The sequence below is a fragment of the Phytoactinopolyspora halotolerans genome, from assembly GCF_010550675.1.
GTDB lineage: Bacteria > Actinomycetota > Actinomycetes > Jiangellales > Jiangellaceae > Phytoactinopolyspora > Phytoactinopolyspora halotolerans.
In genome coordinates this window covers 57,063-112,928 of sequence record NZ_JAAGOA010000018.1, presented here as the reverse complement: position 1 = coordinate 112,928, position 55,866 = coordinate 57,063, and the positions used below count along the sequence as shown (strand labels likewise).

The following is a 55,866-nucleotide window of genomic DNA, read 5'->3' as shown; positions in this document are numbered from 1 at the left end:
GCCATGACACACCGCCAGCAGGGATGGGATGCGCGTTCGGTGGGTCATAGCGCCCTGAACGCGCATCCCATACCGCCACACCCACCGCGATTGAACGTATCCGGTCCGGGTACCGAGCTTGGTACCAGCAAGCAGATACCGGCTCGCAGGAGGACGCCGCGCAGCGAGAAGGCGGCCCCACCTGCGAACGCCGAGGCGGATAGGCGAAAGCCCCGTGTCGGGAGGAGGCCCCCATGGTGGAGCGCGGCAGCGATAAACACGGTCCGCGGCAGGACGACGAACTCAAGCACGAGTTGCACGGGATGGAGCAGGCGGACCGGCCCGTCCGCGTGGAGGAGTGGCGCGACCCGGAGCCGCCCGCCGACGACGATCCGGACGTCTTCACCGGCCAAGAGCCTGGCGTGACGCCGCAGACCGTGGCGGACGCGATGACGGGACGGGTGATCTCGGTGAACATCGACGCCTCCCTCGCCGACGCGGCCGTGGCGATGCGCAACAACGACGTCGGCGACGTGCTCGTTCTTGAGAACGGCATGGTCCGCGGCGTGCTCACCGACCGCGACCTCGTCGTGCGGGCGGCGGCCGAGGGCCGGCCACCGGACGACACCTCGGTGGACGACGTGTGCAGCAGCGATGTCACCACCGTGGTTCCCGGCACGCCGATCGACGACGCGGTGAATCTGATGCGGGAGTACGCGATCCGCCGGCTACCCGTCGTCGACGAGGATCTGCGGCCGGTGGGCGTGGTGACCCTGGGCGACGTGGCACTCGCCCGCGAGCCGGATTCCGCCCTCGCGGACATCTCGGCGGCCCCGGCGAACCGGTAGCTCCACAGCACCGGCGGGTGACGACGCCGGGTGATCGGACGGGCTCCACGATCATTACCATCTATTCGTATGGCCGAGGTGATCGTACGGGACGGTACGTGGACGTTCGACGGGGAGATCGTCCGGATCGTGCCCGGCGGCGACCGTCGGGTTCACGCGCTGCGACAGGCACTCGGTGAACGGGCGATCCCGCTGGCGGCCATCTCCGGGATCACCTACGAGTCGGCACGTAAGGGCGGTCGGCTGCGGCTCCGGCTGCGCGACGGCGCCGATCCGTTTCTACAGGTGACGGCCGGCAAGCTGGCTGACGACGTGGACCCGTACCGGCTCGCCGTCGACAAGGACAGCGCCGGCGTGGCCGAGTACTTCGTCGACGAGGTGCGCAACGCCCTCACCGTCGAACAGGTACCGCCGGGAGCGTGTGAGCGTTATCTGCTCAGCGGCCCGGGTGTACCTCTGACGGCCACAGCCGGCGACGGCACGGTCACCTTCGACGGTTCGGTGATCCGGATCGAGTGGACCGAATGGGCCGAGCAGGTCAAGAAGGCGAGCGGAGCGCGGGAGATCTCACTCGGCGACGTCCACGGCGTGGAATGGGTGCCGATCGTGGGGCTCACCAACGGCTTTCTCCGCTTCCGCGTCACCGGGGCGTCGGCGCTGCTCCCCAAGCACGACCCGAACTGCATCACCTGGGGTTGGCGTCGCGAGGGTGGCACGATCTCGCTGGTGGGCGCCGCTGTGGTGGCGAGGCTCCCGCATCCGTCGGGGGCGCCGACCGACGCGGCGACGGCCCGCCAGTTGCCCCAGGTCGCAGGGTCGGCCGAGGCGAGCGGCCCCGACGGGTCTGGCGGCGCCGGCGGCGGGGCGGACCACGACACCGTATTGCGACGCCTGCGCGAGCTCGGCGACCTGCACCGCGACGGCATCCTGACCGACGATGAGTTCGCCGCTGCCAAGCAGGCTCTGCTGCGCCAGCTCTGACGTCGTCGAACCGCGGCTCGGAGAGCGCGACGAGCGTGTTTCTCACGTATTCGCCGGCCCGTGGTGTCGGATCCCGTGGAAATCTGGTCTCATTCTTCCGTGACCCCAGCCATGACGACGCAGAACGACACGAGTCCGAACCGGCGCCAGGTGATCAGCTGGGCGTTGTGGGACTGGGGTTCCGCGGCGTTCAACGCGATCATCGTCACCTTCGTCTTCACCGTCTATCTCACCGACAGCGTGGCGAGCGACGAAGACAGCGGTTCCCAGGCGCTCGGCATCGCACTGACCATCGCCGGGGTGCTGATCGCGCTGCTCGCCCCCGTCACCGGGCAACGCAGCGACGCCGCGGGCCGGCGCAAGCTGTGGCTCGGCGTCCACACCGGGCTGGTAGTGCTGTGCACGGCCGGCCTGTTCTTCGTCCGCGACGACCCGTCGTACCTGGTCCTCGGCCTGGCCCTGGTGGCGGCCGGCAGCGTGTTCTCGGAATTCGCCGGCGTCAACTACAACGCCATGCTGATCCGCGTCTCCACCAAGGAGACCATCGGCCGTGTGTCGGGGTTCGGCTGGGGCATGGGCTACTTCGGCGGGCTGGTCGCGCTGACCATCGTCCTGGTGGCGTTCATCATGCCGGACGTCGGCTTGTTCGGCGTGACCGACGACGACGGGATGAACATCCGTGCGGTCGCGCTCTTCTCCGCGGCGTGGTTCGCCCTGTTCGCGCTGCCGGTCTTCTTCAACGTCCCGGAGGTGCCGCCATCCGGTGAGCGGCTGAAGCAGAACTTCTTCGCCAGCTACGTGGTGCTGGCCAAGCGGCTGGCCCGGATGTGGCGGGAGGAGCGCCGCACGCTGTGGTTTCTCATCACCAGCGCCATCTACCGGGACGGCTTGGCCGCGGTTTTCACCTTCGGCGGCGTCATCGCGGCGGGCACGTTCGGGTTCAGCGACACCCAGGTGGTGATCTTCGCGATCGCCGCGAACCTCACCGCCGGCCTCGGCGCGGTGCTCGGCGGGCGGCTCGACGACAGGCTCGGTCCGAAGACGGTGATCGTCGGCTCGCTGGCCTCACTTGTCGCCGTGGGCACACTCATCACCGCGCTGCCCGGGCAAGCGGTGTTCTGGGCGGGCGGATTGACACTCGCGATCTTCGTCGGGCCGGCGCAGTCGGCCAGCCGGACGTTCCTGGCCCGCATCGTCAGCCCGAAGCGCGAGGCGGAGGCGTTCGGGCTCTACGCCACCACGGGCCGGGCGGTCAGCTTCCTCGGTCCGGCGGCATTCACCGGTTTCATCGCGCTGTTCGGGAGTCAGCGGGCCGGGATGGCCGGGATCGTGTTGGTTCTGCTGGCCGGACTGCTCGCGATACTCCCGGTCCGGGCTCCGGAGCGCGACGCCGGCCACGCCGCCTGACGACGGCGCAGCCAGCTCCGGGAAACACCCTCGACACGCCAGTGACCTGCGGCACAGGACACTAGACGGTGCCTACGGTCATGGTCTCGATCATGCAGAAGTAGAAATCGTCCCGGTCAAGTACGTATCGCTCGGACTCCGGGTCGAACGACTCGGCCCACTCCTGCCGCTCGTCCTCCGAGAGGTACGGCGCGGCGGTCCGGCCGTACCAGGTCGCATTGCCGATGATGTACCGCTTGGCCTCCTCGGTCAGCGGCGCCACCTTTTGGATCGCGTAGCTCCGGGTCCACACGTCGTTCAGCCCCAGGTCACGGAACATTCCGTACGTCCGGCGCCCGATGAAGTTGTCGAACCACGCGGAGGCAGCGTTCTCTTCGAGCGCCTGAGCGGCGGCCGTGACGACCTTCAAGGTCAGTACCGGCGAGACCGGGTGGAAGATCATCGCGGAGCCGTCGAACTCCTTGGACACCATGCGCCCGCCGCTGCGCGTCACCTTCTTGTGCTTCTCCAGCACGTCATAGGCGTCGCGGATGTAACACAGGCAGTTGCCCAGAAACGTCAGATCGAAGGTCTCCGGTGGAAACGGCACCTCGTGCAGGTCACCACGGACGAACTCCACCGCGCTGCCGAGCGGGTCGCCGTCGAAACTGGCGCGGGCGTAGTCCAGAATGTCCGACGCGAAGTCGAGACCGGTTACCTTGCCGCCGCCGGATGCGACCTTCTCGGCGAACAACCTCGTCCACATGCCCGGGCCGCAGCCCGCGTCCAGCACCTGATCGGACGGACCGACGTCGAGCTCATCGACCATCCGTCGGCGGTCCGTTTCCTTCGCCCGGAAATGGTCGAGCAACCACTCCACGGCGGACAGCTCGACTCCCTGCTGGTTCTCATGCAGCCGATCTGGCGTACCCACTCCCGTCCCTTTCACTCGACACGTGATGGGCACGACCACCGCCGGCGTTCGCACGAACGCCTCGGTATCACGGCTTCACATGGACCCCGCCACGGGCAGCCGACGGCGCGGCGGACGGCCGTACCCGCGTTGTGAGCAGTATATCCCCTGCGCACAGGGTTACAGCCGGGTGCGTGAGAGATCAGTGCCGGGCGTCGCGGCGGCCGAGGTACCACTCCAGCTGTGCGATGCCACGCACCGCCTCGGCATGTTGCCAGGCCGCCGAACGTCGTTCCTGGCGACGGCGGACGACCGCCGAGACGACCACCCGGAGAGCCTGTCCGAGAGCAGGAAGAAGCACCAGCGCAAGGCCGGTCACGAAGATGACGGCGAGCATGGTCACCAGCACCGATGTCATGTGTGCGTACGCAGCCGCACCGAACTGGAACATCGTGCCCTCCTTCGCCCTTGAACGAGACACCGTTCCGATCCGCAGCATGCCTGCTTCCGGAGTGCTGACCATGCTAACCCGAAGTGGGCACTTAAGCCCAGATACGTGCGTACATCTGTTCCTGAGCAGACGGGCAAACCTCCCTATACTCACAGAGATGACCGTCCAGTCGAGCACGACGACGCTACGTGCTGACGCGCGCCGCAACCGAGAAGCCGTGATCTCCGCGGCCCGAAGGCTGTTCGCAGAACGTGGCTTGGACACGCCGCTCGAGGTGATCGCCCAGGAAGCGGGCGTGGGCCGAGCGACGATGCACCGCCGGTTCCCGACCCGGGAAAGCCTGGTGAAGACCGTCTTCCTGGACAACATCAGCGAGTTGGAGCGAGTCAGCCTCACGGCGGCCGACAGCGCCGACGCCTACCTCGACATCCTCGCCGCGACACTGAAGATGCTGGTCAAAGATGTCGGCCTGGTCGACGTATTCAACAGTCGCGCCGTGTCCGACGACACCCGCAAGGAGATCTCCACCCGGTTCCTGGCCATCGTCGAGGAACCACTCCGCCGAGCACAGGCGGCGGGGCGGGTGCGGTCCGACCTGACTCTGGAGGACACGACGCTACTGGTGGACATGCTCGGCGGCGCGGCCCACAGCTCGGGTGCGGCGTCCGCCACCGAACGGATCAACCGCGCACACTCGTTGCTCCTCGACGCCATCCGGCCGACGAGGAATGGGTAAGAGACTCGAATGCTTGAGATACTCCGCTACGCCGCGTTCACCTCGGATCCGTCCGGCGGCAATCCGGCCGGCGTCGTCCTCGACTCCGACGAACTCAGCGACGTCGACATGCAACGGGCGGCGCTCGATGTCGGCTACTCCGAGACCGCCTTCGTCAGCACGATCGACTCGGACGAGAGACACTTCCGGCTGCGCTACTTCAGCCCGCTGGCAGAGGTAGCGTTCTGCGGCCACGCCACGATCGCCACCGCGGTCGTGCTGGCCGAACGGGACGGCGTCGGGGCGTTCACCTTCGAGACCCAGGCGGGCACGGTTCCGATACACACCGAGAAGCGCAAAGCCGTCATCGCGAGTCTCACCAGCGTGCCGACGCGGTCGCGGCCGACTTCCGACGAGGAACTCGCGCGGCTGCTCGCCGCACTGCGATGGTCACCCGACGAGCTCGACCCCGATTGGCCGCCGCACGTCGCCTTTGCCGGAAACGAACACCCCATTCTGGCAGCGGATTCCAGGGACCGTCTCGCCGACCTCAACTACGACTTCGACGCCCTGCAGAGCCTGATGCGAGAGTGCGGATGGACCACCGTGCAGCTGTTCTGGCCGGAGAACAAGCGCACGATCCACGCCCGCGACCCATTCCCCGTGGGCGGCGTCATCGAGGATCCGGCCACCGGCGCCGCGGCCGCCGCTTTCGGGGGCTACCTCCGCCAGCTTGATCGCGTCACCAAAGCCACGCGCCTGACCATCCTGCAAGGCGAGGACATGGGACGACGCAGCGAGCTCATCGTCGATGTGACGCCGGACGATCCCCGGGTGACGGTCAGCGGCGCCGCCACCCCGATTCCGGCTCCGGCCGCGGACACAGCCAGGGCATAGTCAGCACGGTCTCGGACGCAGTTCCTGGTCGACCGGCGCACAGAAGTGAGAGCGCGTTGAACCGATCCGCGGCAATCACGTCGCCCGCTTCGCCCGACTGTGTTTCTCCGGTCGCCGGCTCTACTGCTGCCAATCAGCGGTCGTTCTGCGCATCACGTCATCCCATGGCGTGTGTTCCAGCCCGAAGACGGTCGTGGTAGCCGTCGCGTCGATCTCGAAGGGCGCCTCCCATTGGTACAGCACACCGCGTACCTCACGGAGCGTCGGCGAGAAGGGTGAGAGCAGCGTGAGGGCACTCCTGGGGATCCGGCGGATTCGGGGGGCCTGGATGCCGCCGCGCTGGGTGGCCGACTCGAGGAGGTTTCGCACGGACACCGGCGGGGACGAAGGGACGTGCCATGGATGTCCCCATGCACGCTCGTCCGTGCCGAGGACGGCCAGGGTGCGTGCAACGTCGTCGACGTAGGTGAAACTGTGCGGCGCGTCCGGGTCCCCGAGCACGCGCACGGGTTTGCCGGCCATCGCTGCCTGCCCGTAACGGGTGATCAATCCCGCGTGCAGTCCGACGCCGGGACCGAGGAAGTCCGACGCCCGTGCCTCGGTGACACGCACTCGCCCTGCCTGGTGGGCCGCGAGCGCATCCTGCCACAGCCGAGCTCGCAGCCTGCCCTTGTGCTCCGTGGCAGCGAGCGGAAGGTCGCGGCTGATCGGCCCTACGACGGGGCCGTACCCGTAGAGGTTGCTGATGGTCACCAGAACCGCTCCGGAAGACTCGGCGACGTCGAGCACGGCCGCTGCCAGCGGCGGCCACATGGAGGACCACTGCTGGTAGCTCGGCGGGCTGAGGGTGTTGTAGACGGCGGCGGCGCCCGCGGCGTGCGGACGAAGCGCATCGCGATCCAGCACATCAGCCTTGACGAGGGCAATGCCGGGGTGCGATGGGCCGGTACCAGAACGCGTCACGACGCGGACCTCGTGCCCGTCGTTCGCCAGTTGTATGGCCAGGACGGAGCCTATGGTGCCGGCGCCGAGGACGAGGTGGTGGGACATGGGTTCTCCTTTGTGAGCACTGCTCTCCTTAAAGATCAGTGTTGCTGGTCTCGTATGCCTTGTCAAGAGCAGTGCTCTCGTTTACGTTTACTGCTCGCGCTATGTGCAAGAATGGCGGCATGGCTTCGACACGTGGGTTCCGGCAGCGGGTACGGGACGAGCTGACCCGCGAGATCAAGGACGTCGCTCGCCGGCAGCTGGCGCAGGTCGGCGCGGGCGGGTTGTCGGTGCGAGCCGTCACGCGTGAACTGGGCATGGCGTCGTCGGCGGTCTACCGGTACTTTCCCAGCCGCGACGCCCTGCTGACGGCTCTGATCACCGACGCGTACGTGGGGCTCGGCCAGGCTGCACGCCGAGCGGAGTCGCAGGTGGCCCGGGAGGATCACCTCGGTCGCTGGAAGGCGGTGTTCCGGTCGGTCCGTGAGTGGGCACGCGAGCATCCGCACGAGTACGCCCTCGTCTACGGCTCTCCGGTGCCCGGATACGCCGCACCGGAGCACACGGCGATTCCGGCCGGCGAAGTGGTCATATTGCTGGCGCAGATCGCGATCGAGGCCGCGGTGGCCCGTCGCACTGGAACGCCGGGAGACGACCCGGTGACCGACGCATTAGCCACGGACGTCGAGATTCTGAAGACGCACCCCGCCGTCTCTCAGGATGATGAGATCGCCGCAGCACTGGCAGAGATGCCGGCGTCCGGAGTCCTGCACGTGCTCGACGCATGGACCATGTTGTTCGGAGCGGTCAGCTTCGAGCTCTTCGGGCACTACGCCGACGTCCTCACGTCTCTCGACGACTACCTCGACCGACTCGCCACGAAGTCGGCCGCACCCCTCGGCCTGACCCATCAGCACAGCTGATCGCCCGCACGCTGTCCACCACACGGTGATGGTCAGACCGGACGTGAGAGCCGTGGCGTGCAGTCGTGTGAGCACGATCCTCGCCGCCGGCCGCGGGAAGGACCGGGAACGAGCCGCCGCCGGCCGGGCGCTTCAGATCAGCCTGACGTCAACTCGCATCGGCGTGCCGTCCGGCGATCTCGGCCCCGGCCGCCTGGGCGAGGTCCATGCGGTCGATTCCCATGTGATCGAGCGCGCGGGCCGTCGTTCCGTACTCCATGCGGGCGGCCGCCCGGATGACGTGGGCGCCGACCAGGCTGGATCCATCGCTCTTGACGTCGTCGGTCACACGCTGGAAGAGCTGTTGCATGGACACCTCGCTGCGATAGACGCCGCCTGCCGGCTGCGGTTCGGGGAGTTGTGCACTGAGCGCGGCGTCGTCGTGATCGATGCCGATGTCCCGCAGCGCCTCGGCGTGCTGTTCGGTGACGGCCGTCCCGAAGGCGTCCGGGTCGGCGCCGATGCGTTCGAAGGCCCGGCGGGCCGTGCCGTCCGGCAAGGCCAGCGCGGCGATCACGAGGTGTTCGGCGCCGGGCTTGTCCGCGCCCTGTTCTCGCGCCACGTTCTCCGCGTCAGCGAGTAGGTGCTTGATTGTGCGCATATCACCGGTTCGCCGGCGCAGTCGGTTGAACATGGGTCCTCCTTGCTGGGTCTGTTCGTCATTGGGTGATGCGGCGGGCGAGCTTCTTGTGGGCGGCCTGCCTGCTGACACCGAGGGCTTCGGCGACGTCCGTCCACGACCAGCCCTGATCGATCGCGGCTTGGGCACCGGCCAACTCGAGCCTGTCGGCGAGCCGGCGGAGCGAGACCACGGTCGCCAGCGTGGCGGCGGGGTCCGTCGGGTCGGGGATGCGAATGGGCGCCTCCTGCATACTGCCAACCTAGGTTGACAGGCGACCGACTGTCAACCTAGGTTGGCAGGCATGATCTCCAGACGGCTCCTCGGCTGTACTGTGATCGCAACGATCCTGGTCGCCGGCAGTTGCGCCTCCAGCCACGTCGACACCCCTGACGGACCGCCCCCGATATCGGCCGCGGCAGCCGACGGCCCGATCATGGCGCTCGCACCCAACGTCGCGTATGCCGTCTTCGATCTCGACGACGGTCGCTGCCGACTCGTCGACGGCGTCGCTCACGAGCAGGCGCTCCCGATCGCGTCGGCGTTCAAGCTGTGGGTGCTCATCGCGCTCGGCCACGCGATCGCCGGCGGGCGACTGTCATGGGACGACGACCTGGTCGTACGCGACGAGCTACGCAGCGATCCCAGTGGCGAGCTGTACACCGTCCCGGACGGATCCACCGTGACGGTGCGGCACGCGGCCGAGCTGATGATCTCGATCTCCGACAACAGCGCGACCGACCATCTGATCTCACTCATTGGCGCCCAGACGGTCGAAGCCGTCATCGCCGAGGTCGCGCCGGCGTCCTCGGAGCAGAACATCCCACTGCTCACCACGGCCGACATGGCTCGCCTGAAGTTCGTCGCACCCGAGCTCGGCGCCGAGTACGAGGCGCTCGACGGAGTCGGCGAACGCCGTCGTTTCCTCACCGATCTCGCCGACCGAGCACCGTTCCCATGGCAGGAAGACCCAACGGCCGTGGCGAACCTCGACCTCTCGAGCCCTCGGCTGGTGCAGTCCGTCGAGTGGTTCGCTACCCCGACGGATCTGTGCACCACCATCCGCGAACTCGCGGCGTTGGCCGACACCCCGGGACTGGAGCCGATCGACGCCATCCTGTCCGCGAACCCCGGCATACCGCAGGACCTGTCGGACACATGGAACCACGCCTGGTTCAAGGGCGGCTCGGAACCGGGAGTCCTCGCCCTCACATACCGGCTCATCGACGACTCGCACGATCGGGCCGTCATAGCGATGTGGAACGACCCGAACGATCCCCTCCCCACCGGACCAGTGCTCGACGACGCGATACGAGCACTTCTCGCCGCCGCCCATGGCTAGGTGCACCGGGGGCCGGCCCCGTAGCCATCCAGCTTTCGACGGAAGTCGGGACATCGCGTCACGTCGTCCGCGTCGCACGTGAGTGCATGCCCTACGAGATCGAGCGCGGTCTGCGCGGCCGCGACGCGTCGTTGCAGCAGCGCGACGTGGTCGAGCAGGATAGCGCGCTGCTCATCCCGGCTGGCGACCGTCATCAACCGGCGCAGTTGGCCCAGGCTGAGGCCGCAGTCCCGGCCAAGCAAGATCATCGCAACATCGGCGACCTGGTCCGTGAAGTACCGACGTCGCCCAGCCTGCCGCCGAGCCGGAATCAGGACGCCCACGTCCTCCCAATGCCGCAGCACATGGGTGGCCAACCCGAACCGGTCGGCCAACTCGCCGATGCTCAATTCGTCTACGTCGCTGTTGCGCATCACGCTCTCATTACCGCCACGAGCGAGCCCGTGGCCACTCACCCACGTCGCCGCCGAACACCGCCGAACAACTCAAGACGCCGCGGGCCCCGCACTTCGGGCCAGCAGCCGCGCATAGGGCGCGAACGGATACCACGGTAGCCGGACCTTCGCCATCGTGATCTCCGTCCACTCCGGATTCTCAGCCGTCCGCAATGCGTCGTCGAGGTCGCGGAACGGCGCGAAACGGAAATCGACCACGAGGAGCCTGCCGCCCGGCCGTAGCACCCGCCGAAGCTGAGCCGCCGCGGCTGGAACATCGGGCCAGTGATGCATGCTCAGGGTAGAGACGATCACGTCAACGCTGTCGGCCGGCAACGGCAACCCGGCCACGTCGGCGACGTGCAGGTGGACACGGTCGGCCACGTCGGCGTCGCGGGCCACCCGCTCCGCCACGGTCACCATGTCGGCCGACGGATCGACTACATGCACGTCCAGGTCCTCACGGCCCTGGGCCACCAGGGAGGAAAGCCTGCCAGTACCGGCACCGACGTCCGCGATCACCCCGCCAGGCGGCGCCATGCCGACGACGTCGCTACAGACCCGCCGGTACAGGCTACCGAGAGTACGCCGGGCCAACCGGTCATAAGACTCACTGGCGCTACCTCCGAAGTCCTCATCACGGTGGCGATGCACCAAGCCGTTCAAGACACCGAAAAGGCGATTCGACACGGGGACATCCCTTCCTGAACAGCATCACTCAGAACAGCACCGCCAGCCTGGCACTTCAGGTCAACCTGAAGTCAACTCCGAACTCGCCGTCGGCTGGACAACCCAGGGCGGCCAGGCACTCGGGAGCCTGCCCTCATACCGTGCAGGCTCCGACACCTCGGACCGGCTGACGCGCTCACCGCCATGTGGCACCGGCACGGGAGCGCTACGACGGCACCTTGGCGGTGGATTCGGCCAGAGTGGCCTCCAGCCGAACGAGCCGTGCGGAGAGCACCGGGTTGTCGACGCAAGCGACGTGGCTCCGGGCCGCCTCCAACGCGTCGGTCATGCCCGCGGAGACCCGGAACATCGCGGCTTCCGCCTGGAGCTCCCGCATGCCGTGCTTCGACGCCAGCTGATCCAGGTCGTCCATCAGTGCCTCGACTCCACCCAGTCCGTTTGCCACCGCATGGGCCACCTGAGCTGCGAGCCCGTATGCCTCCAGCCAGACGTATGCGTCGTTGACGCGTCGGCATGCCATGCGGGAGTCGTACAACAGACGAGCGGCAGTGGCGTGCTCCCCGCGCTCGGCCGCGACCAGCCCGAGACCCCGACAGGCCAGGCTCTCCCAGCACGGGTCGCCGACCTCCACAGCCAGGGCATGGGCACTGCTGAACAATTCCGCTGCTTCATCTATACGACCAGCGTGCATGGCCAATTCGGCGCTCCAGGACAGCGGGTACGACGCGAACGTGAGCCACCCTGCCTGATCCGCCAGTGCTCGGGCCTGCTCCAGGTGTTCGGACGCCAGATCGTCCTCACCGCGCAGCAGCCGCAGTCGCCCGAGGTGGGTCAATGCCATCGCGCGCGCCCGCAGATCACCGCCATACTCGGCGTGCCGCACGGCGTCGAGGAACAGCGGTATCGCCTCCTCGTAACGTCCGGCGTCGCTGCGCAGAGAGCCTTTCGTGAGCAGGATCCAGGCTCGCTCCGAATCGTCGGCGCCCACGGTTGCCATGGCACGGTCCAGCCAACGCTCGGCCGGTTCGAAGCGGCAGCGGAGGAACTCCACCCACGCCAGTTCCCGGCAGGCGCCGGTTGCGAGGCCAGGACGTCCGACGCGTTCCGCGACGGCGACGGCCTCTCTGAGTGCCGCCCCGCCTGCCTCGTCGGTGCCGCGGACGGCGTGAACCTGGGCGCTGCCTAGGTGGATCAGTGCCCTCACCAGGAGCTCGGGGTCCGCTACTGCCCTCGCGCCGGCCACCGCGCGCCGCAGCGACCCAATCCCGGCGTCCGACGCGCCGGCCGATACGGCGGTCATGCCCGCCTGCAGCTGTGCTTCCGTGCGCGTCCGGCTGGCCTGTGCAGGACGGGCCATCAGCGGCTCCGCTGCGGCACTCACCGAACGGGACGGAGCAACACCGAGCTCGTCAAGGAACGACTCAGTGACCAGTTCGACATGCGCACGGGCTCCGGCGACATCGCCAGACTGGGCGAGCGCACGAACGAGAAGCTCATGGCAGTTCTCGTCCCATGGCTGGAGCGCGACCAGCCTCCGGGCGTGCCCCACCGCTTCGTCCGCCCGGGCAGAGGCGATCTCGTCGCGTGCGGCCTCCCGGAGAGCTGCCGCGGCAAGCGCGACGACACGTTGCCGCTCCCCCTCGAGCCACAGTTCGAAGCCCGCGCACGACGGGAACGCGAGCCCTTCGAGGAGCGGTGCGGACAGGTCGATCTGGTCGATCACCTCATACCACGGGGCCGCCGCCAGAAGGTGTATGTCGACCTGCACGTCGCGCGTCAAGGACAGCGTCACCGGGTCCCCGGCGAACGTGTGGGGCTCTCGCGTGATGCGGCGAAGTTCCGCAAGGTTCCAGCGCAAGGAACCCAGGCCATCCTGGGCGTCCGGAAACAGGAGCCTGACGAGGCGCTCACGCGGGACGGCGGCGCCGTTGCTCACCAAGTACGTGAGGAGGCCCCAGCCCTTCTTGCCGCGTGGCCCGTCCAGCTCGACTCCGTCGCCGAAGACTGCCGGACGCCCGAGCAACTTGATCGTCACCATGGGCGCCCTCCCGTTCACCTGCATGGTACGCCCGATTTGGTCGCCGACGGAGCCGCAAGCAGAAGCCGGCCGTACGCGGTGTTCGCTCTGCGCGCGATCTGCTCCAGCGCACGGGGGTCCGAAGGACCACCGCGTCGTGACACCGCGAGCTCCAGAAGGGACACGGCGGCGACCAGGTCACGGACGACAACCACACCGGACGCTTCACGCAGGGCGGTTCCGGACGCGGTACCCAGGGCTGTGACAGCCGCCCGCGCCGCCCCGGCGAGAGTCACGATCGCGTGGCCGGCGAGGGTGTCAGAGTGCAATAGATCGGGGTCCAGCTCCGAGACGGTGTCAAGGGTGTCATGCAGGGTGCCCAGCACGCCGTCCGCGTCACTGTTGCTGGCCGGGTACGGCTGCGTCTCGATGCGGCTCATCGTGATTGTCATGGTGACCTCCCTCGTCAGTGGCACCACGGTCTCGTGGGACCGTGTGAGAAAGCGTGTGACCCCGAGTGGATCAGCCTGGGCGCGCGCAAACGGCCACCGGTGCGTCTCAACGCGTTTGTTGAGACGCACCGGCGGATTGCAGACGCACGGCTCTTCGGGTGTCAGCCTGCAGGCACGCCCGCAGCTAGGGCTTTCACGTCGGCCGTGGCAAGCGGCTGGCCGCCGATGGCCCAGTGCCCACTCTTGACCTCCTCGACGAGCACCCAGGTCACCTGGCGCATGTTCTCCCCTTCGATGTCGACCATCGTGTCGGTGAGCCGTTCCACGATCGTTCGCTTCTGCGCCTCGTCGAAGACACCCTCGATCAATTTCACCTGGATCAACGGCATGGCTGTCCCCTCTCCTTCGGAGTTCCGCGGTCGGCGGACCTAGCGACAAACCCTCGCCTTGAGACGTGTGAAAAGCCGTGTGAGGGCTGCTCATGCTCTCTGACCCGGAGTCACGGTAGGAAGGATGCGGGCGGACGTCCAGGTATGCTGCGCCAGATTCTCCGGAAGCGGACACGAAGGTCAGGCGGCGGGGGAGCAAATTCCGAAAGGGTCAGACCAAGCCTTGATCGCGCGCATAGAGCGCGGCCTGAGTGCGATCGCGCAAACCCAGCCGGTTCAGGATCCTGGAGATATGGTTCTTGACGGTCCCTTCGCTGAGGTAGAGGCGCTCGGCGATCTCACGGTTGGTCGAGCCGGTGGCTACGAGGCGTAGTACGTCGACCTCCCTTGCGGTCAGCGGATGGCCGGCCGGTTCTCGGCTCGGCGAGTTGCCGGGACGGTCGAGCGCCACCGTGAGCCGGGCGGCTGCGGCCGGATCGAACTGGACGACGCCGGCGTGCGCCGTTCGTACCGCATCGGCAAGTTCCTGCGCCGGACGGTCTTTGAGCAGGTATCCGCTGGCGCCGGCCCGGAGCGCCTGCACGACGTACTCCTCGTCGTCGAACGTGGTCAGCATGACCACCCGACAGTTCGGAGCCCGCCCACGCAGGACGGCGACCGCTTCGATGCCGTCCATGGTGGGCATCCGCACGTCCATCAAGGCGACGTCCGGCTCCAAAGTGAGCACGGCGTCAATTGCCTGCCTGCCGTCGGCGGCGGTACCGACCACCGCGATGCCAGGCTGTATGTCCAGCAAGGACTCGATGCTCTCCCGGATCAGCCTCTGGTCGTCGACGACAACAACGCGGATGTCGCGCACGGGCGGTGGGACACGTTCTGCCTCGTCGGTCACACGGCCACCTTGTGCGGGATGGTCACGATCACCTGCGTGCCTGCATCCGGCCCGCTGACCACCTCGACCGAACCGCCCACGAGCTGCGCACGCTCACGCATTCCGAGTAGGCCGTAGCCTTCACGCTCGGGCGGAAATCCGCACCCGTCATCGGCGACTACCAGGTGTGCATTCTCGTCGTCACAGCTGGCGGTCACCCACACGTGGGACGCGTGGGCGTGGCGGCGGGCATTGGTGATGCCCTCTTGAGCGGCCCGGTAGAGCGTGATCAGGGCGGCTGGATCACACCGGCTCTCATCTCCGGAGAAGTCGAGGCTGACCGACAGCTCACCGCCGTCAGCCTCGCGAACCAGGTCGTTCAGCGCCGCCGAGAGGTGGAACGGCTCGGTCGAGGCGCGTAGCGTGCGCACCGAGTGCCGTACGTCCTCGAGCGCGCGCCGTGCCGAGCGGCTGGCGTCGTCAAGGGCTTGCCGCGCGGCGGCGCGATCGAGGTCGAGGAACGTCGTGGCCTTCTCCAGCAGGAGGGTGATGGCCGTCAGGTGGTGTCCGAGCCCGTCGTGGATGTCGCGTGACACCCGGCTCCGCTCGGCCGCCGCAGACAGCTCAGAGACTCGTGAGGCGTAGGTGCGCAGCTGGGCATGGGACTGCTCCAACCGCGCCCTGCCGCGCTGCTCTTCCACGGCGACCGAGGCCATCGCGATGGTCAATGCCAGCCCGACGACGAACATCAGCAGATCGGAGACCTGCTCGACTTCGCCGTACCACTGCGGGACGGTCAACTCGAAGCCGATCACGAGCAATCCGAGACTGACGAGGCCGAGGGCGATACTCACCTTCCAGCCGAACGCGAAGTACGCGGTGAACGGCAACAGCAGGAACAGCACCCGGGACAGGCCGGAGCCGTCGGCGGCGGCCACCGCAACGAAGAGGACCAGCCGAGCGACGAGCAGCGTGATCGCCGGGACGGTCGGCGTCATCGCCGGGTACCGGCGGCGCTCAGCGACATCCAGCGCCATGAGCAGGGTCAAGCCGGTCACGAACGGCACATACCTGGTGTCCCCGAGGCCGGTGACTCCGGCGAATGCCCCGGCGACCACGACGACGCCGTAGAGCACCGGTGAAATCCACGGCACCGGTCTGGCGGGGAAACCCGCATGGAGTCTGGCATCCAACGCGGCTGGCGACATGCATAGAGCGTACGGCCTTGTGTGGGTCCGGTCGATGGACCAGCAGACAGGTGCCGATCGGCACAGTGCCGGGGTGAAAGGCGGCTACAAGTGCGGCAATCAGGCACTGTCCGAGCCCGGTCCGCGGCTCCTACGGTCGCCGCATGACATCTTTGCTGCGCTTCGGCGCCATCAGCGGCATCTTCGCCGGGCTGTTCATCGCGCTAGCCAGCGTGTTCGAGATCTTTGCCGGCGAGACGACGGCGACAAGTGCCGCGCTCGGGCTCTCTCCCGCCCTGGGACTCCCCCTGGTGGTCGGCCTGCATCTGGGCCAGCTTCGCGCGAGTGGTCGGCTGGGCATCGTCGGCTTCGCTGTCAACCTGGTCGGGCTCGGCCTGTTCGGTGGCGCCGGCTACACCCTGAACCTGGTCCTCTTCCCGATCGAGGAAGTGATCGAAGTCGATGACCTGGCCGGCATCTCCCGGATCGCCCTTCTCGTCAGCGCCCTCGTGTTCAGCGTCGGTGTTGTGCTGTTCGGGCTCTCTATGGTGCGCGCACGGGTCTATCCCAGAATCCCAGCTGTCGCCTACGTCCTCGCGTTCCCCCTGATCGCCCTCCTCGCTCCGCTTCCGGACAGTCCGTTGATCAGCGCGACCCACATCGTCACAGGGATAGCGCTGGTGTGGCTGTCAGCGGCGTTGCACGAGACCGCTCGCACCAAGACTCCGGATCACGTAGCGGCGTAGGGCAGTTCGATCCGCTGCCGGCTCTGCATCAAACCCAACCAGAAGATCGCAGTGATCGACGATTGAGTGAACGGGGCGAGGAGCGGCCGTGCACCCGAAGATCAAGCAGATGCTGTCGCCTCGGCAGACGAACGTGGCGCTGTTCATCGCGTTGTTGCTGGCCTTCGCCACCGGCACCGGGGCGGTGGCGACCGGTTCATCACACGGCCGGTGGGTGGTCATCGGGCATGGTGTCGCGGCCATGGCGGTTATCTTGCTGATCCCATGGAAGGGTCGCGTCGTCCGTCGTGGGCTGGGTCGGGCCCGTCGCAGTAGGTGGGCGTCCCTGCTTCTCGCCATGCTCGCTGTCATGACCGTGGTGGCCGGCTTGGGCTCTTCCACCGGGCTGATCCGCTCGATCGGTGGGCAGCACGGTTTGTGGGTCCACATTGCCGCCGCGCTGGCGCTCGTTCCACTGCTCATCTGGCACGCGGTCGCCAGAAGGAGCCGGCCCCGCAAGACAGACCTTTCCCGCCGGGTTGCGCTTCGAGCGGGCCTGCTCAGCGCCGCGGCGACGGCGCTGTACCTCATCACCGACTCAACCGTCCGGCTCGCTGGGTTGCCCGGCGGAGAGCGGCGATTCACCGGTTCACACGAGATCGGCTCGTTCGATCCGCCCTCGATGCCGAGCACCATCTGGCTCAACGACACCGCCCCCGAGGTCGACCTCGATGAATGGCGGCTCAGCGTCGTTGACGGCCACGGTGCGTACGAGCTGACTCTGCCCGAGGTGGCGGCACACACGACGCCGCTCCGGGCGACGCTGGACTGTACGTCTGGGTGGTACGCGCATCAGGACTGGACGGGCGTCCCAGTCTCGTCCCTCATACGGGACGTTGGCGAGGCGCGGAGCCTGCTCGTGCATTCCGTTACCGGCTATTGGATCCGGTTCCCGGTTGATGAGATCGATCGGCTGCTCCTTGCGACGGCGATGGGCGGCGTACCACTCGCCCGCCGGCACGGATTCCCGCTACGGCTGGTCGCACCGGGCCGCCGAGGTTACTGGTGGGTCAAGTGGGTCGACCGGGTCGAGCTGCAGCGGTCGCCGGCGTGGTGGCAGCCGCCATTTCCACTCGCATGACCTGTCAACACCTGCGCGAGGTGTACAGCTCACCCGTACCGCTGGCGGCTCAAGTCCGCCGCGGGCGAGCGCGGCGACCTGGGCATCCTCGGCTGGTGCAGGCCGACGTCGAAGACATGCACGGCATCATGACCGTGGCTCTGGCGCAACAGTTCGGCCGTGGCCGCGGCAACATCTCGGTCTGCTGTCCAACCACGGCGACGGCCGCCAACTACCCGTCGAAGGAAGCCATTCGGCGCCGCGAGGAGTGGGCCCCCCGGGGCTCGAACCCGGAACCTACGGATTAAAAGTCCGCAGCTCTGCCAATTGAGCTAGAGGCCCTGCAGGAACAGGCTACCTGAGACATGGCGCGCCGGTCGCGACGGCAACGCCTCGGCACCGACGCCTCGCAAAGCAGGAGCTCCACGACCTCCGCGCGGCTTGTACCCGACACGTGGATCCCGAGGAAAGCATCGAGTCGGACTCCGGTCGGTGTGCACCTGTATATCACTATGTAGTAGATGTACTATCAACCATCAGATAGACACTACGCAGAATGAGGTAGATCCCTGTGTTGAGCCAGCTCGACGCGCGCCAGCCGGGCGGTCCCAGCGGCGAGGGCGACACCGTCATCGACGTCCGCGACCTGCGCATGCGCTACGGGTCCACGGACGTGCTGGATGGCGTGGACTTCACGGTCCACCGTGGCGAGGTGATCGCCCTGCTCGGCCCCAATGGTGCGGGCAAGACCACCACAGTCGAGATCCTCGAGGGCTTCCGGGCCCGTTCGGCCGGGGACGTCACCGTACTCGGCGTCGATCCCCTCAACGGCGGCGAGGACTGGCGCGCCCGGATCGGCATCGTGCTGCAATCCTGGCGCGACCACGTCAGATGGAAGGTACGCGATCTGCTCGATCACCTCGGCCGCTACTACGCGCCGTATTCGGCACCGGATCGGCAGCGCCCGATCCAGGTCGACGAACTGATGGACATGGTCGGGCTTCGGGAACAGGCAAGCCGGTGCTTGGGACAACTGTCCGGAGGCCAGCGACGCAGGCTCGACGTCGCCATCGGTGTCGTCGGCCGTCCGGAACTGCTCTTCCTCGACGAACCGACCGCCGGGCTGGATCCGCACGCCCGGCGTGACTTCCACGACCTCGTCCATCGCCTGTCCGACCTGGAGGGGACCACCGTCGTGCTCACCACTCATGATCTCGACGAGGCCGAGAAGCTCACCGACCGCATCCTCATCCTCGCCGGCGGTCGGATCGTCGCCGACGGAAGTGCCGACCAGCTCGCCCGCAACGTCTCCAGCCAGGCCGAGGTGCGCTGGAGCGTCGGGGGCCAGCACTTCGTGCACGCCACGGACGACGCCACCGAATTCGTCCGCGACCTTCTGCTGACCGAGCGCGACGAGGTTCGAGACCTGGAAGTGCGCCGGGCGAGCCTCGAAGACACCTACATGGCGCTGGTGCACAGATACGAAACGGGGCTGGACCAGGACCAGAACCCGAGTCCGGGCGCTGCCACCGCGCTGACGAACCTGAAGAGGGCACGCTGATGAACCCGACGATCTACGCCTGCCGCCTCGGGCTCTCCCGAGGCTGGATCGAGACCAAGAACAACACCAGGACGGTCGACGAGTGGGGCTGGTACGTCGCCGTCGCGCTGGTGTTCGCCGTGGTGCTCTTCTTCCAGCGCGACTCCACCGTCGAGGGCACAACGCAGTCACTCGCGAGCGTGGTCCTGCCCAGCATCCTCGGCATGATGGTGGCCTGGAGCGGCATCCTCGGTCCGAGCGGCATGCTGACCGTCGAGCGAGAAGACGGCACCTTGCTGCGTGCCAAGGCGACCCCGCACGGCATGGTCGGTTATGTGGTGGCCAAGCTCGTCGTCATAGCTCTGGCCACGGCCGTCATGCTTGCGATCATCCTGGCGGCCGGGTTGATCTTCGTCACCGAGCTGCTCGACACGCCCGTCACGGGCTGGCTCGGTCTGCTCGGATTCGCCGCACTCGGTCTACTGGCGACCCTCCCGTGGGGAGCGCTCATCGGCTCGCAGGTCAGCAATCCGCAGGCGTCGTTCGGGCTGTCCATGCTGCCCATCGCCACGCTGAGCGCCATATCCGGCATCTTCTACCCGATCACCGCGCTGGCGGAGTGGTTGCAGGTCGTCGCGCAGGTCTTTCCGATGTACTGGCTCGGACACGGCATCCGCTGGGCACTGCTACCCGATGACGCCGCCGGCGCTGAGATCGGCGAGGCATGGAGGCTGTGGGAGGCCGTCGGCGTGCTCAGCGCGTGGGCCGTCGTCGGGCTGCTGCTCGCGCCGCCCGTGCTGCGCCGGATGGCCCGGCGCGAGTCCGGGTCCGCCCTGGAGGAACGACGCCAGCAGGCCATGCAACGGTATGGGATGTAGTGGATCGGCCAAGCCGGAGAAAGGACGACCTTGAGCGAGACCGTCTACAACAGGATCGCCATGCTCAGGGCGGAGCGCGGCATCTCCCGGCGTGAGCTCGCCGACGCGCTGGGCGTCCACTACCAGACGGTCGGCTATCTCGAACGCGGTGAATACAGCCCCAGCCTCTACCTCGCGCTGAAGATCGCCGAGTACTTCGAGGTCCCCGTCGAAGTCATCTTCTCGACCACTGAGTTTCCCCGCCTCGGCTCCGCTGAACGCTCCGCGTGACATGCGGGCACCCGCAGCGTCGGGCATCGTCCGCGTTCGCCGCTGTGGTGCGGCGTGGGTTCAGGGAACGTCGATACTGGCGCCGCAGGCCGCACAGACGGTCGGCGGCTCGTCGTCGGCAAGGCGCCCACAATCCTCGCAGACCTGCGGCAGCCAGCACACCGATTCACCACCCGTGTCGTGCGGCTCAGCCACACTCGGCCGCCATCCGGCCGGGCCCGTCGACATGTGTGCACCTCCACAACGGCAACTACGGCCACGATGGCACATCTCCCGGATCTCCCCAAGCCGGTGACCGGATCGTTCCGCTCGACGGCTTGAAGTGGCCTTATGCGCCGCCGGGTGCGCGGCGCAGAATCGGGGTCATGAACCGTGCCCTCATCGTCCTCGACGTCCAGGAGTCGTTCCGGCAGCGTCCGCTGTGGAAGCTCATCTCGAATCCGGAGATCGCCAAGCCGGTCGGCGAGCTGGCCGAACTCGCCCGGGACCAGGGCGATCTCGTCGCCTGGATACTGCACACCGAACCGGGCAGCGGCGGGCCCTTCGACCCTGCGAGCGGCCATGTCCGGCTGATGGAAGGCCTGGTTCCCCAAGCCGGCGAGTCGGTCCTGGCCAAAACGTCGCACAACGCGTTCACCACAACGAACCTGCAGCAACTGCTGACGTCTCGGGGCGTGCGCGAGTTGACCGTCTGCGGCATCCGGACCGAGCAGTGCTGCGAGACCACCGCACGGCTCGCCTCGGATCTCGGCTACGAGGTGACGTTCGTCACCGAGGCGACGGCGACGAACCCGATCGCACACCGCGACGCCCCGGCCACACTGACGCCCGAGCAGATCCTCACCGACCCGCGGACCCTCGGTACGCATGAGATCATCGCCCGGACCGAGTATGCGCTAGCCGGCCGCTTCGCGACCATCCGCACCGTGGCCGAACTGACCGGAACGCGCTAGCCTGACCAGATCGTGACCCGTGTCGTCTTTCTGCTCGTACCGAATCTGCACCTGCTGGACCTGGCCGGTCCCGCGCAGGTGTTCTCCACCGCGGGTGATCACGGTGACGACTACACGCTCAGTTACGTCGCCGAGACCGAGGAGATCGTCACCGCACAGGGTGCGCGCATCCGGGCGGAAACAACCTGGCCGACGCTGACCGACCGGGATCTGATCATGGTGCCGGGCTGGCGCTCGCCGCTGCGGACCCGCATCCCATCACTCGCCGAACCCAGCCTGGAGCGCCTACGCGCACACCATGCCGCCGGCGGAACCGTCGCCAGCGTATGCAGTGGCGCCTTCGGACTCGGAGCGGCGGGACTCCTGGATCGGCGTCGTTGCACGACGCATCACGAGTTGCAGGACGAGCTGGCCCGTCGTCATCGAGCGGCGTCCGTCGTCCGCGATGTTCTCTACGTGGTCGACGACCGCGTCGTCACCTCGGCGGGCATCGCCAGCGGTATCGACCTCGCGCTGTACCTGATCGCCACCCGTCACGGCCCCGGCGCGGCGGCGCAGGTCGCCCGATCCATGGTGGTGTACGCCCGCCGCAACGGCGACGAGCCGCAGGCCAGCGCCATGCTCCGGCACCGGTCACACCTCAACGAGGCCGTGCACCGGGTGCAGGACCACATCGACGCCCGATTCACCGAACGCGTGCTCCTGGCTGACCTCGCTGACGTGGCCGGATGCAGTGAGCGCACGGTGACCAGGTTGTTCACCCGCGCCACCGGGATGACGCCGCTGCGCTACCAGCAGACGCTGCGGATGGAACGTGCCGAATATCTCCTCGGGCATGGCGCCACCATGGAGGCGGCGGCACGAGCCGTCGGCTTCGACGACGCTCGGATGCTGCGCCGCCTCCGGGCACGCCGGTCCGCACGCCACGGCACGCCGGACCCTGCGCGTGTGTGATGCCCGCCGAGACACGGGCTACCGTTCCGCGTCTCCCACGCTCAGGCGGACCCGGCCCACGCGTACTACGTCCACCGACTCGACGACCACACCATCGCGTACGCCCCGAACAGCAGGGTCGACCCACACGCCGGTGTCGCGCCGCCACGGCAGCAACTCCAGCCGCACGCCGTGCTCGGCGGCCTCGTCGGCGACGGGTGTGAGGTCGATGTCCCAGGCCCGCCCGTGCCAGAAATGATCACTGACGAGCCGGTCCCCGACGAACGCCCTGCCGACGTCGCCGGTCCAGGTGACCCGCAGCAGCACCCGGCCCGCGCCGGCCACAGCGCCGGCGAACACGTCGCGCGGCACGTCGATGTGTACCGGCGCCGCCGATGAGAAGTCCGTCGGCGCGCTGAGCCGGTTCATCGGCCCGCCATGCACCGGTTTCGGCGCCGCTACGTCCGCGGCGCGCACACCGGCGACCAGCCGGCGAGCGCCCGCGGTCGGCACCGCGAGCGTCCATCTGCGCCACCGGCCCCGATCCGACGCGGCGCCCAGCTCCGCGCCCTCCGCCACGAGGGTAGCCGGTGCCGGTAACAACGACACGTGGCACTGGGTGTGCTCGGGGTGCAGGACAAGGTCCCCACGGTCGGCATAGATCGGCGTGTCCGTCAGCACCAGGCGCTCGCGCCCCGCGACCTCCATCCGGTACAGGCGGTTGGCGCTCACCGGGTCCAAGACCAGGATCCGGATGCCAGGAAGCTCCACGACGCAGTCCGGGCCCGGCGCACTGGCGAGGCTCACCACGGTTCCGCCGTCGCCAGGGCGGCCGCGACCGCTTCCGCTGACGTCCACCTCCGCGTCGAGCACGAGTTCCACGGGGATGCCCTCGGCAGCCGCGAGGACGAGGATCTCGCCCTCGTCATCGGTGATGCGCGTCAGCACCTGCGCCGTGGCGCTGCGCAACACGAGACCCGTCGCCAGCGGATACCGCAATGGCCAGACAAGCGACAGACCGGCGGGGATGTCGACCGGCTCGGTCGGCACCGTCACGTCGGCGTCGTCGAATCCGACCGTGATCTGGACGCCGTTCTGTGCGGCCAGTGGCTGCTTCGGCGGCTGGTAAGTGGTCAGGAACAGGTAGCCGCTGTGCCCGTCGGAGCGCACGGCCCATCGCAGCTCGTCCGGGTCCTCGCTGCCGCCGCCCACCGTCGTCGCCATCATCGCGAGCCGGTGTCCGTCTTCGCGTAGCCACAGATGCTGGCGTCGCAGCAGGTGGTAGTGCGGCCGGATCTGCCCGTGCTCGCCGATGGGGGCGTAGAAGTCATAGCTCAGGCACGGAACGTCGTTGGGATAGCCGGTGGCGTGCGACTCCTGCAAGGTGCCGCGCCCGTCCACGCGCTGTGTCCCGCCGCTGTACATGTAGTAGCCCTGCCAGATCGATCCGCTGCCGATCTTCGCCAGTGCCAGTGCCTCGACGTCCTGGGCCGAGACCAGCGGACGGCGGTGGTAAGCGACGTGCATGCCGCCGCCGAGCTCACAGGTCACGAACGGGACGGCAGCATCGTCCCTCAGCGGCACGGCGTCCGCGCCGAGAACGATGCCGTCGAGGGCCTCGCGCAGATCCGCCCCGACGGACAGGTCATCGCGGACCTCGCTGTACCGGAAGTGAAACGGCGCGAACTCCGGCCAGTCGACAGTGGAGTCCTCCCAGAATCCCTCGGCGTAGGCGCTGTAGACCGGCAGGAATGTCTCGGGCACCTGGGCACCGCCCCAGCCCGTGGCCGTCCAGACAGGCACCTGGATACCGGCCTCCTCGGCGATCTCACGCAGCGCCGACAGATGCTCCGGCTGATCGTAGAGCTCGTTGTCCACCTGGGCCGCGACGACAGGACCGCCCTCGGCGTGAGTCAGCCCGGCGAGCTGTGCGGCCGTCTCGGCGTACAGAACGCGAACCAGTTCGAGGTACGCGGGATCGTTGGTGCGGGTCTTCAGCCCGAGCTGCATAAGCCAGTCCGGGAATCCGCCGTAGCGTGCCTCGCCGTGCGCCCACGGACCCATCCGCACGACGACGTCGAGTCCGTGCGCCGCCGCCTCCTCGATGAAGGCTCTCAGGTCGAGGTCGCCGTCCCAGCGAAAGTCGCCGGGTTCCGGCTCGTGTGCATGCCAGAAGACGTAGGTGGCCACCGAGTCGAGCCCGCCCGCGCGGGCATGGCCGAGGACGGCAGACCAGCGCTCCCGCGGTATGCGCGCGTAGTGGATTTCGCCCGTCACGGGAAACCACGGCTTCCCGGCGCGTTCGATCCATCGGCTGGTCACCTCGACACGATCGGAGACGCCGGCCGGCTCGCCGAGCGCGAGATGACCTCGCCGGACGGAACACGGCGGCGGAACTCGGAGGGCATATCGATTCCGCGACACGAGGACCAAGCGTATCTGTACGGAGACCGTCGACGTGTATTTCGAAAATAGGTGGAGATTTTACACGCTGTGACGTGTAAACCCTCCACTGATATCGGAACGCTCCAGCCTTACTGAGCCGCGAATTCGGATATTTCGCGACCACAAAGGGGGTCGCTACCCTGGTGATCATGTTTGGCCAAGATGCACACGTCTTCCTCGACGAAGGCAAGTCGAAGGGCTATGTCGTAGCCGCAACGATAGTGGCATCGGTCAACCTCGCCACCACACGATCCGCTGTACGGCGGCTCCCTTTACCAGGACAGACGAGGCTACACTTCGCGAAAGAGGGCGATTCACGACGTCGAACCATCCTCAGCACTCTGGGCCGGCTGAATCTCGCCGTGATTCTGTACATATCAGCCAATAAATCACATAAGCGAGGGCGCGAAGAATGCCTGAATGCATTGCTCGATGACGTTGTCAAACATGGCGCACACCGCTTAGTCCTCGAACAAGATGACTCACTGATGAGCCGTGATCGCCAGCTCATCGCTGCCCGACTCCACGGCGCCGAAGCCACGCGTGCACCGGCCTATACACACATGCGAGCAAAGAGCGAACCCCTACTGTGGGTTAGCGACGCGGCAGCATGGTGCTGGCAACGTGGCGGCGAATGGCGGCGAATGGCGACGACAGGCCCAGCCGCTCATTGCGGAGATCATCGAGGTCGACCCATAAAATGCGCGAACCCGGCTCGTCCACCGTCCGGAAGACTGCCGGGTCTACTTCAAGCAGCTATTGCTGCTTGCGGCATTCACTATATCGACCACAGAGTAGGACGTCCAGTGAACGATGAGATTCACGAGAGCGGCATCAAGAGTATCCCTACCGTGACCGTCGATGTGTTGTGCCGTCACCGGCGCTTTCGCGGCGGCGTCGCGGGGACGAGTTCACGTAACCGCCCCCGAGCATGCCACCGATCAACGGTGGACGGTTGTCCGAGATGTGGAAGGTCCTGCGAGCAACGACGTAGAACCTTGCACCTTCCGCGCACATCCGTCCACCGTCAATCAGCCGTCAGCCGCGTGCCAGCCGGACTTCGTACTCCCGCGTCTGCGAGCCGTCCTCGCTCTCCACAGTGACCACGACGGTGCGTTCGAGCTGGTCACCAGCGTCCGACGCGTCGACACGCACCGTGGCGTACGGGTCGGTCGCGCTAGCCGTGACGACGCTGCGGCGCGGACTGCGGACCGATGCCTCATACGATGTGGTGCCCGGGTCGAACCCGTCGATCGGCACACCGTCCACCTCGATCGACGCCGCATCGGCGTTCGACGAGACACCTGGTGCGTCGGCGAACACCTCGATCTCGCTGAGCGTCATGTAGCCCGACGGCCGGGCCGTCATCACCACCCGCACCGCATCCGTCGAGTCGGCCGACACCGGGACGTCCACCGCGGGCGCGGCGCCGCCGTCCCATTCGATCTCGACCTCGCCGCTCACGTCGACCCAACCGCCGTCGTCGTCGCGCACCTCGACCCGCAGGCTCTCCGCGACGCTCGGGTTGTTCCCGTCCCGGTAGAAGTGGGTGACCACCCGCGTCACGTCGCGCTTGGTCGGCAACTCGTAGGTGATCGTGTCGGACGGGTTCTTGGTGTCCCCCGACTTCCAGTTCGACCACGCCTTCTCCGTGGTGTTGCCGTTGCGCAGCCGATCCGCCGAGTAGCCGCCCTCGGTGAACGTCGCACTCGCGACGACGCCGTCGTCGAGCGCAGCGTTCGCCTCCACCGGCTCGGTCACTTGCACCCGCAGCGTCGCCTCGACCATGCTGCCGTCGATCACCTCGGCGAACCCCTCCAGGGTCGCCACCCCGGCGTCGTCGAACGCACCGTCTGGCGCTGGCTCCCACGTGACCGGAAGGTCCACCTCGCTGCCATGCTCACCGACGCCGACGACGGTCTCCGGCAGGTCGGCGGGGGCGGCACCGACATAGGTCTTTGCCCGGCCGGGCTGCGTCGACGTGATCGCGTCGACGGTGACCACGGCCTTCGCAGGGAACGTCCTCCCCAGCGCATCGGTCGCCTCGCCGGGCACCAGCACCGTCCCCGGCTTCTTCCACCGCTCGTCGGGCAGCGGCTCCCAGGTCACCGGCAACTCGCCGCGGATGCCGTCCCGATACACGCCGGCGACCGTCTCCGGCAGCTCCGGCGCCACGCCCGGCACGGTGAACAGCTCGGCGGTATGGGTTTCCAGGACCGTCTCGTCCGTCACCGTCCAGCGCTGGTTGTTGCCTGCCGTGGGCGTCCACGTGCCGACGGAGCTGCCGTCGCCCGTGGCATGCCCGGAGACATCGAGCACCCGACCGGTTGCGGCGTTCACCAGCGTGTACGTGCCGTCGCCCGTCGTCGACATGATCCACTGCGCCGCGTCGCCGCCGCCCGCATCAGGCTCTTCCAGCACCAGGCTGCCGTCGCGAACGGCGAGCCGCTGGCCGGATCCGACGTTGGTGATCTCGTACCGTTCCCGGTTGCTGAGACCGTCGGTCAGCTTCTGCACCGACCACAGCTGGTCGGTGCGGCCGGCGTCGGTGGCGCGGATGACGACGCCGCTGCCGTCGTCGGACGGCGCCAGCGAGTGCCCGCTCTGCACACCCTCCAGCCGGTAGACGTGCTCCGGCTGCACCAGCGCGGCGTCCTTCGCCACGCCGCTCACACCGTCTACCACGAACGTCGTCACCGACTTGGCCGGAACCACGACGGAGGCCGAGTCGCCGTCCACCCAGACCGGATCGCCCTCGACGAGGCCGCCGTCGGCGCTGCTGACGATCGGGGTCACCGTGGCGCGCCGGTCCACCTTCTTGAACCGTGAGAGATCGAGAGTCACCTCGCGGGACGAGCCGGTGTCGTTGACGTGCACCACCGTGGCGCCCTCGCCGAACGCCTTCAGCGCGGCGATGCTGGAGGTGTCGTCGACCTTGACCACCCGGTCACCGGGCTCGATGTGGTGGGTGAAGTTGCGGATCGTGTCGTACTTCGTGTTGGTCTGGATCGGGCAGGATTCGAGCGTGTCCTCATCGGTGCAGTCGAACGGGATGTGGATGCTGCCCCAGTTGCCGCCGCCGGCCACCTGCGGGTTGGTGTCCTCGATCGGCTGCCAGAGCACCCACGCCGACGGCTCCAGCTCGCGCAGGTCGTTCACGATCCGGTTCGCGATCCCCAGGCCGGTCTCCATGGTGGTGTAGTCCGTCGGCGAGTGGAACGACCCTTCGACCTCGCTCTGCCACAGCGTCTTGTGATCGCCCTTGGCGAGGTCGCGGACGGCGGTGCGCTGGCCGGTGCCGTACGTGTGCACGTTCATCTGCTCGACGGCGGCCTTGGACTCGGCCGAGTAGGCGTTCCAGTTCTGCAGGAAGATCCCGGGGTTCGTCTCGTCCATCGCGGAGATGACGGCGTCGGTGTCCGCGCCTGCCAGGGCGTCCCGCAGCGCGTGGATCACCTTCTGCTGCAGCTCCGGCCCGGCGTGCACGCCCTCCTGACGGCCGCCGACGGGCTGGCCGTCCGGGCCGAGCGTGGTGGTCCAGTACGTGGTGTTCGGTTCGTTGAGCGGGTCGACCGTGTCGAACTCGATGCCGTGCGCGTCCTCGATGTGCTCCATGACGCGCACAAGGTAGGTGCCGAAGTCGTCGAGGGTGTCCTCGCGGATCGAGTCCTGCCCGGCGGTGAACGGTCCGGAGACGTAGCCGTTGATGGTCTGGAACCACGGCGGCGAGTTGCTGAACGCCTCCCAGTGGTCGACCCGGTCCTTGATCGCATCGATCCACCAGCGCTGGTTGGCGTCGGCGTCGAAGTTCCAATGGTCCGGGTTGTCCGGATCCCACCAGTCCATGTCTTCCCGGGTGGTGCCTTCCGGGGCGTTCCAGAACCCCTCCATGGTGGCGCCGACCTTCATGTAGTCGTCGCGGACGTCGGGCGCGTTACCGCCGCCGATGTTGTACCGGGCGATGTTGAGCCGCAGGCCGTCCTCACCGAAGACCATGTCGACGAGCTTCTGGCGGATCTCGTCCGGATAGCCGCCGGTGATGTTGGCGGACCAGACGAGACTGGCACCCCAACCTTCGAACTCCTGCTGCTGGTACGACGGGTCGATCTGCACGGTCACCGCGCTGCCGGGTGCGTCGGCGGCGGCCGTGACCGCATCCGCCGCGGAGACGCCGGGAGCGGCGATGACGCTCGCTCCCAGCGCCGTCACGGTGCCGACCGCCACCGTCGCGGCTGCCGACCGGCGTGGTGCGCGGGTCGGAAAGCGCGGCGGGCCACCGTCGTCGGAAAACGCTTGCTCTGCTCTGGGCATGGCACTCCTCTCGCTACACTGCGACCGGACATCCCCATGATCATGAACACTAGGCGTGCATATAACAGCGGTTAGTGTTCATGATCATGGGAGGATTGGGGGGATAGGAGCGGGGTGAGGGCGTAGCGGGTGTTCGCCCACACCACGTAGAGCAGTGGCGAACACGCCACCAGGAGCCCGACAGCGGGCTTGACCAGCGCGATCGTCACCGCCAGCGCGAGTACCACCAGGTTCATCGCCACCAGGTACCACCGACGCACCAGCAGGTAGACGCACGGGCGCACCAGCTCGCGCAGCCGGGCGTCGGGCCGCTCGACAGTCAGCACGACGACGCCCACGACAACCGCCACCACCAGCGCCGACGTCGTCACGAAGAACGGCACCAACGCCCCGCCCCACGACGTGCGCGCAACGACGATGCCGTCCGCCACCAGCACGGCCACGACCGCAGCGCCGACGGCCCACGCGGTCAGCGACCGCCGGGCGGCGCGGCGGTAGGCCGTCCAGAACGGGCGCAGCACCACGGTTCCAGCGCCCTCCGTCAGCGCTCGGAAACAGCCGAACGCACCGGCCAGCGCGGGTGCGCACACCACCGAGAGGGCCAGGAAGAACGGCCACGACGCGAACGGGTTGCGCACCACGCCCAGCGCCACCAGCAGTGGCGAGCAGGCCACCGCCACCAGCAGGTTGACCATCAGGCCCACGTAGACGGTGCCGAAGATGTTCTCGTAGGTGCTCTGTGCCGCCGGGCGGAGCAGAACGCGCACGACGCCGCCCCGGGAACCGGCGTTCACCCGCACGTCCATGGCGCTCACCCCTTCAGCCCCGTCGTCGCGATGCCACGGATGAAGTAGCGCTGGCCGAGCAGGAAGATCACGACGATCGGCAACACCGAGATCACCGCACCGGTCATGATCATCGCGTAGTCGGCGCTGTACTGGCCGATGAACGATCGCAGACCCAGCTGGACCGTCCACAGATCGTTGCTGGTCAGGTAGATGAACGGCCCCATGTAATCGTTCCACGTGTTGACGAAGGTCAACAGCGCGAGGCTGGCCAGGGCCGGCTTGGACAGTGGCAGCATGATCCGCCGGTAGATGCCGTACTCGCTCAGGCCGTCGATCCGGGCCGCCTCGACGAGCTCGTCCGGGATCGACATGTAGTACTGCCGCATCAGGAACACGCCGAACGCGCTGAACGCCTGCAGAAAGATGATCGACCAGAACGTGTTGGTCAGCCCCGCCTCCTGCATCATGATGTACTGCGGCACCATGTACGCCTGCCACGGCACGGCGATCGTCCCGATATACGCCAGGAACAGCGCGTCCCGTCCCGGGAACCGCACCTTGGCGAAGCCATACGCCGCGAAGCTTCCGGTGAGCACCTGCAGGAACGTGATCGTGACGGAGAGGAACGCCGAGTTCCGCAGGTAGGTCACCATCGGGATCCGGTCCCAGATGTCGACGAAGTTCGACCAGCGGAACTCCTCCGGTATCCACTGGATCGGAACGGTGAAGACCTCGTTGTTGCGCTTCAGCGACGACGAGATCATCCACGCGAACGGCACCAGCACCAGCAGCGCGACGGCGGTCATGACCAGGTAGGTCAGTGCCTTGCGCAGCAAACTCTTACGCCGCCGCGCCTGCACGGACGCGTTGAGCTGCCGCGGCGGCGTGTCGGGCGAGACGACGTCAGGCAACGCGGACATCAGGCCTTCCTCCGTTCATTGAGGCGGAACTGGAGGACCGTGATGGTCAAGACGATGAAGAACAACACCAGGGCGATCGCCGACGAGTAGCCGAACCGGCCCTCGCGGATGCCCTCGCGGTAGATGAGCTGGGCGAGCACCAGCGTGCTGCGGCCCGGTCCGCCGTCGGTCATCACCACGATGAGATCGAGGATCTTGAAGCTCTGGATGGTCAGCATCACGACGACGAAGAACGTCACCGGCCGCAGCCCTGGAAGGGTGACGTGCCAGAAACGCTGCCATGCGTTGGCCCCGTCCACCCGGGCGGCCTCGTAGTACTCCTCCGGGATGGTCTGCAGCCCGGCCAGATAGAGCACCATGTAGTACCCCATGTCCCGCCACACGCTGGTGATGATGACGGCGGGCATGGACCAGTCCGTGCTGGCCGTCCAGCGCGGCGGGTTGGAGATCCCGAGCGTCTCCAGGAACTGGTTGACCGGGCCCATGGTGGGGTCGAACAGCATGTTCCACACCACGGCGACGGCGACCAGCGACGTGATGTACGGGAAGAAGGCCGCGGTCCGGAAGAACTGCACGCCGCGGATCTTCCGGTTGAGCACCACCGCCAGCGTCAGCGCGGCCACGAGCGTCAGCGGGATGTGGCCGCCCGCGTAGAACAGTGTGTTGACGAACGCGACCCGGAAGTTCTCGTCGCTGAACATGCGCTCGAAGTTGTCCAGCCCGACCCATGACGGTGAGCTGTACGAGTTCCACTCCATGAACGCCAGCACGAACGCCGCGATCACCGGAACGAGCGTGAACAGGGCGAAGCCGATGAAGTTCGGCAGGATGAAGCTCCAGCCGACGAGCGTGCTGCGTTTGATCAGACGTCGTCGGCCGCCGCGGCTGCCCGACGACCGCCCCGTGGGCGACTGCCCCGTGGGCGGCGGCCCCGTGGGCGGCGACGCCGTGCCAGGTGTACCCGGCTGGGTCGTGACGTGAGACATGGTGTCCTCTCCGGCTTGCCCCGCTGATCATCAACGGATGACCTCCACGAAAGGGGCGGATGGCTCCTCGTTGATGATCAGCGGGTAGAACGTGGTGCGATGCGGACGAGCGGGCCTCGGACGAGCGGGCCTCGGATGAGCAGGCCTCGGTCTAGCGGACCTCGTTGTTGACCCGGTCTCCCATGGTCGCGATGCCGTCCGCGATCGACTTCTCGCCGACCATGATCAGCTCATGTTCCTCGTTGAGGATGGTGTCGACGTCCGACGTGGTCTCGCTCACCGGCATCTCCAGCTCGACGACGTCCGGTTCGAACGCCGTCCGGGAGAGCTCGTCCTCCGGCATGCCGTCGAGCGCGAAGTACGCGTCCGTGATCTCCGGGGACTGCAGCGCCGGCACCACGCCGACGTCGGCGATCGCCGTCGCACCTTCCACGCCCGAGGCGAACTCCACGAACCGCTTCGCGGCGTCGGCGTTCTGGGCGTTCTCGTTGACGGCGAAGGCGGTCGGCGAGCCGAAGGTCACCACCTCGTCGGAGTCCGGGCGCTGCGGCATCGGGGCCAGTCCCCAGTCCACCTCGGTGTCACCGTTCGCCTTCGCGGCGAGGATCCCGGAGATGTACCAGGTGCCCATCGGCATCATCGCGGTGGCCTCGGTCTCGAACATGTTCCGGTAGTCCGCCTGCTGCGCGGATGCGGTGCCGTAATCGAGCGCGAACCCGGAGTCCTGCAGGCCGACGGCCATCTCGTACTGATCGGTGAAGAACGCGTAGTCACCGCCCAACTGGTCGCCGCCGGTCTGCGCCGCGGAGATCGCCTGGATCACCGACCGCCAGGTGTGGTGGTACGTGCCGTAGACCTTCTCACCGCCGTCACCCGAGGTGAGCTGCTCGGCGAGGTCGGCGTACTCGTCCCAGGTGACGTTCTCCGGGTAGTCCAGCCCTGCCTCGTCGAACAGGCCCTTGTTGTAGTACAGCAGCCAGAAGTCCTGCCGATACGGCATCGCGTAATACGAGCCGTCGATGTCGTACGACTCCAGACCGGCGAGGTTCTCGGTGTCCGCGGACTCGACCACGTCGCTGATGTCCGCGAGCTGACCGCGGTTGGCGTAGCGCGAGTAGCCGATGACGTTCTTCATGGTGAGCACGTCGGTCTCGTCGCCGCCCGCCAGCATCGCGGTGAGCTTGTCGTCGTAATCATCGGCGAGGATGTCCACCGGTTCGATGGTGATGTTCGGGTTGGCTTCCTCGAAGGCCTCGAACAGAGCCTGGAACTCCGGTGTGGTGTCGTAGTTCCACACCGAGACCGACAGGGTGACATCGCCGTCGCCGCTGGACGCGCTGTCACCGCCGTCGTCGCCACCGCATGCGGTCACCACGAACGCCACCGCCGCGGCCGAGGCGACGACCTTGCCCAGCCGGGCGTTTCTGTCTAACCGTGCTCGCATTTCCGTTCTCCTCTCCTCAGGTCTCGTCGTCGAGTCCTGTCGCCTGTCCCCCGTTGAAACTCCTCAACCGGCCGGTCGTTCCGGAGCCTGCGCGGCCGGCGCACGTTCGAGTTCGATCTCGTCGTCATGACCCTCCGACCAGGTGATCCGTACCTTCGGGATCGTGTCGTCCAGGAGCACGACGACGGGCGGTTCAGGCACCTCGCCGTGCAGACCGACGACGACGACGCTCCACCGGCCGGCGCGTACCGGCCCGGAGACCCACGGGACGGCGGCGCGCGAGCCGAGCATGCTGGCGTCGTCCTCGCGGTGGACACCCGCATCGTCGAACCCGCGGACCGCAAGCACGGTCGACACCGCCCGTGGCGCGCGCACCGTGGCGGTGCCGTCCGCGACGTCCGCCCCGTCCGCGACGACGAGCGGCCAGCCGCCGATACGCAGCCGCACCGCCGCGGTGATGGCGTCCGGGGCGTCGGGCAGCGGGTCCACCCGGACGCACCGCACCTCCCAGCCGTCGCGCACGATCGAGACCGTGGTCACGGCCGCGGCGTCCCGGACGGATCCGGCGCGTCCGGATCCGTGGTCACGCACCGGACCGTCGGGTGGTGTGATCCAGCGCGCCCGGGCCACCGACGCACCGACCGCAGTCCGGGACCCGTCCGGGGTGTCCAGCACCTCGGTCCGCAACGTGCGCATACCGGCCCGGTGGGTGGCGCGGCCGTCGGCGTCCAGCAGGCCGGCTGTCTGATCGACCGGGTTCTGCCAGGCATGCTCGGACATCAGCGGCGCCGTCGCCGTGGAGTAGCCCAGCCGGGCGTACAGCGGCGAGTCGCCGGCCTGGGCTCCGACGACGGCGTGGTCGGTGCCGTGGTTGATCACCCGGACGATTCCGTCGCCGCGGGTACCGTTGGCCAGCCATCCCGGTGCCGGCGCCGCCCACACCTCGTCGTCCCGCTCGACCGGTAGCTCTTCCTCCTCCGACGTCCACACCGGGTGGTCTGCCGGCAGAGCGAGGCCGAGCATGCCCTTGGCGGCCCAATACGGCGACGACGGGCCCGAGTAGCTCTGTGCCAGACGTCGCCACTCGTGGTGCCATCCCATGGTGAGCAGCCCGCGCTTGTCAGGAGCTCCGTTCTCGGCGAAATGCCGGACGATCCCGGACGCCGCGCGACGCAGCCGGCCGGGCGAGGCGGTATCCACTCCGGCGATCGCTCCGGCCCACAGCGGGGCCGCGGCCGCGAACCGATAGATGAGGCTGCGTCCCTGGATGAGCGGCGAGCCGTCGGCCCCGATCATGCGCACGTAGTCGGTCAGGAACCGGCTCAGGCGCTGCCGGTCGGTCTCCCGTCGGTCGGCGGCGAGGTCGAGCCCGACGTCGGACGACGTCCCGTCGGCGCCGCGCATCCGGGACCAGAGGATCGGGTACAGGTGCAGCGCCCAGCCGACGTAGTGGTCGAAGGACCGCTCGTCGCCGTCGGCGAACCAGCCGTCCTGCCGGTAGAAGGAATCGTGTGCGGCGAGGTCGGCCTCGATATCCGCCGACGACCAGGGGCCGCCGACGGAACGGAGGAAGGTCTCCACGACGATCCGGAACCACACCCAGTTGCAGCGTGGATAACCGTCGTCGCCGACGACCGTCGCCAGGTACGCGACCACCCGTTCCTGCACGCTCGGAGAGAGCCGGTCCCAGATCCAGGGCCGGGTCATATCCAGGATCAGCGCGATCGACGCCGCCTCCACCTTGGCCTGGCCGTGCTCGTCCGGCCGTATCCACCGCTCGGGAGACGCCGGGTCGGTACCGGCCGCGATGCCCTCGGCATACCACTCGGCCAGGCCGGGAATATCGTCGGGATCCGCGCCGTCCGATCCGGCCAGCCGGAACCCGGCGAGCAGGAACGTGCGGGCGAAGCCTTCCAACCCGTCGGCTCTGTGGCCGTACCCGCCGACGGCGCCTGGCGGCACGATCAGTGCATGGCCGGGCGACGCGTACGGGCGCACGGCAAGCAGCATCCGATCGGCCAGCTCGGTCCAGTGCTCACGAGTCCATCCCGTGATCGGCGACACCGTCTCCATCGGGGGGCCGGCACCGGCCTCCGGGGTCGTGGCCTCTGTGGTCATGCGCTCACCGCCAACTCGTCGGGGGTGACGGCCGCGCGCGGCGGCCGACCGGTCACGTAGCGCTCGAGCTCGTCGAGCGCGCTGTCGCTCATCCGCTGCGCCTCCGAGCCGAGCGAACCGGCGACGTGCGGTGTGATCAGCACGTTCGGCAGATCGAAGAGGGGCGAGTCGGCGGGCAGCGGGTCGGGGTCGGTCACGTCGAGCATCGCGTACAGACGCCGGTAAGCGCATTCCCGGGTCAGGGCGGCAGTATCGATCACCGACCCGCGGGCCGTGTTGATCACGGTCGCGCCGTCGCGCAGCAGCGCCAGCTCCTCCGCACCGATCAGGTGGCGCGTCGTCGGCAGCTCCGGCACATGCAGGGTCAGCACATCGCACGCCTGGAGCAGCTCGGGCAACTCGACCAGGCGCGCGCCGGCGTCGGCGACCGCGCTCTTGTCCGCGTACGGGTCCGCTACCAGGATCTCCACATCGAGGCTGCGCAGCCGCTCCACCACGCGCTGCCCGACCCGGGAGAATCCGACCACACCCACCACACGGCCGCGGTTCGACAGATCCTCGCGGAACCGCACGAATTCCCATGCCCCGCGATGCTCGCGCGCCTCGCTCCCCAGGAACGGCACCTTCTTGCCGGCGAAGACGACCGCGGCGAAGGTGAACTCGGCGACCGGGATCGCGTTCTCGTCCGCAGCATTGGTCACCAGTAGGTGGCGCCGCCACACCGCATCGGTGACGAACGAACGCACACTGCCCGCGCAATGGAAGACGGCCCGCAGGCCGGGCATGCCGGCCAACCGTTCCTCGGTCAGCTCGGGACAGCCCCAGGACGTCAACAGGACCTCCACCTCCTGCAGTCGCTGCCGGACCTCGGGCGAATCAAGATCGTCGGCACGCATCGGTTCGCCGAGCTCGACCAGCGAGCGGACCCGGCGCAGCTGAGGCTCACGGAACTGCAGCTCGAAGGTCCGGTCATCCATGAGGAGCAGCGCATTCGGCCGTCGGCTTGTCACGTATCGCCTCTCTCCGGTCGTTGTCGGCTCGCACCTTCCGGCATGACCTTCCGGCATGAGCGACGGTGATCGCCGCAGCGTTCGCGATCGATCATTTATGTTCATTTGGGCGTGGCTGAACAGTAAACTCCGCCGACACGTTGCCGTCAAGACCTTGAAATAAACAATATCGATCAGAGATGATCGGGTAACCGACTCACAGACCGGAGGGACACATGGCACCGTCGCCGCCCGATCAGCCTGGCCCTCTGCTGTCCAGGTGGGGGTCGGCGGCGAGGGCCGAGGCCCTGGCTCACACGCTGCGTTCCCGTCCGGAGGCGTTGCCCGGAGCTACGGCTGCCTCGCTGGGACGGTCCGCCGGCGAAGCCGCGGCAACAGTGCAGCATCTGCGCGTCGCCGCCGAGGCCGAGCGCACGACGCCTTGGCCGCAGCCGCTGATCTCGCAGTACGCACGTTTCCTGCGCGACGGCAACCGCACCGCGTATGAGGATCAGGTCGGCGCCAGGCAGCGGCGACTCACCCGTGCGGTCGTCCTGGCCGCCGCCGACGGTGCCGCCTGGCTGGACGAGGCGGCCGACGGCATCGCGGTGCTCTGCGAGCAGTCCTCCTGGTGCTGGGCCGCGCACGATCCCACGCCCCGCGCCACGGGCACGGTCGTTCCGGACGTCCGCATGCCTCACGTCGATCTCGGGGCCGGCGAGGTCGCCGCCCAACTGGCCTGGACCGACCACGCCCTCGGGCCGATGCTCGACGAGCGCTACCCCGGCCTGCGCGACCGGATACGCTGGGAGACCCGCAATCGCGTCCTCGACCCGTTCCTGGACCGCAACGACTGGCACTGGCTCGGACTCGACGGCAACGTGCACAACTGGTGCCCGTGGATCTGCGGCAACGTTCTGGTCGCCGCGGTGCAGCTGCTGGACGACGAGGAGCGGAAGGCCCGCACCGTGGCGAAGGCCGTCGAGGGATTGGACCGGTTCCTCGACGCGTTGCCCGCTGACGGCTCGATCGACGAAGGCTACGAATACTGGTGGAACGGGGCATGCCGCGCGCTGGAGGCGCTGGACGTCCTGGCGCACGTCACCGGGGGCGCGCTGGACGCCGCCGAGGTGCCCGTGGTCCGGGAGACGGTGGCGTTCCCGCACCGGATGCACCTGGGTGCGGGCTGGTACCTCAACGTCGCTGACGCCCGTGCCCGGCCGCCGAGCGAACAACCCTGGCACGCACTGCACCGGTGGGCGACGCGCGTCGGCGACGACGACGCCGCCCGGCACGCCGCCGCACATCGCACCCCCGGAAGCCCTGCGGCCACGGACGAGAACGGCTTGGGCCGGTTGCTGATGGCGCTGAACGATCCGGCGTGGCTGGCAGCCGAACCCGCCACGCCACCACTGCTCGCCCAGGTGTGGCTGCCGGGCACGCAGGTCGGTCTCGCCCGGGAGAAGGGCGGGACCGCCGACGGCCTCGCGCTCGCGATCAAGGGTGGCCACAACGACGAGCACCACAACCACAACGACGTCGGCTCCGTGGTCGTGGCTGTGGACGGCGTGCCGGCGCTCGTGGACCCCGGACGTCCCACATATACGGCGCAGACATTCGGCCCCGACCGATACTCGATATGGACGATGCAGAGCAGCTGGCACAACGTGCCGGAGATCCGCGGCGCAGCACAGGGTCAGGGCTCGCGCTACCGCGCACGCGACGTCGTGGCCACCGCCGATGAATCCCGTTTCGAGGTCCGGCTCGACCTGGCCACCGCCTATCCGGTGGCAGGCCTGCAGTCGTGGTATCGGACGGCCACGCTGGACCGCACCCGGCGTCAGGTCACCATCGACGACGCCTGGCTGTTCGCGGCGGACGTCGCAGCGGGCCTCACGGCGGACGTCGCCGAGGACGACCGGGACGACGCACCCACCACGATCCGTTACCTGCTGGCCGGGCAGGTCACACCGACCGGCGACGGCCGGATCGTCGTCCGCCCCCTGGACGACGCCCGGCCGGTCGCTCTGCGCTGGGACCCGGGCGTGGTGTCGGCCACGCTGACTCCGCGTGAGCTGGACGATCCGATGCTCTCCGACGTGTGGGGACCGCGGTTGACCCGGCTCGACCTGCATCTACCCGGTCGGGCCCGCGGCAGCTTCACTCTGACCGTGGAGGTGGCGGCATGACGTCGTCCGAGCCGCCGGTGCTCCTGCCGGAGGAACGACGCGAGCGCGTCCTGAACGAGCTGCACCGGCGGGGAACGGTCCGCGTCAACGATCTGGCGGATACATTGGGGGTCACACCCATCACCGTCCGCCGGGACATCGCGCTGCTCGCCAGCCAAGGCCTGCTTCGCCGAGTCCACGGGGGAGCGACGTTGCGCGACGAGGCCGCATCCGACGGCGGACCCGCAGCTGAACTGCCGGACTCCCACACGGTCGCCGGGCACGCGGCGGCCGGGCACACGGCGGTCGGGCACACGGCGACCGGGCACACGGACGGGTCTTCCGGCCCGAACGGCCCGGAGTCCCCGCACGCCACGGTCGGCATGGTCGTGCCTTCGCTGGACTACTACTGGCCTGACGTCATCCGCGGCGTGCGCGAGGCCGCCGCGCAGGCGGAGGTCCGAATTGTCCTGCGCGGCGCCACCTATGAGGCGGCTGATGAGCGACGACAACTCGACCGGCTGGTCGAGGGCGTCGGCGTGGACGGTCTCCTCGTCGCACCCACGACGACGGGCACCGAAGGCGAGGAACTGGTGCGGTGGCTGCGGTCCGCGACCGTGCCCGTGGTGCTGGTCGAGCGATCGGCCGCCATCGGCCCGTACCTGGAGCCGATGGAGTCCGTGGTCAGTGATCACGAGCTCGGCGCAGCCGTCGCGGTGCGGCACTTGGCCGCGTTGGGGCACCACAAGGTGGGGCTGCTCACGACGCTGGGCAGTCCGCACGCGCCACGCATCCGCCGCGGCTGGCGGGCTGCGTGCGACGAGCTCGAGCTCAACCACACGGAGGCACCGGACAGGGAGACCGTCGATCACCGGGAGAGCGGCTGGCCGGCGACCGTGGAGGAGATCCTGGACGCCTGCCTGGACAGCGGGACCACCGCGCTGCTGGTACATTCCGATCCCGAGGCGATCTCCCTGGTGGAGCGGTGCCAGGAGCGCGGCATCAAGGTACCCGGGGACCTCGCGGTCCTCGCCTACGACGACCAGGTGGCCGCCCTGTGCGATCCGCCCCTGACAGCGGTACGCCCACACCGCGAGGCGATCGGCCGGGCGGCGTTCGACCTGCTCATGGCGCGCCTACAGGACCCCTCGGAGGATCGGCCGAAGCATCGCGTCGTGATCGGACCGCAGTTGGTCGTCCGCGAGTCCACCGCGCCGCCCACATGAGCTGAGCGCTCGCGCTGCGGAAATGGCATGCATCGTGGTCGTTCGGGCGACCACAATGCATGCCGTTTCCGGCATCGTCGGCGGCCTGGCCCGGCCTAGCCGTCGCCAGAGGTCACTGCTCGCAGGCGATACCGTCCCCGTCCGCGTCCAGCCGGTAGACATCGGTGCCGATGACGGTCACCGGCCCTCGCACGTATGACGGGCCGTCGCCGCTCCCACCTGCGCAGTCCACATCGCTGTCGATGGGGACGCACGCCCCCGCATAATTGGGATCGCAATCGCCCTCCGGCTCTGATTCCGGCTCCGGCTCTGGTTCCGGTTCAGGCTCCACGTAGGTGCCCACGGCGATGACCTCGTCCACCGGTTGAGTCGTGATCTCCTCGTCGACCAGCTCACGGGATGTCTCCTCGCCATCGGTGGCCGTCACCTCGTAGGTCAGAGTCTTTTCCCCCTCGACCCCTTCCGTGACGACGGCGCTCTCCCCCTTCGGCATATCCGGATCATCCGTCTCCACCGTCTTGAACGGGATGGCTTCGGTCTCCGTCTCGGTCGTCACCGTGATCACGGGGGTCGGGGTGGAAGTCTTCGTCCGGGTAGGAGTCTTGGTCGGAGTCGGCGCGGACCGCGTCGGTGCGGCGCTGGATGTCGGCGTCGGTGTGCTGGTCTCCGTGGTCTCCACCCGGTCTGCCGCCGGGGTGTCGTCGCTTCCGCAAGCCGTCGCACCAGCGACAACCCCAGCCGCGATGCCGATCGAAACCGCCGCATGCACGAGGGCACGCCGGCGTGGCGATGCGATGGTGAACATGTGTATCCGCCCCCTCCGGTCGAGCACTGCGGCGCCCGGCCGCGCCCTCATCCGCGCGATCGACCTGGCACCCCATGGATGGGGCGAACTCGAACGGGTCGGACGAGGCCCTCCTGGCGGCCACGTGCGAGACGCAGTCTGATCTTGGTTGCCGGGCAACGTATCGGCGGCCGTCGAACGCGTCAACGAAATGCGACGAACACGTCTATATCGTTATAAAGATCATCTGTCGAGCGCCCTACATGTGAAGGCGTGGTCGCTTCCGGGCCGGCATCAGGGACGCGGGACTGACCTTCACGCCGCAACGGCGGCAAGGAGCGTGGTGACCACAGTCAGCGTGGCAGCTCGCACTCTGTCCTCGCCATGCTCCGACACCACAGCGTGCAGGTGTTCGGCCGCCAACGGCGCCAGCACGGCATGCGCGATCGCGTCGGCGTCGAGCGTGCCCCCATTCGACGCCTCGGCCAGCAACAACGCCACGTGTCTATGCCAGAAGCGGTACGCACCGATGCGATAGCGCGCGCCGGGCGACGCGGTTTCGGACATGCGGACCAGGCCGAGGTGCTCGAGTGCGTAATCCAGGTACGCCTCGACGAACGCGCGCAGCCGGTCGCCGGGCGACGGCGCGTCGTCGATCTGACCCGGACCGAGCGGCGCCGGCCCGAACAGGATCCGCTCCTGCAGCTCTCGCTCGCGTTCGTCGAGGAGCGCCGTCGCCAGGCCGGCCTTATCGCCGAAACGCCGGAAGAGCGTGCCCTTGCCCACGCCTGCCTCGGCCGCGATCGCGTCCATCGACACGTCCTCCACTCCACGGCTGCCGAATAGACGCGCGGCGGCTTCCAGCACGGCTGACCGGTTGCGCGCCGCATCGGCCCGCTCTTTCGGCGGCGACGTCCGCAGGATGAGGAGTTCGTCCGGGGCACTGGCATAACCGGACTGCGGTCCGGTAAGGTCACTCGCAGACATAAGCGGACTGTAGTCCAGATGGCTGGCCGGGCGCGACCCCGCGGCCCGTCTACCAGACCGGACTCCATCGAAGGGAAGGTCAGATGACCACACTGCTGCACATCTCCGCATCACCACGCGGGACCGGCTCCGAGTCCCTGGCGCTCGCGGAGGTCTTTCTCGACGCCTACCGCGATTCGCACCCCCACGACCGGGTGGTCCATTGGGACCTGTGGGATGGAACACTGCCGCCCTTCGGCCCCACCGAGGCCGGCGCCAAGATGGCCGTGTTCGGCGGCGACGAGTTCGATGACGCACAGGCCACGGCCTGGGAGACCGTCGAGGCTGCCTTCCAGCGATTCGACAGCGCCGAGAAGTACCTGTTCAGCGTGCCGATGTGGAATCACCATGTTCCCTACATCCTCAAGCAGTTCATCGACGTCGTCAGCCAGCCGGGGATGGCGTTCTCCTTCGACCCCGAGCACGGATACACCGGTCTGCTACGAAACAAGAAGGCCACCGTCGTCTACACCAGCGGCGTGTACGGGAGCGGACGGGGTCCGGGCTTCGGCAGCGATTACCAGGCGCCCTACCTCGACACGTGGCTGCGCTGGGCGGGCATCGACGACATCAGTGCCATCGAGTTCCGTCCCGACCTGGTGACAGCCGAGCCGGAGGCGGATCGCCGAGCCGCACAGGCCCGGGCACGCGAACTCGCCAAGGTCTTCTGACCGTCGTACCTCACTCGGCGCGCCATGCGATGGAGCGTGCCGTCGCCGGGAACTCGCCGATGACGGACAGATCCCGCTCCACAACTCGTTCCGGCGTGGCGTGCGCGTCGCGGATCCGATCCCAGCGGAACCAGCGCACCGCGTCACGCCGGCGGCACCAGCCGATGAGATACCAGTGGCCGTAGGTGAGCGCCATCATCATCGGTTCGACGCGGCGCCGCGTCGGCGTTCCCTGTGCATCGATGTAATCGAGGACGACCACGACGCGCCGCCGTAGCGCCTCCTCGATGGCCCGGCCGCCGGATGCCGGGCCACGGGTGGCGCCCGGCGGCGGCTGAACGGGATCGTCGTTGACCCAGACCAACGCCCCCAGGTCGTCCGCGCGTCGGCGAGACTCGTCGTCGAGCACATCGAAGACCTTCGCCAGCGCACTGGCGCCATCCGCAGCGAACGGGGCGTCCCTGACCGAAGCCAGCGCGACGGCGACGGCGACCGCCTGGGCCGGGGTGAAGTTGACCGGCGGGAGGGTGGCCGCGGGGTCCAATACATACCCGCCGCCGGGGCCTGGCTGCGCCCAGATGGGCAGGCCGGACTCCTGCAGGGCCAGCACATCACGCTTGATCGTCCGCGGACTGACTTCGAACAGCGCCGCGAGCCGTGCCGCGGTGCGGCCGCGAGTGGCCGCCCGGCGGAGTTCCTCGGTCAACGCGTAGAGCCGGTCCGTGCGGTTCATCACCTGTCCTCCGAGCGAGCGACGCTTTCGAGCAATGGTGACATGCTGGTGTCACTGTGCACGGTCGAGAATGACATCTTGCACGTTTCACACGCATGACAACGACGTCGGCAGCCGGACACGTCCGGGACACAGCCGGCACGCACGAGGGAGCCCACATGGTCTACGCCGTGAGTTTCGTATTCGACTGCCAGGATGTCGATCGGATGGCGACGTTCTGGCTCGCCGCGCTCGAAGGCTACGACTTGCCGGGCAGCGATCCGGACGGTCCGCCCGGGGCTCCGCCGGCCGGCTTCGCCACCTGGGAAGACTGGGCAGACGCGAACGGTATCCCCGAGCACCTGCGCTACCAGTCGCGCACCATCATCGACACCACCGGAACGCGGCCGGACATCTTCTTCATGGCCGTCCCTGAGGACAAGGTGGTGAAGAACCGGGTGCACCTGGACATCAGGGCGTCGCGCGGCCTCAGCCCGGAGGAGGGCCGCGCGCGGCAGGACGCTGAGGCCAAGCGACTGGTCGACGCCGGAGCCACCGTGGTCAGACGGGTGCATCAGGACGACGGCGGCTCGCATCTGGTGCTACAGGATGTCGAGGGCAACGAATTCTGCATCACCTAGGTGCTCAAAGGTGGCATAAGTGGTCATAATGCCTCATGCCCGTAGACGTGTCGACGGACGTCATCATCCGCCGACCCCGTGACGTGGTGGCCTCCTACGCTGCCGATCCGACCAATGCGCCGGACTGGTACGTCAACATCGAATCGGTCCAGTGGCGGACGACGCCTCCCATCGGCGTGGGGTCGCAGATGGACTTCGTCGCCAGGTTCTTGGGCCGTCGTCTCGCATACACATACGAGATCGTCGAGCTGACGCCGCGCAAGAGTCTGATCATGCGGACCGCCGACGGGCCGTTCCCGATGGAGACGACCTACACCTGGGAAGCCCTCGGCGCGGACACCACGCGGATGACGCTACGGAACCGGGGGATGCCCGCAGGCTTCTCAGCCGTGCTGACGCCGTTCCTGGCGGCGGCGATACGGCGCGCGAACCGCAAGGATCTCGACCAGCTCCGCGCGATCCTCGAACGCGGCTGATCTCTCGTCCACCAGGCGCCGCGCCTCGGTACGGCGTCGCAGCCACCCGGACGATCGCATCGACGACGTCGGCTTCCGCGTCGCACGGTGAGCGAGGGCACGAGCGGGTATCTGAGACGAGAACAGAGCAGACCCCGTTGGAGGTGCGTCGTGGCGGCGAGCGAGAGTGACCGCGCGTTCTTCTGGGGCGGCGCCATCATCGTCGCCTTGATCTTCGGCATCGGCTTCTGGATACGCGTCTCACCCGTCGTCGGCGTGACCAGCGGCCTCGCAGCCGGCGCCGCCTGGCTGCTACTCGGGACGGTCGGGCGCCGCCGACGCCGCCGAAACCGACGCGGGTAGACCATCCGTGCCCCGAGGGCACGGCCCACTCAGCCGTGCATGACCTGATCGAGTACGTGTCGACCGATCTCCGCCATCCGTGGGTTGTCATCGGAGTGCACCGCAATAGCGGTACCCATGTTCAGCGCCCAGCCACGGGCGCGCGTCCACGTCGACTGATCGACACCGGCCAGTTCGTCGAGCGTCGCCCGGAAGGCCGCGCGCCCCGCGGCATCGAAGACCATCCACGCAGCCGCCAGATCGGTGGCGGGATCGCCGCTGGTCAGGTCTCCGAAGTCGAGAACGGCCGCAAGGCGCAAGGCGCCGCTGTGCGGATCCTCCCGCAGCAGCAGGTTAGCCGGATGCGGATCGCCGTGGACCCAGACCGTGGGGCCCGGCCATGGGTCGGCCTCGACGAACCCGCTCCAGAGCGCCCACACCGTGTCCGCCTCCGCGATGGTGCCGGTGTCCAACCGTTGACGCACCGCGTCCGTGCGCGACCGCAGCGCCACACCACGCACCGGGTTGGCCGGCGCGTCGTCCGGCGCGGGTACGTGCAGTTCGGCCATGAACTCGGCCACGTCACGCGCCGCCGAAGCGCGCCGATGCGGCGGCAGTTCGGCGGCCGGCGTCCCATCGATCCACGGCCCGATCGTCCACGGCCAGGGATACCCGTCACCTGGAACGCCGACGCGCACCGGGGCGGGGATGGGTGTACTGAGCTGCTCGGCCAGCATCGGTAGCCACCGCTGCTCATGTCGGGTCAGCTCCACCGCCACCTGACGACGCGGCAACCGCACGCACAGGTCGTCGCCGAGCCGGTAGATGGCGTTGTCCCAGCCGTGCGCGACCAGCTTCAGCGGTCCCGCCAGGTCCGGATGCTGTGCGGCGACCAGGCGTTGGACGAGGCCGGCGTCGATCGAGACCTCGGCGGCTGGGGTATCCACAGCAGGTCATCATTCCAAAGTGAGCTAGCCGACCGCGCGCGGGCGCTACATTCTCTTGCGGTTATATAACCCATATAGTATGTTCGCTGTCATGCCGTTCGACGTACTCGCCGAACCTGTCCGGCGACAGATCCTCGACCTGCTGCGGGAACGCCCACGCATGGTCGGCGAGCTGACCGAGACGCTGGGCCTGAGCCAGCCGGGCACATCGAAACACCTCAGAGTGCTCCGCGACGCGGGCCTGGTCCGGGTCCGGCGGGATGCGCAACGTCGCTGGTACGAGCTGAACCCGGAGCCGCTGCGGCACATCGACGAGTGGTTGACGCCGTACCGGTGGATGTGGGACTCGCGCCTTGACGCGCTGGAACGGCATTTGGACACCATGCCCGACGAACCCGAGCATTCGGGTGACGACCAGAGAGACCCTCATGAGTGAATCCCTGACCACCACCTCCGACGGCCGCGCCATGCTGCGGATGGAACGACGGCTGGCCCACCCGCCCGCCAAGGTCTGGCGAGCGATCACCGAGCCCGACCACCTCAGCCGGTGGTTTCCGATGACGGTCGTGGCGATCGACCTACGCGTCGGCGGCGCCCTGCGCCTGGATCTCGGCACCGACCCGCATGTCCCCGGTGATTCGTTCGACGACCTGCCGATCACCGAGGTGGATCCGCCCCAGCTGTTCGAGTTCAACTGGCAGGGTGAGGTGCTGCGCTGGGAACTGACGCCCGCCGACGAAGGCTGCCTGCTGGTGTTCACCCACACCTTCGATGACAGGGCGGGCGCCGCCAGCTTCGCCTCCGGCTGGGAGGTGTGCATCGACGCGATGGAGAACGTGCTCGACGGCGAACCCATCCCGGACGCTCAGCCGTCGGCCGAGCTGCACGACGCCTACGTGGACACCTTCGGTCTCGACGTCGGCACGATCGACACCACCGAGGACGGCTGGCAGGTCCGCTTCGAGCGCCAGCTGACCGCGCCCGCGCACGTCGCCTGGTCAGTGCTCACCGGCGACGCGGTCGACGTGGGCGCTGCGCCGCCGCCGTCGTCGTTCACCGCCGACGCAGCGCCGCCGGCCCGCGTGACGACGGTGGAGGCACCGAACCTGCTGGAGTACACGTGGCAGGCCGACGGCGGCCCCGCGGGACACGTGCGCTGGGAGATGCGTGACGAGAACGGTACGGGGCACGGCGCCCGGCTCGTCGTCACCCAATCGGGCGGTGCGGAGACCAAGGACCACGCGGACCTGGCCCTGCGCTCATGGCCGGCACCGATCCGGCAGCTTGCCGAGCGGCTGCGCACTAGGGCGTGACACCACGCCCGCCCCGGGACGGCAGGAACGGCAGCACGACGATCCGGTCCGCTCCCCGCTCCAGCAGGACGGGATCGATACCGGACAGCGCACCTATCTCGGTGGCAGAGGCGTACCCGTGCCGGGCATCCCGCTCGGCGACGAACGTCTCCACCACGGCAGGCGGCCAGCCCAGCCCGTGCACGATCACGGAGGCGGGGGCGTTGTTGAGATCCACCAGCCCGCCGTCGTCGTACGTCGTCGGTATGTCCGGTCGGCCGATACCGAGCTCGAGCGCCATGGCCGGGTCGTGTTCGGCGATCTCGCGGGCCGCCTGGCGGCGTTCGCGCTCGTCCAGCACGCGCTGCACAGCCGGGTCGACGCGGGGCCGTTCGGTGCCGAAGACGATCTTCCGGCCGACCGCCGCCGCGACCACTCCGCCGACGGCACCCACGATCACCGGCGCCCCGAGCGCGGAACCGTCCACGTCTGCGGCGGTCAGGCCGATCGTCACCGCTGAGATCGCCGCCAGCGACGCAGCCGCGGCGAGCCATCCCGCGGTCCGCGCTCGCCAGTAGGTCTGCGTCGCCGGAACGAAAGCCAGGAAGCTCAGGCTGATCACGGGTATGAGCATCCAGAGCACCTGGCCGAGGCCACGCGCCGCCGCCGTCAGCACGGAGGTGTCACGCTCTCGGGTGGAGTCCCGTCCCATGGTGAACAAGCGTGCCACACCCCGCCGGCACCGCCGTCCGCGATGGCGGCACCGCCGTCCGCGATGGCGCGCCGGCGCTGGACAGCTACCGGAGGTGAGACACCGCCGTCGCGGGTGGCGGTGTCATGACAAGCCCGCTCGGGATACCCAGAGGCTGCGCCGTCTCGCCGTCGTCGAAATGCAGCCGGAGACCGCCGACCAACGTCTCCGCATGCGCCCGTGCGGCGTCGCCGTCTGGATCGGCGACCAGCACGTGACCGATGTAGGCGTCGTTGTCGCGCGGACGGTGGGCCGTCACCGGCGCCGGTGTCATGGTCCAGCGGTGGACTCGCGGGTCCGCCTCGAGCGCCTCCAGGCCCGAGATTCGCCGCACGGTTCCCTGCCGGGGAGACATCACGAAGACGACGGCGGCACTCCGCGCGGTCGCCCGGCGGGAACGGATCGTCTCCGTGCCGAGCCGGGGCATCCGGCCGAGCGCCAGGTCGACCAGCATCTCGAGCGGATGCGTCCCGGTCACCACATCCACCAGGTCGAAGATGTACCCGCCGCCCTGCCGCGGGTTCACCTCCACCAGCCGTGGTCCGTCCGGCGTGATCATCACCTCGGTGTGGCTCAGACCGTGTGTGTATCCGATCGCGGCCAGCACGTCCCGGACGAAGTCCTCGACCTCCCGGGCGACACCCGGGTCAAGGCGCGCCGGGAACATGTGTCCCGATTCCACGCATGCGGGTGGAGCGGTGACACTCTTGTCCGTGATGCCGATGACGGTCGTCGTTCCGCCGTAGGTCACCGCCTCGACGCTGACCTCCTGGCCCCGCAACCGCTCCTCCAGCAGAAGCAGGCGCCGCAGCGGCTGACCACGGGTGTTCCGCTCCAAGCCGGCGACGGCCCAGAAGGCGTCCTTCAGGGCGGCCTCGTCCCTGATGATCTCGACGGCCGTACCGGCGTTCAGATCGACCGGCTTGGCGACCAACGGTGTTCCGATCCGCTGGGCCGCCGCACGTGCATGCTTCCAGTCGGCCACGACCGCGAACCGCGGGTTCGGCAGCCCGGCGTCGTCGAGGGCCGCCCGGACCAGATGTTTCTGGTTCGCACGGCGCATCACCTCCGGCCGCGCTCCGGGCAGCCCGAGTGCCGCGGCCACGGCGGCGACGGTGTCCAGGTAGTAGTCGCACGTGCTCAGCACGCCGTCGACGGGTCGCCGGGACGCGAGCGCGGACGCGGCTTCGACCACGGCCTCCGGGCTGTTGGTATCCGCCACCACGATCTCGTCCGCCTCGGCCACGACCGGATGCGGCCGCCCATCGGCGGTCGGCGGGTAGAGCGCGGGATCTCGGGTCAGCAGGACGTACTCGTGCCCGAGCCGGCGGATGATCGGGGGCAGACAGAGGCCGGTCGAATGCAGCCAGCTCTCCACCATGAGCAAGGTCGCCATGTCAGCCCTCCTCACCCTGGTCACGACGGCGTCCGACGCCATCGGCGCGCAGCACGATCGCCGAGTTGATCACCTCGTCGTCCGGATGCACGGTGGCCAGCACCTCGAACCCCGCGGAGGCGCTCGGGGTCACCTCCGGGTAGAGCAACGTCCGCATGCCGCGCGCACTGCGCAACAACAACAGCGCGCCCGGATCCATCGCCGTGGCCAGGTGACACAGCAACGCATCCTTGTCCGCGGCCGTCTCTCCGACCAGGGCGGCGAGTACCACCACGTCGTAGCCGCGCAGATCCACCGACGCCGCGTCGGCGTGGCGGAAGCGGACATCCGTCCGGCCCAGGGCCTCCGCCAGCATGCGCGAGCCGGCGACCACGTCGGCGTCGCGGTCGATGTTGTGCACCGGAACCTCGAGATGATCCGCGAGAAAGAACGAGCTCAGCGGAAGCGGCCCGGAGCCGACGAAGGCCACGGTGCGCGGAGCTCGCTGGTCCGCGCGTGCCGCACGGAACCATGCATGGTCGAGCGCCGCGGCCTCCATCCGGATCAGCCGCCGGTAATTGTCCAGGTAAGGGAAGCGGTGCAGCTCACCCTGCGGGTCGGCGCTACGGCATATGCGTTCGGCCCAGCGGCGTTCCAGCTCGGTCTCCCCGCGCGCGCATAGGCGGCGTAGATGAGGGGTCGATGCCCGCACCGCCGGATCCTCGAGAACGCTGAGCGCGACCGGCTCCGGCGTGTTGAGCACGAGCTGGACCAGCCGGCCGAAGAGGCCGTCGACATGCGGACCGGGCGTCAGGTCGGGGCAACTGTCCAGGGCTCGGTAGATCGAGCACACCGCGGCCGCGACGTCGGCATCCGTCGTGGCGGGAATCCGGGTGTCGAGCAGGGTCATCGGAGCACCCCGTTCCGCACCGAGCGGTGCTCACGGCAGACGTGGCGGGCACCCGCACCGGCACACTGTCGGTGCAGGGTGGCCATCGAATCCGCGGCATATCTGGAACGAAGCAGGCAATTCAGTTCAATTTTGGTTATGAGATTCATGTTCATCGCGGATCATCGTGCCACATCAGCGCAGCTGCTTGCCGTGGTTTCGCGCACTTCACGATGATCCTTTTCGCATCTGCGCGGCCCCCGACCGCCCCCCCAAGTCCTAAATGATCATGTGAAGTGGGTTTTCGCGTGCTCTACCATGCCTGCAGACCTGTTGGTGCACGAGAAAGCCCGGTAAGGTCAGGGCCGTGTGTACGTTTCGCGCAAGCGCCGTTTGAGCAGCTTGCCGGCCGCGTTGCGCGGCAGCCCATCGGCGAAAACGACCGACTTGGGCAACTTGTACCGAGCGAGCTTGCCGTCCAGGAAGTCCAGGATCTCTCGCTCCGTCGCCTCCCGCCCGGCACGGAGTACCACGACGGCGCGGCCGACCTCACCCCAGCGTTCGTCGGCGACGCCGATCACCGCACACTCCGCGACCGCCGGATACTGGTAGAGCACCTGCTCCACCTCGGCCGGATAGACGTTCTCTCCGCCGGAGATGAACATGTCCTTCACCCGGTCCACCACGTAGGTGTGCCCGTCGTCGTCCACCGTCGCGGCGTCGCCGGTGCGCAGCCAGTCCCCCTCAGCGAAGGCCGCACTGGTCGCTTCGGGAAGACCCCAATAGCCGGCCATGACGTTGGGGCCCTGGACCAAGATCTCCCCCACCTCGCCGGATCCGGCGCTGACGTCGGACAGGTCGGGACGGACAACCCGGACATCGGTGAAGAAGCATGCCGTGCCGGCCGAACCGATCTTCTCCGTGCTTTCGGCGGCGCGCAGGAAGAGCGCCCCCGGTGAGGTCTCGGTGAGGCCGTAACCCTGGAGGAACACCAATCCTCGGTCCTGGTAGGTCCGGATCAACGCCTCCGGGACGGGAGCCCCACCACACATCAGGGTCCGCACGGACGACAGGTCGGCATCCGGCCAGCGCGGCGATTGGACCATCGCGAGGAACATCGCCGTGACGCCGAACATCCACGTCACCCGATGCTCGACGATCAGGTCGAACGCTCGATCCGGATCGAAGCGGGACATCAGCACCGACGTACCGCCCTTGAGCACGGTGGGCAGGAACAGCTGGTTCAGTGCAGCGGTGTGGAACATCGGGGCGCTGACCAGGCTCACCTCATCCTGTGCCACGTCGACGTCGAGCAGGATGTTGTAGCAGTTCCAGGTGATGTTGGCGTGGGTGAGCATCACACCCTTCGGCCGGCCGCTGGTGCCGGAGGTGTATTGGATCATGCACACGTCGTCGAGCTCGACGTCGTCGTCGATAGGGTCAGCCGGGGCTTCGGCGAGCAGCTCGTCGTAGATCAGCGCCCCGCTGTCACCTCCGTCGTCGCCGCTCTGGCCGTTCCGCGCACCGACCCTGATCTGGTGACGGACATCCGCCTCGGCACGGAGGGCGGACACCGTCTCCGCAAGCGCGGAGTCCCAGAGCAGTACTTCGGCACCGGCGTCCTTGAGGATGAAGGCCAGCTCCGGCGCCGCCAGCCGGGTGTTGAGCGGGACGAAGATCGCACCGATCACGCCCGTGGCGAACAACGTCTCGGCCAGCTCCGGGCGGTTCAACCCGAGGTAGGCGACCCGGTCACCGCGGCGCACGCCGAGGCCGCGGAGCGCATGCGCCAGCCGGGTCACCCGCTGCTGCAACTCGCCGTAGGTGATCGATGTCGATTCGTGCACGATCGCGGCACGGTGCGGCGTCATCCGGGCGCGCCGCGCCGGCCACGACCCCACTCCCTGGTTTCGCATCGCCGCCTCCTCGCCTTCGCCTCGCCTCGCGTCGTGTCGCCTTCGCCGCACCTAAATGATCATGTGAAGTAGGTTTTCTCGTGCCCAACCATGTCTGCAGACCTGTTAGCGCACGAGAAAACCTACTTCACATGATCATTTAGGTCGGGTGTCTAGGTGCAGAAGGCGGGCTGCGTTCTCCTTGAGGATCAGTGGCCGCACCTCGGGCTTGATGTCCAGCTTCTCGAAGTCGGCGAGCCACCGGTCCGGGGTGATCGCCGGGTAGTCCGATCCGAACAACACCTTCTCCTTCAGCAGCGAGTTGGCGTAGCGGACCAGCTGCGGCGGGAAGTACTTCGGCGACCACCCGGACAGGTCGATGTGGACCTGCGGTTTGTGGGTGGCGATCGCCAACGCTTCGTCCTGCCACGGGAACGACGGGTGAGCCAGGATGATCGGCAGCTCGGGGAAATCCGCCGCCACATCGTCCACGTGCAACGGGTTCGAGTACTTCAGCCGGATACCGGCGCCGCCGCGGACACCCGCGCCGATCCCGGTCTGCCCGGTATGGAACAGCGCCGGCAATCCGAGCTCCTCGAGCGCCTCGTAGAGCGGATACGCCATCCTGTCGTTCGGGAAGAACTCCTGCAACGACGGGTGGAACTTGAACCCGCGGACGCCGTGATCGCGCGCCAGCACCCGAGCACGACGGGCCGCTGCCCGCCCTCTCCACGGGTCGATGCTGGCGAACGGGATCAGGATGTCCGCATGCTCCGCGCACGCGGCCGCGACCTCCTCGTTCCGGATGGGCGGATGTCCGGTCGCCGCCTCCGCATCGACGGTGAAGACCACCGCGGCGATACGTCGCTCCCGGTAGTACTCGGCCATCTGCGCGATGGTGGGAGGCGGACCCGACGCCTTGAAGTACGCGCCCTTGGCGGCCTCGAGCTCCGGGCTGAGCGATGGGTGGCCATCTGCTGAGATCTCCGCGTGCGTGTGCACGTCGACGGCGACCAGGTCTGCTACGTCGAAGGTGCCGGGCTCGGACACGTCCACCTCCCTGATCGCACAGCCGGCGGTTGCGCCCGTGGCCGGCAAGGATGCGGACCCCGGCCACGGGCCGATGGGCAACCGTGGCGCCGACTTTAGGCTGTTTCATGACGACCGTCAACAGCTTGCACATTTACACTGGTGGAGACAGACTGGTCGCGCGATCGACGCGCCCATACGCACCCACGGAGGTCACAGGATGCCTGGTGACGGCTCCGCACCAGACGTCGACGCAGATCCGCGTCCGCCCCGGCCGGAGTCGTTGCTTCTCGCGTTCTGCGGCGCTCATCTGTTGGACCACGACCGATGTGTCGCCGTCGGCAGTGTCATCGAGCTGCTCGCCCGCCTCGATGTCAGCGAGCCGGCCACTCGTGCCGCGCTCAACCGCATGACCAAGCGCGGCCTGTTCCACAGCGTCCGGCAGGGACGGCATGTCTATCTGAGGCTCACCACCCAGGCCGAGACCATCCTCCGGGACGGCGGCGTCCGGCTGGAATCGGAGACGGTGCGGCGCGAGTGGGACGGGACGTGGACCCTGCTCGCCTTCTCGGTACCGGAGAGCCGCCGCGCCGAACGGCATACCCTCCGCACCCACCTCGGCTGGGCCGGTTTCGGCCTGCTCCAGAACGGACTCTGGATTTCGCCGTCCCCGCTCGACATCTCACCCACGCTGGCCGAACTGGGCCTGCTCAATTACGTCAAGATCTTCCGCGTCGAGGCCACCAGCACCGATCCACGCAGTATCGCGGCCGAGGCGTGGGATCTCACCTCTCTCGCAGACGGCTATGCGGCGTTTCTGCGGCGCTGGACGGACGGCGGTCCGGAACACCACGACGAGCTCTGCCGCCAGGTGCTGCTCGAGACCGAGTGGCTCTTGCTGATCCGTGAAGATCCACGGCTACCGCTGGAACTGCTCCCAGAGGGCTGGCCGGGTGTCCGGTCTGAGGAGGTGTTCTGGTCTCTTCGCCGGCAGCTCGACCGTCCGGCCCGCCGGCTCGCCGACGCGTCGCTGTCCTGGATGCCGCTCGAAGACCGCAGCCGCACCGCGACGCCCCGGTAACCGCGGGCCGGCCCGCAGCGCACCGGCAACCTGCGGCCGCTCCGCCATGCCCCGGTAACCTGAGGCGATCGGATACGCGACGAGGGAGTTCACGCGGCATGGGGAGTAGGAACACGCGTCCGCCGCGGTCGCTGGTCAGCAAGACGCTCGACGTCCTCGACGCGTTCTCGCCGGAGCATCCCGCACTCACCCTCTCCGACATCAGCAGCCGCAGCGGTCTCCCCCTCACCACGACCCACCGCATCGTGAAAGACCTCACCGCTTGGGGTGCGCTGGAACGGAACGACGACGGCCGGTACCACATCGGATTGCACCTATGGGAGGTCGCCGCACTGGCTCCGCGCGGATTGGGACTGCGCGAGGTGGCACTGCCCTACATGGAGGATCTCTACGGTGTGACCCAGGAGAACGTGCAGCTGGCTGTCCGGGAGAACGTGGAACTGGTCTTCGTGGAACGGCTCACCGGCCGGCACGCCGTGCCCGTCCGCACCCGGGTGGGCGGACGGTTCGCGCTGCACGCCACCGGCGTGGGACTCGTCCTGCTCGCGTTCGCCCCGCACGACGTGCAGGAACAGATCCTCGCCAGCCCGCTGGAGAGCTGGACGGAGAAGACCATCGCCGACCCGGAGATGCTGCGCCGCGTCCTCGCCGACGTGCGCCGGACCGGAATCGCGGTCAGCGATCGCCAGGTCACCATGGACGCCGTCTCGGTGGCCGCGCCGATTCTGGGTGCCGACGACGGGGTGGTCGCGGCGCTCTCCGTCGTCGTACACGCCGACGACGCTGACCCGGTCGCGCTGGCCCCGGCCGTCCGTACCGCAGCCCGCGGCATCTCCCGCGCGCTCGGTTCGCCGTCGGCCCGCCGACGTCCGGACAGTCCCATACCGCGCTAGTGCCTACCCATGACCGGACGCCCACACCGACAGTGTCATGCGGGGCCGCCGGGGGTACCTGATCGGCGAGGAGTGCCCCGCTCACCTGCCGTGCAGGCGAAAGGAACTACGGTGACCTGGATATTGCCCGAAGAGTTTGGGACGGATGGCGGAGTCATACGTTGGGCTCGGCTCGGCGGCTCGCTGGACCCGATCGTTTTGGTGCACGGCACGCCGTACTCCTCGTATCTGTGGCGCGACATCGCGCCGGCGCTCGCGCTCACCCGCACCGTCTTCGTCTTCGACCTCCTCGGCTACGGGCAGTCCGATCAGCGCGAAGGCCAAGACCTCACGTTGGCCGCGCAGACACGCCGGTTCGTGGATCTTCTCGCACATTGGGACATCGGCAGCCCCAGTGTGGTCGCCAATGACATCGGCGGCGCCATCGCCTTGCGAGCCATGCTTCTCGAGGGCGCCGCCTACCGCGATCTCACCATCTTCGACGCGGTCAGTGGGGGCGCATGGGAACGTGGCCTGTTCAAGCTCATCCGCGACCACCCCGGGGCCTTCGATCACCTGCCCGACTACGCCCACGAGTCACTTGTGGTCAGTCACCTCAACAACGCCACTCACCTCGGGTTCCGGCCCGACGTACTCACAGCGCATCTGGCCCCGTGGCGCGGTCCCCACGGGCAAGCCGCCTACTATCGGCAGTATCGGCAGCTCTCCGAGTCCGACACTGCGCCGTACGAGGCCCGGCTCCCGCGTATCGAGGTGCCGGTGAAGGTCCTCTGGGGCCGCGAGGATCGCATACTGCCCCCGGAATACGGCACGTGGCTACACGAACGGATTCCCCACGCCGAACTGCACTGGGTGGACGACGCGGGTCACCTGCTGCAGGAAGACGCGCCCGCCCAGCTGCTGTCGCACCTGCTCTCCGGCTTCGACGCCGAGCGCCGCAGTTGAGCGTGAGCCGGTCACGGATGATGGGCGCGGGCGATGTCGGCCGAGATCGCCTCCGCGGTCTCCCGCAGCGGTGGCAGCAGGTCACGACGGATCGCGCTGGCCGAGCCGCGGCTGGTGTGCGCGGACACGTTCAATGCGGCCACGACGTGTCCGTCCCGGTCCCGAACCGGCACCGCCATCGAGCGCAGGCCCTCCTCCAGCTCC

The 55,866-nt window shown here is 68.2% G+C and carries 56 protein-coding genes, 1 tRNA gene and 1 pseudogene (1 of these 58 cut by a window edge); 26 read left to right on the top strand and 32 right to left on the bottom strand.

The annotated features are described in order from the left end of the window. Window positions 1-233 precede the first annotated feature (233 nt). The 3 genes from G1H10_RS22780 to G1H10_RS22770 all read left to right on the top strand — a co-directional run bounded on the left by G1H10_RS22780 (window position 234) and on the right by G1H10_RS22770 (window position 3,215). Window positions 234-827, top strand: coding sequence for a CBS domain-containing protein (locus G1H10_RS22780; RefSeq protein ID WP_216853570.1), 594 nt, complete (start codon window positions 234-236; stop codon window positions 825-827). Window positions 828-896: 69 nt separating this feature from the next. Further along, window positions 897-1,808 carry a DUF4429 domain-containing protein gene (locus tag G1H10_RS22775; RefSeq protein ID WP_163742044.1) on the top strand — a complete coding sequence of 304 codons (912 nt, stop codon included), beginning with the start codon at window positions 897-899 and terminating at the stop codon, window positions 1,806-1,808. Between the two features lie 111 nt (window positions 1,809-1,919). Then, window positions 1,920-3,215 carry an MFS transporter gene (locus G1H10_RS22770; RefSeq protein WP_163742156.1) on the top strand — a complete coding sequence of 432 codons (1,296 nt, stop codon included), beginning with the start codon at window positions 1,920-1,922 and terminating at the stop codon, window positions 3,213-3,215. 61 nt (window positions 3,216-3,276) lie between these two features. Here the strand turns inward: G1H10_RS22770 and G1H10_RS22765 are convergent, their stop codons facing one another. Beyond that, a complete protein-coding gene (locus G1H10_RS22765; protein ID WP_163742042.1) occupies window positions 3,277-4,128 on the bottom strand; it encodes a methyltransferase domain-containing protein in 852 nt (283 codons plus the stop codon). A gap of 181 nt (window positions 4,129-4,309) precedes the next feature. Continuing rightward, complete coding sequence (locus G1H10_RS22760) at window positions 4,310-4,558, bottom strand: hypothetical protein (RefSeq protein WP_163742040.1); 249 nt, start codon at window positions 4,556-4,558, stop codon at window positions 4,310-4,312. Window positions 4,559-4,715: 157 nt separating this feature from the next. Here G1H10_RS22760 and G1H10_RS22755 point away from each other — a divergent pair, with 157 nt between their 5' ends. Together G1H10_RS22755 and G1H10_RS22750 are read left to right on the top strand one after the other, a co-directional pair. Further along, on the top strand, window positions 4,716-5,294 hold the full coding sequence (locus G1H10_RS22755; protein ID WP_163742038.1) for a TetR/AcrR family transcriptional regulator: 579 nt from the start codon (window positions 4,716-4,718) through the stop codon (window positions 5,292-5,294). A gap of 9 nt (window positions 5,295-5,303) precedes the next feature. After that, window positions 5,304-6,170, top strand: a complete 867-nt coding sequence (locus tag G1H10_RS22750) for a PhzF family phenazine biosynthesis isomerase (protein WP_163742037.1) — start codon at window positions 5,304-5,306, stop codon at window positions 6,168-6,170. Between the two features lie 120 nt (window positions 6,171-6,290). Here the strand turns inward: G1H10_RS22750 and G1H10_RS22745 are convergent, their stop codons facing one another. Then, entirely contained in the window at window positions 6,291-7,220 is a 930-nt protein-coding gene (locus G1H10_RS22745; RefSeq protein ID WP_163742035.1) for an NAD-dependent epimerase/dehydratase family protein, read from the bottom strand. Window positions 7,221-7,339: 119 nt separating this feature from the next. Between G1H10_RS22745 and G1H10_RS22740 the strand changes: the two genes are divergently transcribed. Further along, window positions 7,340-8,080: a TetR/AcrR family transcriptional regulator gene (locus G1H10_RS22740; RefSeq protein WP_163742033.1), complete on the top strand. Its 741-nt coding sequence runs from the start codon at window positions 7,340-7,342 to the stop codon at window positions 8,078-8,080. A gap of 148 nt (window positions 8,081-8,228) precedes the next feature. On the opposite strand, the gene G1H10_RS22735 is transcribed toward G1H10_RS22740, so the two are convergent. Continuing rightward, window positions 8,229-8,753 (bottom strand): Clp protease N-terminal domain-containing protein, encoded by a 525-nt coding sequence (locus G1H10_RS22735; RefSeq protein ID WP_163742031.1) that lies wholly within the window; start codon window positions 8,751-8,753, stop codon window positions 8,229-8,231. Between the two features lie 25 nt (window positions 8,754-8,778). Continuing rightward, on the bottom strand, window positions 8,779-8,991 hold the full coding sequence (locus G1H10_RS22730) for a helix-turn-helix domain-containing protein (protein ID WP_163742029.1): 213 nt from the start codon (window positions 8,989-8,991) through the stop codon (window positions 8,779-8,781). Window positions 8,992-9,042: 51 nt separating this feature from the next. Here G1H10_RS22730 and G1H10_RS22725 point away from each other — a divergent pair, with 51 nt between their 5' ends. Next, a complete protein-coding gene (locus tag G1H10_RS22725; protein WP_163742028.1) occupies window positions 9,043-10,080 on the top strand; it encodes a serine hydrolase in 1,038 nt (345 codons plus the stop codon). Here the strand turns inward: G1H10_RS22725 and G1H10_RS22720 are convergent. From G1H10_RS22720 to G1H10_RS22690, 7 genes are all read right to left on the bottom strand, one after another. Further along, the gene (locus G1H10_RS22720; RefSeq protein WP_163742026.1) at window positions 10,077-10,493 is read right to left on the bottom strand and encodes a helix-turn-helix domain-containing protein; all 417 of its coding nucleotides are present in this window, start codon (window positions 10,491-10,493) and stop codon (window positions 10,077-10,079) included. The two genes, G1H10_RS22725 and G1H10_RS22720, sit on opposite strands and share 4 nt — an antisense overlap. A 72-nt stretch (window positions 10,494-10,565) precedes the next feature. Then, complete coding sequence (locus tag G1H10_RS22715; RefSeq protein ID WP_163742024.1) at window positions 10,566-11,204, bottom strand: class I SAM-dependent methyltransferase; 639 nt, start codon at window positions 11,202-11,204, stop codon at window positions 10,566-10,568. 205 nt (window positions 11,205-11,409) lie between these two features. Further along, entirely contained in the window at window positions 11,410-13,242 is a 1,833-nt protein-coding gene (locus G1H10_RS22710) for an AfsR/SARP family transcriptional regulator (protein WP_163742022.1), read from the bottom strand. Window positions 13,243-13,256: 14 nt separating this feature from the next. Continuing rightward, on the bottom strand, window positions 13,257-13,673 hold the full coding sequence (locus tag G1H10_RS22705; protein WP_163742020.1) for a hypothetical protein: 417 nt from the start codon (window positions 13,671-13,673) through the stop codon (window positions 13,257-13,259). Window positions 13,674-13,834: 161 nt separating this feature from the next. Continuing rightward, window positions 13,835-14,062 carry a tautomerase family protein gene (locus tag G1H10_RS22700; protein WP_163742019.1) on the bottom strand — a complete coding sequence of 76 codons (228 nt, stop codon included), beginning with the start codon at window positions 14,060-14,062 and terminating at the stop codon, window positions 13,835-13,837. 211 nt (window positions 14,063-14,273) lie between these two features. Then, the gene (locus G1H10_RS34725; RefSeq protein ID WP_216853568.1) at window positions 14,274-14,954 is read right to left on the bottom strand and encodes a response regulator; all 681 of its coding nucleotides are present in this window, start codon (window positions 14,952-14,954) and stop codon (window positions 14,274-14,276) included. After that, window positions 14,951-16,141 carry a sensor histidine kinase gene (locus G1H10_RS22690; RefSeq protein ID WP_163742017.1) on the bottom strand — a complete coding sequence of 397 codons (1,191 nt, stop codon included), beginning with the start codon at window positions 16,139-16,141 and terminating at the stop codon, window positions 14,951-14,953. Before G1H10_RS22690 ends, G1H10_RS34725 begins: the two co-directional genes overlap by 4 nt. Before the next feature lie 143 nt (window positions 16,142-16,284). Between G1H10_RS22690 and G1H10_RS22685 the strand changes: the two genes are divergently transcribed. Next, on the top strand, window positions 16,285-16,866 hold the full coding sequence (locus G1H10_RS22685) for a hypothetical protein (protein WP_163742015.1): 582 nt from the start codon (window positions 16,285-16,287) through the stop codon (window positions 16,864-16,866). An 88-nt stretch (window positions 16,867-16,954) separates the two neighbouring features. After that, window positions 16,955-17,986 (top strand): molybdopterin-dependent oxidoreductase, encoded by a 1,032-nt coding sequence (locus tag G1H10_RS34720; RefSeq protein WP_163742013.1) that lies wholly within the window; start codon window positions 16,955-16,957, stop codon window positions 17,984-17,986. 248 nt (window positions 17,987-18,234) lie between these two features. Here G1H10_RS34720 and G1H10_RS22675 read toward each other — a convergent pair. Then, window positions 18,235-18,307: transfer RNA gene (locus G1H10_RS22675), tRNA-Lys, on the bottom strand. A 310-nt stretch (window positions 18,308-18,617) separates the two neighbouring features. On the opposite strand from G1H10_RS22675, the gene G1H10_RS22670 reads away from it, so the two are divergent. From G1H10_RS22670 to G1H10_RS22660, 3 genes are read left to right on the top strand one after another with little or no spacing between them, the layout of a single operon-like run. Next, complete coding sequence (locus G1H10_RS22670) at window positions 18,618-19,526, top strand: ABC transporter ATP-binding protein (RefSeq protein ID WP_163742150.1); 909 nt, start codon at window positions 18,618-18,620, stop codon at window positions 19,524-19,526. Continuing rightward, window positions 19,526-20,383, top strand: coding sequence for an ABC transporter permease (locus G1H10_RS22665; RefSeq protein WP_163742012.1), 858 nt, complete (start codon window positions 19,526-19,528; stop codon window positions 20,381-20,383). Before G1H10_RS22670 ends, G1H10_RS22665 begins: the two co-directional genes overlap by 1 nt. Window positions 20,384-20,413: 30 nt before the next feature. Continuing rightward, a complete protein-coding gene (locus tag G1H10_RS22660; protein ID WP_163742010.1) occupies window positions 20,414-20,653 on the top strand; it encodes a helix-turn-helix transcriptional regulator in 240 nt (79 codons plus the stop codon). Between the two features lie 60 nt (window positions 20,654-20,713). Here the strand turns inward: G1H10_RS22660 and G1H10_RS22655 are convergent, their stop codons facing one another. Further along, window positions 20,714-20,881: a hypothetical protein gene (locus G1H10_RS22655; protein ID WP_163742008.1), complete on the bottom strand. Its 168-nt coding sequence runs from the start codon at window positions 20,879-20,881 to the stop codon at window positions 20,714-20,716. Between the two features lie 137 nt (window positions 20,882-21,018). Between G1H10_RS22655 and G1H10_RS22650 the strand changes: the two genes are divergently transcribed. Beyond that, window positions 21,019-21,606, top strand: coding sequence for a cysteine hydrolase family protein (locus tag G1H10_RS22650; RefSeq protein WP_163742006.1), 588 nt, complete (start codon window positions 21,019-21,021; stop codon window positions 21,604-21,606). Between the two features lie 12 nt (window positions 21,607-21,618). After that, complete coding sequence (locus G1H10_RS22645) at window positions 21,619-22,560, top strand: GlxA family transcriptional regulator (RefSeq protein ID WP_163742004.1); 942 nt, start codon at window positions 21,619-21,621, stop codon at window positions 22,558-22,560. Window positions 22,561-22,578: 18 nt separating this feature from the next. Here the strand turns inward: G1H10_RS22645 and G1H10_RS22640 are convergent, their stop codons facing one another. The 8 genes from G1H10_RS22640 to G1H10_RS22605 all read right to left on the bottom strand — a co-directional run bounded on the left by G1H10_RS22640 (window position 22,579) and on the right by G1H10_RS22605 (window position 36,528). Next, window positions 22,579-24,861 (bottom strand): beta-galactosidase, encoded by a 2,283-nt coding sequence (locus G1H10_RS22640; protein WP_163742002.1) that lies wholly within the window; start codon window positions 24,859-24,861, stop codon window positions 22,579-22,581. Between the two features lie 1,161 nt (window positions 24,862-26,022). After that, the gene (locus G1H10_RS22635) at window positions 26,023-29,295 is read right to left on the bottom strand and encodes an RICIN domain-containing protein (RefSeq protein ID WP_163742000.1); all 3,273 of its coding nucleotides are present in this window, start codon (window positions 29,293-29,295) and stop codon (window positions 26,023-26,025) included. Between the two features lie 71 nt (window positions 29,296-29,366). After that, on the bottom strand, window positions 29,367-30,101 hold the full coding sequence (locus tag G1H10_RS22630) for a ferredoxin-NADPH reductase (protein ID WP_163741999.1): 735 nt from the start codon (window positions 30,099-30,101) through the stop codon (window positions 29,367-29,369). A gap of 5 nt (window positions 30,102-30,106) precedes the next feature. After that, on the bottom strand, window positions 30,107-30,889 hold the full coding sequence (locus G1H10_RS22625; RefSeq protein WP_376778651.1) for a carbohydrate ABC transporter permease: 783 nt from the start codon (window positions 30,887-30,889) through the stop codon (window positions 30,107-30,109). A 113-nt stretch (window positions 30,890-31,002) separates the two neighbouring features. Further along, window positions 31,003-31,989: a carbohydrate ABC transporter permease gene (locus tag G1H10_RS22620; protein ID WP_163741995.1), complete on the bottom strand. Its 987-nt coding sequence runs from the start codon at window positions 31,987-31,989 to the stop codon at window positions 31,003-31,005. A gap of 151 nt (window positions 31,990-32,140) precedes the next feature. Continuing rightward, window positions 32,141-33,433 carry an ABC transporter substrate-binding protein gene (locus tag G1H10_RS22615; RefSeq protein WP_163741993.1) on the bottom strand — a complete coding sequence of 431 codons (1,293 nt, stop codon included), beginning with the start codon at window positions 33,431-33,433 and terminating at the stop codon, window positions 32,141-32,143. A 63-nt stretch (window positions 33,434-33,496) separates the two neighbouring features. After that, entirely contained in the window at window positions 33,497-35,551 is a 2,055-nt protein-coding gene (locus G1H10_RS22610; RefSeq protein ID WP_216853567.1) for a DUF2264 domain-containing protein, read from the bottom strand. Beyond that, window positions 35,548-36,528, bottom strand: coding sequence for a hydroxyacid dehydrogenase (locus G1H10_RS22605; RefSeq protein ID WP_163741992.1), 981 nt, complete (start codon window positions 36,526-36,528; stop codon window positions 35,548-35,550). Before G1H10_RS22605 ends, G1H10_RS22610 begins: the two co-directional genes overlap by 4 nt. A 248-nt stretch (window positions 36,529-36,776) precedes the next feature. Between G1H10_RS22605 and G1H10_RS22600 the strand changes: the two genes are divergently transcribed. Together G1H10_RS22600 and G1H10_RS22595 are read left to right on the top strand one after the other, a co-directional pair. After that, entirely contained in the window at window positions 36,777-38,729 is a 1,953-nt protein-coding gene (locus tag G1H10_RS22600) for a heparinase II/III domain-containing protein (protein ID WP_163741991.1), read from the top strand. Then, window positions 38,726-39,934, top strand: coding sequence for a substrate-binding domain-containing protein (locus tag G1H10_RS22595; RefSeq protein WP_163741990.1), 1,209 nt, complete (start codon window positions 38,726-38,728; stop codon window positions 39,932-39,934). Before G1H10_RS22600 ends, G1H10_RS22595 begins: the two co-directional genes overlap by 4 nt. A gap of 112 nt (window positions 39,935-40,046) precedes the next feature. Here the strand turns inward: G1H10_RS22595 and G1H10_RS34715 are convergent, their stop codons facing one another. Continuing rightward, a complete protein-coding gene (locus G1H10_RS34715; RefSeq protein ID WP_216853566.1) occupies window positions 40,047-40,490 on the bottom strand; it encodes a G5 domain-containing protein in 444 nt (147 codons plus the stop codon). A 543-nt stretch (window positions 40,491-41,033) separates the two neighbouring features. After that, entirely contained in the window at window positions 41,034-41,705 is a 672-nt protein-coding gene (locus G1H10_RS22585) for a TetR/AcrR family transcriptional regulator (protein ID WP_163741989.1), read from the bottom strand. A gap of 83 nt (window positions 41,706-41,788) precedes the next feature. Between G1H10_RS22585 and G1H10_RS22580 the strand changes: the two genes are divergently transcribed. After that, window positions 41,789-42,415 carry an FMN-dependent NADH-azoreductase gene (locus G1H10_RS22580; RefSeq protein WP_163741988.1) on the top strand — a complete coding sequence of 209 codons (627 nt, stop codon included), beginning with the start codon at window positions 41,789-41,791 and terminating at the stop codon, window positions 42,413-42,415. A 10-nt stretch (window positions 42,416-42,425) separates the two neighbouring features. Here G1H10_RS22580 and G1H10_RS22575 read toward each other — a convergent pair whose 3' ends face one another. Further along, window positions 42,426-43,148 carry a helix-turn-helix transcriptional regulator gene (locus G1H10_RS22575; protein ID WP_163741987.1) on the bottom strand — a complete coding sequence of 241 codons (723 nt, stop codon included), beginning with the start codon at window positions 43,146-43,148 and terminating at the stop codon, window positions 42,426-42,428. Between the two features lie 95 nt (window positions 43,149-43,243). Here G1H10_RS22575 and G1H10_RS22570 point away from each other — a divergent pair, with 95 nt between their 5' ends. The 4 genes and pseudogenes from G1H10_RS22570 to G1H10_RS22555 all read left to right on the top strand — a co-directional run bounded on the left by G1H10_RS22570 (window position 43,244) and on the right by G1H10_RS22555 (window position 44,586). Continuing rightward, window positions 43,244-43,768, top strand: a complete 525-nt coding sequence (locus G1H10_RS22570; RefSeq protein ID WP_216853565.1) for a VOC family protein — start codon at window positions 43,244-43,246, stop codon at window positions 43,766-43,768. 35 nt (window positions 43,769-43,803) lie between these two features. Next, on the top strand, window positions 43,804-44,244 hold the full coding sequence (locus G1H10_RS22565; protein ID WP_163741986.1) for an SRPBCC family protein: 441 nt from the start codon (window positions 43,804-43,806) through the stop codon (window positions 44,242-44,244). A 19-nt stretch (window positions 44,245-44,263) separates the two neighbouring features. Continuing rightward, window positions 44,264-44,335 (top strand): annotated as a pseudogene (locus G1H10_RS35120) (formylglycine-generating enzyme family protein); the annotation flags it as partial. A gap of 59 nt (window positions 44,336-44,394) precedes the next feature. Then, on the top strand, window positions 44,395-44,586 hold the full coding sequence (locus G1H10_RS22555) for a hypothetical protein (protein WP_163741985.1): 192 nt from the start codon (window positions 44,395-44,397) through the stop codon (window positions 44,584-44,586). Window positions 44,587-44,615: 29 nt separating this feature from the next. Here the strand turns inward: G1H10_RS22555 and G1H10_RS22550 are convergent, their stop codons facing one another. After that, window positions 44,616-45,512, bottom strand: a complete 897-nt coding sequence (locus tag G1H10_RS22550) for an aminoglycoside phosphotransferase family protein (RefSeq protein ID WP_163741984.1) — start codon at window positions 45,510-45,512, stop codon at window positions 44,616-44,618. A gap of 91 nt (window positions 45,513-45,603) precedes the next feature. On the opposite strand from G1H10_RS22550, the gene G1H10_RS22545 reads away from it, so the two are divergent. Both G1H10_RS22545 and G1H10_RS22540 read left to right on the top strand, forming a co-directional pair. Further along, complete coding sequence (locus tag G1H10_RS22545) at window positions 45,604-45,948, top strand: ArsR/SmtB family transcription factor (protein WP_163741983.1); 345 nt, start codon at window positions 45,604-45,606, stop codon at window positions 45,946-45,948. Continuing rightward, window positions 45,941-46,825, top strand: a complete 885-nt coding sequence (locus G1H10_RS22540) for an SRPBCC family protein (RefSeq protein ID WP_163741981.1) — start codon at window positions 45,941-45,943, stop codon at window positions 46,823-46,825. Before G1H10_RS22545 ends, G1H10_RS22540 begins: the two co-directional genes overlap by 8 nt. Here G1H10_RS22540 and G1H10_RS22535 read toward each other — a convergent pair. The 5 genes from G1H10_RS22535 to G1H10_RS22515 form a co-directional block, all read right to left on the bottom strand. After that, window positions 46,815-47,516, bottom strand: coding sequence for a ComEA family DNA-binding protein (locus tag G1H10_RS22535; RefSeq protein WP_163741979.1), 702 nt, complete (start codon window positions 47,514-47,516; stop codon window positions 46,815-46,817). The genes G1H10_RS22540 and G1H10_RS22535 overlap by 11 nt on opposite strands. An 85-nt stretch (window positions 47,517-47,601) precedes the next feature. Then, window positions 47,602-48,951 carry an ATP-grasp domain-containing protein gene (locus tag G1H10_RS22530; RefSeq protein WP_163741977.1) on the bottom strand — a complete coding sequence of 450 codons (1,350 nt, stop codon included), beginning with the start codon at window positions 48,949-48,951 and terminating at the stop codon, window positions 47,602-47,604. Between the two features lies 1 nt (window position 48,952). Then, complete coding sequence (locus G1H10_RS22525; protein ID WP_163741975.1) at window positions 48,953-49,840, bottom strand: nicotianamine synthase family protein; 888 nt, start codon at window positions 49,838-49,840, stop codon at window positions 48,953-48,955. A 338-nt stretch (window positions 49,841-50,178) separates the two neighbouring features. Then, window positions 50,179-51,735, bottom strand: a complete 1,557-nt coding sequence (locus tag G1H10_RS22520; RefSeq protein WP_163741973.1) for an acyl-CoA synthetase — start codon at window positions 51,733-51,735, stop codon at window positions 50,179-50,181. 135 nt (window positions 51,736-51,870) lie between these two features. Continuing rightward, a complete protein-coding gene (locus tag G1H10_RS22515) occupies window positions 51,871-52,764 on the bottom strand; it encodes an amidohydrolase family protein (protein ID WP_163741971.1) in 894 nt (297 codons plus the stop codon). A gap of 199 nt (window positions 52,765-52,963) precedes the next feature. On the opposite strand from G1H10_RS22515, the gene G1H10_RS22510 reads away from it, so the two are divergent. From G1H10_RS22510 to G1H10_RS22500, 3 genes are all read left to right on the top strand, one after another. Then, window positions 52,964-53,824, top strand: coding sequence for a PaaX family transcriptional regulator (locus G1H10_RS22510; protein WP_163741969.1), 861 nt, complete (start codon window positions 52,964-52,966; stop codon window positions 53,822-53,824). Between the two features lie 98 nt (window positions 53,825-53,922). Then, the gene (locus tag G1H10_RS22505) at window positions 53,923-54,717 is read left to right on the top strand and encodes an IclR family transcriptional regulator (RefSeq protein ID WP_163741967.1); all 795 of its coding nucleotides are present in this window, start codon (window positions 53,923-53,925) and stop codon (window positions 54,715-54,717) included. Between the two features lie 111 nt (window positions 54,718-54,828). Then, complete coding sequence (locus G1H10_RS22500; RefSeq protein ID WP_216853564.1) at window positions 54,829-55,662, top strand: alpha/beta fold hydrolase; 834 nt, start codon at window positions 54,829-54,831, stop codon at window positions 55,660-55,662. Window positions 55,663-55,673: 11 nt separating this feature from the next. On the opposite strand, the gene G1H10_RS22495 is transcribed toward G1H10_RS22500, so the two are convergent. Then, a protein-coding gene (locus tag G1H10_RS22495; RefSeq protein WP_163741964.1) for an IclR family transcriptional regulator crosses the window boundary here: on the bottom strand, window positions 55,674-55,866 show its 3' portion. 587 nt of this gene lie beyond the right edge of the window; only the last 193 of its 780 coding nucleotides appear in the window; its start codon lies off the right edge, out of view — the gene reads right to left on this strand; its stop codon occupies window positions 55,674-55,676.

Bases quoted from the DNA above. Each gene is read 5' to 3' on its own strand.
- G1H10_RS22780 (WP_216853570.1), top strand. From the start codon at position 234: ATGGTGGAGCGCGGCAGCGATAAACACGGTCCGCGGCAGGACGACGAA.
- G1H10_RS22775 (WP_163742044.1), top strand. From the start codon at position 897: ATGGCCGAGGTGATCGTACGGGACGGTACGTGGACGTTCGACGGGGAG.
- G1H10_RS22770 (WP_163742156.1), top strand. From the start codon at position 1,920: ATGACGACGCAGAACGACACGAGTCCGAACCGGCGCCAGGTGATCAGC.
- G1H10_RS22760 (WP_163742040.1), bottom strand. From the start codon at position 4,558: ATGTTCCAGTTCGGTGCGGCTGCGTACGCACACATGACATCGGTGCTG.
- G1H10_RS22755 (WP_163742038.1), top strand. From the start codon at position 4,716: ATGACCGTCCAGTCGAGCACGACGACGCTACGTGCTGACGCGCGCCGC.
- G1H10_RS22750 (WP_163742037.1), top strand. From the start codon at position 5,304: ATGCTTGAGATACTCCGCTACGCCGCGTTCACCTCGGATCCGTCCGGC.
- G1H10_RS22745 (WP_163742035.1), bottom strand. From the start codon at position 7,220: ATGTCCCACCACCTCGTCCTCGGCGCCGGCACCATAGGCTCCGTCCTG.
- G1H10_RS22740 (WP_163742033.1), top strand. From the start codon at position 7,340: ATGGCTTCGACACGTGGGTTCCGGCAGCGGGTACGGGACGAGCTGACC.
- G1H10_RS22735 (WP_163742031.1), bottom strand. From the start codon at position 8,753: ATGTTCAACCGACTGCGCCGGCGAACCGGTGATATGCGCACAATCAAG.
- G1H10_RS22730 (WP_163742029.1), bottom strand. From the start codon at position 8,991: ATGCAGGAGGCGCCCATTCGCATCCCCGACCCGACGGACCCCGCCGCC.
- G1H10_RS22725 (WP_163742028.1), top strand. From the start codon at position 9,043: ATGATCTCCAGACGGCTCCTCGGCTGTACTGTGATCGCAACGATCCTG.
- G1H10_RS22720 (WP_163742026.1), bottom strand. From the start codon at position 10,493: ATGCGCAACAGCGACGTAGACGAATTGAGCATCGGCGAGTTGGCCGAC.
- G1H10_RS22710 (WP_163742022.1), bottom strand. From the start codon at position 13,242: ATGGTGACGATCAAGTTGCTCGGGCGTCCGGCAGTCTTCGGCGACGGA.
- G1H10_RS22705 (WP_163742020.1), bottom strand. From the start codon at position 13,673: ATGACAATCACGATGAGCCGCATCGAGACGCAGCCGTACCCGGCCAGC.
- G1H10_RS22700 (WP_163742019.1), bottom strand. From the start codon at position 14,062: ATGCCGTTGATCCAGGTGAAATTGATCGAGGGTGTCTTCGACGAGGCG.
- G1H10_RS22690 (WP_163742017.1), bottom strand. From the start codon at position 16,141: ATGTCGCCAGCCGCGTTGGATGCCAGACTCCATGCGGGTTTCCCCGCC.
- G1H10_RS22685 (WP_163742015.1), top strand. From the start codon at position 16,285: ATGACATCTTTGCTGCGCTTCGGCGCCATCAGCGGCATCTTCGCCGGG.
- G1H10_RS22670 (WP_163742150.1), top strand. From the start codon at position 18,618: ATGCGCTACGGGTCCACGGACGTGCTGGATGGCGTGGACTTCACGGTC.
- G1H10_RS22665 (WP_163742012.1), top strand. From the start codon at position 19,526: ATGAACCCGACGATCTACGCCTGCCGCCTCGGGCTCTCCCGAGGCTGG.
- G1H10_RS22655 (WP_163742008.1), bottom strand. From the start codon at position 20,881: ATGTCGACGGGCCCGGCCGGATGGCGGCCGAGTGTGGCTGAGCCGCAC.
- G1H10_RS22650 (WP_163742006.1), top strand. From the start codon at position 21,019: ATGAACCGTGCCCTCATCGTCCTCGACGTCCAGGAGTCGTTCCGGCAG.
- G1H10_RS22635 (WP_163742000.1), bottom strand. From the start codon at position 29,295: ATGCCCAGAGCAGAGCAAGCGTTTTCCGACGACGGTGGCCCGCCGCGC.
- G1H10_RS22630 (WP_163741999.1), bottom strand. From the start codon at position 30,101: ATGGACGTGCGGGTGAACGCCGGTTCCCGGGGCGGCGTCGTGCGCGTT.
- G1H10_RS22625 (WP_376778651.1), bottom strand. From the start codon at position 30,889: ATGACCGCCGTCGCGCTGCTGGTGCTGGTGCCGTTCGCGTGGATGATC.
- G1H10_RS22620 (WP_163741995.1), bottom strand. From the start codon at position 31,989: ATGTCTCACGTCACGACCCAGCCGGGTACACCTGGCACGGCGTCGCCG.
- G1H10_RS22615 (WP_163741993.1), bottom strand. From the start codon at position 33,433: ATGCGAGCACGGTTAGACAGAAACGCCCGGCTGGGCAAGGTCGTCGCC.
- G1H10_RS22610 (WP_216853567.1), bottom strand. From the start codon at position 35,551: ATGACCACAGAGGCCACGACCCCGGAGGCCGGTGCCGGCCCCCCGATG.
- G1H10_RS22605 (WP_163741992.1), bottom strand. From the start codon at position 36,528: ATGGATGACCGGACCTTCGAGCTGCAGTTCCGTGAGCCTCAGCTGCGC.
- G1H10_RS22600 (WP_163741991.1), top strand. From the start codon at position 36,777: ATGGCACCGTCGCCGCCCGATCAGCCTGGCCCTCTGCTGTCCAGGTGG.
- G1H10_RS22595 (WP_163741990.1), top strand. From the start codon at position 38,726: ATGACGTCGTCCGAGCCGCCGGTGCTCCTGCCGGAGGAACGACGCGAG.
- G1H10_RS22585 (WP_163741989.1), bottom strand. From the start codon at position 41,705: ATGTCTGCGAGTGACCTTACCGGACCGCAGTCCGGTTATGCCAGTGCC.
- G1H10_RS22580 (WP_163741988.1), top strand. From the start codon at position 41,789: ATGACCACACTGCTGCACATCTCCGCATCACCACGCGGGACCGGCTCC.
- G1H10_RS22575 (WP_163741987.1), bottom strand. From the start codon at position 43,148: ATGAACCGCACGGACCGGCTCTACGCGTTGACCGAGGAACTCCGCCGG.
- G1H10_RS22570 (WP_216853565.1), top strand. From the start codon at position 43,244: ATGACAACGACGTCGGCAGCCGGACACGTCCGGGACACAGCCGGCACG.
- G1H10_RS22565 (WP_163741986.1), top strand. From the start codon at position 43,804: ATGCCCGTAGACGTGTCGACGGACGTCATCATCCGCCGACCCCGTGAC.
- G1H10_RS22545 (WP_163741983.1), top strand. From the start codon at position 45,604: ATGCCGTTCGACGTACTCGCCGAACCTGTCCGGCGACAGATCCTCGAC.
- G1H10_RS22540 (WP_163741981.1), top strand. From the start codon at position 45,941: ATGAGTGAATCCCTGACCACCACCTCCGACGGCCGCGCCATGCTGCGG.
- G1H10_RS22535 (WP_163741979.1), bottom strand. From the start codon at position 47,516: ATGGGACGGGACTCCACCCGAGAGCGTGACACCTCCGTGCTGACGGCG.
- G1H10_RS22530 (WP_163741977.1), bottom strand. From the start codon at position 48,951: ATGGCGACCTTGCTCATGGTGGAGAGCTGGCTGCATTCGACCGGCCTC.
- G1H10_RS22525 (WP_163741975.1), bottom strand. From the start codon at position 49,840: ATGACCCTGCTCGACACCCGGATTCCCGCCACGACGGATGCCGACGTC.
- G1H10_RS22520 (WP_163741973.1), bottom strand. From the start codon at position 51,735: ATGCGAAACCAGGGAGTGGGGTCGTGGCCGGCGCGGCGCGCCCGGATG.
- G1H10_RS22510 (WP_163741969.1), top strand. From the start codon at position 52,964: ATGCCTGGTGACGGCTCCGCACCAGACGTCGACGCAGATCCGCGTCCG.
- G1H10_RS22505 (WP_163741967.1), top strand. From the start codon at position 53,923: ATGGGGAGTAGGAACACGCGTCCGCCGCGGTCGCTGGTCAGCAAGACG.